At 64.2% G+C, this 57,671-nt stretch carries 52 protein-coding genes (2 of these 52 only partly in view); 38 read left to right on the top strand and 14 right to left on the bottom strand.

Annotation, left to right across the window (positions count from 1 at the left end; genetic code table 11):
- The 4 genes from HJG53_RS06235 to HJG53_RS06220 form a co-directional block, all read right to left on the bottom strand.
- Positions 1–427 carry the 5' portion of a type I restriction endonuclease subunit R gene (locus tag HJG53_RS06235; RefSeq protein ID WP_171128660.1) on the bottom strand. Its footprint begins 2,543 nt before the window's first position, so 427 of the gene's 2,970 nt are visible here — the first part of the coding sequence; its start codon is at positions 425–427; its stop codon lies beyond the left edge, outside the window.
- A complete protein-coding gene (locus HJG53_RS06230; protein WP_171128658.1) occupies positions 424–1,455 on the bottom strand; it encodes a restriction endonuclease subunit S in 1,032 nt (343 codons plus the stop codon). The genes HJG53_RS06235 and HJG53_RS06230 overlap by 4 nt, the downstream gene beginning before the upstream one ends.
- A gap of 270 nt (positions 1,456–1,725) precedes the next feature.
- Positions 1,726–3,243 (bottom strand): class I SAM-dependent DNA methyltransferase, encoded by a 1,518-nt coding sequence (locus HJG53_RS06225; RefSeq protein ID WP_217352668.1) that lies wholly within the window; start codon positions 3,241–3,243, stop codon positions 1,726–1,728.
- A gap of 18 nt (positions 3,244–3,261) precedes the next feature.
- Positions 3,262–3,882 (bottom strand): restriction endonuclease subunit S, encoded by a 621-nt coding sequence (locus tag HJG53_RS06220; protein WP_171128654.1) that lies wholly within the window; start codon positions 3,880–3,882, stop codon positions 3,262–3,264.
- 177 nt (positions 3,883–4,059) lie between these two features.
- On the opposite strand from HJG53_RS06220, the gene HJG53_RS06215 reads away from it, so the two are divergent.
- From HJG53_RS06215 to HJG53_RS06190, 6 genes are all read left to right on the top strand, one after another.
- Positions 4,060–4,311, top strand: coding sequence for a hypothetical protein (locus tag HJG53_RS06215; protein ID WP_171128205.1), 252 nt, complete (start codon positions 4,060–4,062; stop codon positions 4,309–4,311).
- A 135-nt stretch (positions 4,312–4,446) separates the two neighbouring features.
- Positions 4,447–4,614: a YegP family protein gene (locus HJG53_RS06210; protein ID WP_171128652.1), complete on the top strand. Its 168-nt coding sequence runs from the start codon at positions 4,447–4,449 to the stop codon at positions 4,612–4,614.
- A gap of 110 nt (positions 4,615–4,724) precedes the next feature.
- Entirely contained in the window at positions 4,725–7,484 is a 2,760-nt protein-coding gene (locus tag HJG53_RS06205; RefSeq protein WP_171128650.1) for an ATP-dependent DNA helicase, read from the top strand.
- The gene (locus HJG53_RS06200; protein WP_171128648.1) at positions 7,481–10,669 is read left to right on the top strand and encodes a DUF3883 domain-containing protein; all 3,189 of its coding nucleotides are present in this window, start codon (positions 7,481–7,483) and stop codon (positions 10,667–10,669) included. Before HJG53_RS06205 ends, HJG53_RS06200 begins: the two co-directional genes overlap by 4 nt.
- A gap of 148 nt (positions 10,670–10,817) precedes the next feature.
- Positions 10,818–12,266, top strand: a complete 1,449-nt coding sequence (locus HJG53_RS06195) for a hypothetical protein (protein ID WP_171128645.1) — start codon at positions 10,818–10,820, stop codon at positions 12,264–12,266.
- A gap of 121 nt (positions 12,267–12,387) precedes the next feature.
- Positions 12,388–14,685: a hypothetical protein gene (locus HJG53_RS06190; protein WP_171128643.1), complete on the top strand. Its 2,298-nt coding sequence runs from the start codon at positions 12,388–12,390 to the stop codon at positions 14,683–14,685.
- A gap of 211 nt (positions 14,686–14,896) precedes the next feature.
- On the opposite strand, the gene HJG53_RS06185 is transcribed toward HJG53_RS06190, so the two are convergent.
- Positions 14,897–15,286 (bottom strand): hypothetical protein, encoded by a 390-nt coding sequence (locus tag HJG53_RS06185; protein ID WP_171128641.1) that lies wholly within the window; start codon positions 15,284–15,286, stop codon positions 14,897–14,899.
- A gap of 467 nt (positions 15,287–15,753) precedes the next feature.
- Here HJG53_RS06185 and HJG53_RS06180 point away from each other — a divergent pair, with 467 nt between their 5' ends.
- Complete coding sequence (locus HJG53_RS06180) at positions 15,754–16,089, top strand: type II toxin-antitoxin system RelE/ParE family toxin (RefSeq protein WP_171128639.1); 336 nt, start codon at positions 15,754–15,756, stop codon at positions 16,087–16,089.
- A gap of 56 nt (positions 16,090–16,145) precedes the next feature.
- A complete protein-coding gene (locus HJG53_RS06175; protein ID WP_254447573.1) occupies positions 16,146–16,400 on the top strand; it encodes a helix-turn-helix domain-containing protein in 255 nt (84 codons plus the stop codon).
- Positions 16,401–16,569: 169 nt separating this feature from the next.
- On the opposite strand, the gene HJG53_RS06170 is transcribed toward HJG53_RS06175, so the two are convergent.
- From HJG53_RS06170 to HJG53_RS06160, 3 genes are read right to left on the bottom strand one after another with little or no spacing between them, the layout of a single operon-like run.
- Positions 16,570–17,319, bottom strand: a complete 750-nt coding sequence (locus HJG53_RS06170) for a phytanoyl-CoA dioxygenase family protein (RefSeq protein ID WP_171128636.1) — start codon at positions 17,317–17,319, stop codon at positions 16,570–16,572.
- Complete coding sequence (locus tag HJG53_RS06165; protein WP_217352667.1) at positions 17,316–18,593, bottom strand: trehalase family glycosidase; 1,278 nt, start codon at positions 18,591–18,593, stop codon at positions 17,316–17,318. The genes HJG53_RS06170 and HJG53_RS06165 overlap by 4 nt, the downstream gene beginning before the upstream one ends.
- A gap of 60 nt (positions 18,594–18,653) precedes the next feature.
- On the bottom strand, positions 18,654–21,227 hold the full coding sequence (locus HJG53_RS06160) for a TonB-dependent receptor (RefSeq protein ID WP_171128632.1): 2,574 nt from the start codon (positions 21,225–21,227) through the stop codon (positions 18,654–18,656).
- Positions 21,228–21,304: 77 nt separating this feature from the next.
- On the opposite strand from HJG53_RS06160, the gene HJG53_RS06155 reads away from it, so the two are divergent.
- From HJG53_RS06155 to HJG53_RS06125, 7 genes are all read left to right on the top strand, one after another.
- Entirely contained in the window at positions 21,305–22,210 is a 906-nt protein-coding gene (locus HJG53_RS06155; RefSeq protein WP_171128630.1) for a LysR family transcriptional regulator, read from the top strand.
- 133 nt (positions 22,211–22,343) lie between these two features.
- Positions 22,344–23,627, top strand: coding sequence for a glycerate kinase (locus tag HJG53_RS06150; RefSeq protein WP_171128628.1), 1,284 nt, complete (start codon positions 22,344–22,346; stop codon positions 23,625–23,627).
- The gene (locus HJG53_RS06145; RefSeq protein ID WP_171128626.1) at positions 23,624–24,853 is read left to right on the top strand and encodes an MFS transporter; all 1,230 of its coding nucleotides are present in this window, start codon (positions 23,624–23,626) and stop codon (positions 24,851–24,853) included. Before HJG53_RS06150 ends, HJG53_RS06145 begins: the two co-directional genes overlap by 4 nt.
- Complete coding sequence (locus HJG53_RS06140) at positions 24,850–25,884, top strand: zinc-binding dehydrogenase (protein ID WP_171128624.1); 1,035 nt, start codon at positions 24,850–24,852, stop codon at positions 25,882–25,884. The genes HJG53_RS06145 and HJG53_RS06140 overlap by 4 nt, the downstream gene beginning before the upstream one ends.
- A complete protein-coding gene (locus tag HJG53_RS06135) occupies positions 25,881–26,855 on the top strand; it encodes a Gfo/Idh/MocA family protein (protein ID WP_171128622.1) in 975 nt (324 codons plus the stop codon). The genes HJG53_RS06140 and HJG53_RS06135 overlap by 4 nt, the downstream gene beginning before the upstream one ends.
- Positions 26,845–28,533: a glycoside hydrolase family 36 protein gene (locus tag HJG53_RS06130; RefSeq protein WP_171128620.1), complete on the top strand. Its 1,689-nt coding sequence runs from the start codon at positions 26,845–26,847 to the stop codon at positions 28,531–28,533. Before HJG53_RS06135 ends, HJG53_RS06130 begins: the two co-directional genes overlap by 11 nt.
- 2 nt (positions 28,534–28,535) lie before the next feature.
- Entirely contained in the window at positions 28,536–29,495 is a 960-nt protein-coding gene (locus tag HJG53_RS06125) for an alpha/beta hydrolase (RefSeq protein ID WP_171128618.1), read from the top strand.
- 34 nt (positions 29,496–29,529) lie between these two features.
- Here the strand turns inward: HJG53_RS06125 and HJG53_RS06120 are convergent, their stop codons facing one another.
- The 3 genes from HJG53_RS06120 to HJG53_RS06110 are packed head-to-tail and all read right to left on the bottom strand — an operon-like array spanning position 29,530 to position 32,830.
- Positions 29,530–30,669 (bottom strand): patatin-like phospholipase family protein, encoded by a 1,140-nt coding sequence (locus tag HJG53_RS06120; protein ID WP_171128616.1) that lies wholly within the window; start codon positions 30,667–30,669, stop codon positions 29,530–29,532.
- Positions 30,666–32,009 (bottom strand): NAD(P)/FAD-dependent oxidoreductase, encoded by a 1,344-nt coding sequence (locus HJG53_RS06115; protein ID WP_171128614.1) that lies wholly within the window; start codon positions 32,007–32,009, stop codon positions 30,666–30,668. The genes HJG53_RS06120 and HJG53_RS06115 overlap by 4 nt, the downstream gene beginning before the upstream one ends.
- Positions 32,009–32,830, bottom strand: a complete 822-nt coding sequence (locus tag HJG53_RS06110) for a 3-hydroxybutyrate dehydrogenase (RefSeq protein ID WP_171128612.1) — start codon at positions 32,828–32,830, stop codon at positions 32,009–32,011. The genes HJG53_RS06115 and HJG53_RS06110 overlap by 1 nt, the downstream gene beginning before the upstream one ends.
- Before the next feature lie 164 nt (positions 32,831–32,994).
- On the opposite strand from HJG53_RS06110, the gene HJG53_RS06105 reads away from it, so the two are divergent.
- From HJG53_RS06105 to HJG53_RS06095, 3 genes are all read left to right on the top strand, one after another.
- Positions 32,995–33,444 carry a cupin domain-containing protein gene (locus tag HJG53_RS06105; protein WP_171128610.1) on the top strand — a complete coding sequence of 150 codons (450 nt, stop codon included), beginning with the start codon at positions 32,995–32,997 and terminating at the stop codon, positions 33,442–33,444.
- 96 nt (positions 33,445–33,540) lie between these two features.
- The gene (locus HJG53_RS06100) at positions 33,541–34,716 is read left to right on the top strand and encodes an MFS transporter (RefSeq protein WP_171128609.1); all 1,176 of its coding nucleotides are present in this window, start codon (positions 33,541–33,543) and stop codon (positions 34,714–34,716) included.
- On the top strand, positions 34,713–35,099 hold the full coding sequence (locus tag HJG53_RS06095) for a carboxymuconolactone decarboxylase family protein (RefSeq protein ID WP_171128608.1): 387 nt from the start codon (positions 34,713–34,715) through the stop codon (positions 35,097–35,099). Before HJG53_RS06100 ends, HJG53_RS06095 begins: the two co-directional genes overlap by 4 nt.
- Here the strand turns inward: HJG53_RS06095 and HJG53_RS06090 are convergent.
- Complete coding sequence (locus HJG53_RS06090) at positions 35,068–35,991, bottom strand: LysR family transcriptional regulator (RefSeq protein ID WP_171128607.1); 924 nt, start codon at positions 35,989–35,991, stop codon at positions 35,068–35,070. The genes HJG53_RS06095 and HJG53_RS06090 overlap by 32 nt on opposite strands.
- A 171-nt stretch (positions 35,992–36,162) precedes the next feature.
- Between HJG53_RS06090 and HJG53_RS06085 the strand changes: the two genes are divergently transcribed.
- The 7 genes from HJG53_RS06085 to HJG53_RS06055 all read left to right on the top strand — a co-directional run bounded on the left by HJG53_RS06085 (position 36,163) and on the right by HJG53_RS06055 (position 41,859).
- The gene (locus HJG53_RS06085) at positions 36,163–36,441 is read left to right on the top strand and encodes a DUF2282 domain-containing protein (protein WP_171128606.1); all 279 of its coding nucleotides are present in this window, start codon (positions 36,163–36,165) and stop codon (positions 36,439–36,441) included.
- 4 nt (positions 36,442–36,445) lie between these two features.
- Positions 36,446–37,255, top strand: a complete 810-nt coding sequence (locus HJG53_RS06080) for a DUF692 domain-containing protein (RefSeq protein WP_171128605.1) — start codon at positions 36,446–36,448, stop codon at positions 37,253–37,255.
- Complete coding sequence (locus HJG53_RS06075) at positions 37,248–37,976, top strand: DNA-binding domain-containing protein (RefSeq protein ID WP_171128604.1); 729 nt, start codon at positions 37,248–37,250, stop codon at positions 37,974–37,976. The genes HJG53_RS06080 and HJG53_RS06075 overlap by 8 nt, the downstream gene beginning before the upstream one ends.
- A 97-nt stretch (positions 37,977–38,073) precedes the next feature.
- Complete coding sequence (locus tag HJG53_RS06070; RefSeq protein WP_254447623.1) at positions 38,074–38,454, top strand: DoxX family protein; 381 nt, start codon at positions 38,074–38,076, stop codon at positions 38,452–38,454.
- Between the two features lie 14 nt (positions 38,455–38,468).
- Positions 38,469–38,984, top strand: a complete 516-nt coding sequence (locus HJG53_RS06065) for a DUF302 domain-containing protein (protein WP_171128602.1) — start codon at positions 38,469–38,471, stop codon at positions 38,982–38,984.
- A gap of 10 nt (positions 38,985–38,994) precedes the next feature.
- Positions 38,995–39,369, top strand: coding sequence for a hypothetical protein (locus HJG53_RS06060; RefSeq protein WP_171128601.1), 375 nt, complete (start codon positions 38,995–38,997; stop codon positions 39,367–39,369).
- 450 nt (positions 39,370–39,819) lie between these two features.
- The gene (locus tag HJG53_RS06055) at positions 39,820–41,859 is read left to right on the top strand and encodes a FecR family protein (protein ID WP_171128600.1); all 2,040 of its coding nucleotides are present in this window, start codon (positions 39,820–39,822) and stop codon (positions 41,857–41,859) included.
- 96 nt (positions 41,860–41,955) lie between these two features.
- Here HJG53_RS06055 and HJG53_RS06050 read toward each other — a convergent pair whose 3' ends face one another.
- Positions 41,956–42,231, bottom strand: coding sequence for a hypothetical protein (locus HJG53_RS06050; RefSeq protein ID WP_171128599.1), 276 nt, complete (start codon positions 42,229–42,231; stop codon positions 41,956–41,958).
- A gap of 521 nt (positions 42,232–42,752) precedes the next feature.
- Here HJG53_RS06050 and HJG53_RS06045 point away from each other — a divergent pair.
- The 13 genes from HJG53_RS06045 (at position 42,753) to HJG53_RS05985 (ending at position 57,341) form a co-directional block, all read left to right on the top strand.
- Entirely contained in the window at positions 42,753–42,923 is a 171-nt protein-coding gene (locus tag HJG53_RS06045; RefSeq protein WP_171128598.1) for a hypothetical protein, read from the top strand.
- A 179-nt stretch (positions 42,924–43,102) separates the two neighbouring features.
- On the top strand, positions 43,103–45,124 hold the full coding sequence (locus tag HJG53_RS06040) for a TonB-dependent receptor (protein WP_171128597.1): 2,022 nt from the start codon (positions 43,103–43,105) through the stop codon (positions 45,122–45,124).
- Positions 45,125–45,444: 320 nt separating this feature from the next.
- A complete protein-coding gene (locus HJG53_RS06035) occupies positions 45,445–46,935 on the top strand; it encodes a class I adenylate-forming enzyme family protein (RefSeq protein WP_171128595.1) in 1,491 nt (496 codons plus the stop codon).
- Positions 46,932–47,693: a crotonase/enoyl-CoA hydratase family protein gene (locus HJG53_RS06030; RefSeq protein WP_171128593.1), complete on the top strand. Its 762-nt coding sequence runs from the start codon at positions 46,932–46,934 to the stop codon at positions 47,691–47,693. The genes HJG53_RS06035 and HJG53_RS06030 overlap by 4 nt, the downstream gene beginning before the upstream one ends.
- 867 nt (positions 47,694–48,560) lie before the next feature.
- Positions 48,561–49,214: a BON domain-containing protein gene (locus tag HJG53_RS06025; RefSeq protein ID WP_171128591.1), complete on the top strand. Its 654-nt coding sequence runs from the start codon at positions 48,561–48,563 to the stop codon at positions 49,212–49,214.
- Positions 49,215–49,490: 276 nt separating this feature from the next.
- On the top strand, positions 49,491–50,081 hold the full coding sequence (locus tag HJG53_RS06020) for a GNAT family N-acetyltransferase (protein ID WP_171128589.1): 591 nt from the start codon (positions 49,491–49,493) through the stop codon (positions 50,079–50,081).
- Positions 50,082–50,285: 204 nt separating this feature from the next.
- A complete protein-coding gene (locus HJG53_RS06015) occupies positions 50,286–51,281 on the top strand; it encodes a zinc-dependent alcohol dehydrogenase family protein (protein WP_254447572.1) in 996 nt (331 codons plus the stop codon).
- Positions 51,282–51,705: 424 nt separating this feature from the next.
- Positions 51,706–51,891, top strand: a complete 186-nt coding sequence (locus tag HJG53_RS06010) for a hypothetical protein (RefSeq protein ID WP_171128588.1) — start codon at positions 51,706–51,708, stop codon at positions 51,889–51,891.
- Positions 51,892–51,935: 44 nt separating this feature from the next.
- Entirely contained in the window at positions 51,936–52,310 is a 375-nt protein-coding gene (locus tag HJG53_RS06005; RefSeq protein WP_171128586.1) for an STAS/SEC14 domain-containing protein, read from the top strand.
- 59 nt (positions 52,311–52,369) lie between these two features.
- Positions 52,370–54,868, top strand: a complete 2,499-nt coding sequence (locus HJG53_RS06000) for a cation-translocating P-type ATPase (RefSeq protein ID WP_171128584.1) — start codon at positions 52,370–52,372, stop codon at positions 54,866–54,868.
- A gap of 62 nt (positions 54,869–54,930) precedes the next feature.
- A complete protein-coding gene (locus HJG53_RS05995; RefSeq protein WP_171128582.1) occupies positions 54,931–55,440 on the top strand; it encodes a universal stress protein in 510 nt (169 codons plus the stop codon).
- Positions 55,409–55,672, top strand: coding sequence for a universal stress protein (locus HJG53_RS19080; RefSeq protein ID WP_171128580.1), 264 nt, complete (start codon positions 55,409–55,411; stop codon positions 55,670–55,672). Before HJG53_RS05995 ends, HJG53_RS19080 begins: the two co-directional genes overlap by 32 nt.
- Before the next feature lie 25 nt (positions 55,673–55,697).
- A complete protein-coding gene (locus tag HJG53_RS05985) occupies positions 55,698–57,341 on the top strand; it encodes an MBL fold metallo-hydrolase (protein WP_171128579.1) in 1,644 nt (547 codons plus the stop codon).
- Here the strand turns inward: HJG53_RS05985 and HJG53_RS05980 are convergent.
- Positions 57,288–57,671: the 3' portion of a DUF4010 domain-containing protein gene (locus HJG53_RS05980; RefSeq protein WP_171128577.1), read on the bottom strand. Its footprint extends 897 nt past the window's final position; the window shows 384 of its 1,281 coding nt (coding positions 898–1,281); its start codon lies off the right edge, out of view — the gene reads right to left on this strand; its stop codon occupies positions 57,288–57,290. The two genes, HJG53_RS05985 and HJG53_RS05980, sit on opposite strands and share 54 nt — an antisense overlap.

Below are 57,671 nucleotides of genomic sequence, written 5' to 3'. Positions count from 1 at the left end.
GACAGATCTGCTGTCTTGGCCCCTTTATAAATACCTGCCGGGCGAATTCGAAAGTGTTGGCTTGCACATCATCGAAATCAAAATATCGAACTGTTCGGTCTTGACGCCGACCTTTGTCGTCCGTGTAAGGCAGCGTAGTCCCGTAAGTGAGCCGGATATGCCCCTGTTCATTGGCGTCGATCAAATCGACCGACGAAATACGGGTGAGCGCGGAGATCGCCCGGCCAACGCTCTCGCTGTCCAGCCAAGGATTGAGCTGACGCAGCTGCTGCTCGAGCCGTCCGACCAACAGTGCGTCGGAGGGGCCTTCGCGCAAGGCGCCGATGTCGGCCTGCAACAGCGGCTTGTAGTCGAACAGCACTCGCAGCAGGTCCGCGGCGGGATCCTCGACCATCGCGATCTCGAGATTGTCGCGCCCGTCACTCATGCGTTGACAGCCCTCGCCATTTCCGGCTCATCGAGAAACTTCGCGATCATACGCTCCGGCAAGCGGAGACGCCCTGATAGGAGTTCCTGCGCGAGCGCCGCACGAACATCTTCCAATCGCGAAAGGGCATCCCGCTCGCGTTCGATGCGCACGTCAAAGCTGGCACCCACCTCCGCAATCTCTTCCTGTTCCTCGATGGGGGGCAAAAGGATTTGGAGGCGCTTGAAAGTCGGCATGTAGATATCGGGCAGGACGCTGCCGGCCATCAGGCGGCGCCATTCACGTTGCATGTGGCGGAACACCTGTTGCAGATATTTAGGCAACAATTTCGGACCGCACACCCAGTTCGCGAAGTGCTGGCTGGTGCACATTTCCCTCTCCATGATGGAGCACAAGCCGACGTTTGCCGTCCGCTGGAGCACGACCGTGCCGGCGGGCAGCATGCGAGCAGATGAGTTTCTTAACCCCTCCAGCCCGATTGTCTCCGCGGTCTCCCGAATGGTGAGCTTCCCGAGTGCGTCAGCATCCTGAAGCGATATCCAGGGAAGGTCTCCGTCCCAGTATTCCACCTGCTTACGGTCGGGCGTGTGTCCGCTCTCCAGCTTGGCAATCGTAGTCAGGCGAACGAGTTGCCACCCTGAAGGGATATGCGTGATATCCGCGGCGACGCGGCCGAGAACCCATCGCTCTGGCAGTGATTGCATCCGCCCAGATTGAGGGCGCCCTCCACGCGTTAGCAGATCGCGCATCACGGCAGCCTTGCCGGCGGCCAGCGACTTCACCATTTGCTTGGCGCAACCTATATTTTCGTCGATCGATCGCAGAACCTCGCTAATGGCGCATTGCTCATTCAAGGGTGGCAGGGGAAAACGAAAGCTGGCGAGATCACGAAATGAGATGGACTTTCGCCGGTTCACGCCACCATTGCTATAAGCATCAAATCTTCCGCTCAGCGCCAATCTCTTCAGACTACGTAACACGTAGTCATTGTTGGCATCCTCAGAGGTTATTTCAAACACCGAATACATCGGACTTACAAGTCCAACATCATGCGTTCGTAGCAGATCTATCGATCCCTCATCGAGATGGATCGTTGCGTAGGCAAACTGGCCACGTCTAACCAGCTTATAATGTTCCGTGTCCCTGCTGTGGACGTCTTAGAGAAGTACTCTCCAGATGGGACAAATCCGCGACGTTTGGTTACACTCAGAACCGGGATATTGTCTCTAGCTTGATTTCGCGACCTTATTTCTCGCGCCATCTCACCAAATTTCACAAGATCCCAACCCTCCGGCGGACTACCCGACATAACCCATCTCCTTGAGGATGGCGTTCATTCGGCTAGCGGCTTGATCGCGAGCTTCTTCAGCAGCCCAGAGCTTTCCTAGCTCAACCTCAACATCAATGGGAGCCTCAGGCTCTAGAGTATCAATATACCGTGAAATGTTCAGGTTGAAGTCGTTCTCCTCCACTTCCGCCATGCTAACAACACGACTGAATCGTTCTATTTCGTCCCAGCTGCGATACGTCTCTACGATGCGACGGATATTATTGGGCGCAAGGACAGCTTTCTTGGTGCGTTCCTCAAACTCCTTCGATGCATGGATGAAGAGGATCCTGCCCTTATGCTCCGGGGCCTTGTTGCGCTTGAGGATCAGCACGATCGCCGGGATGCCTGTGCCAGCGAATAGATTTTCAGGCAGGCCGACGACGGCCTCAATGAAGTCCTCCTCAAGGATCGCCTTACGAATGCGCCCGTCGCCCGAGCCACGAAAAAGAACGCCATGCGGCATCACGACACCGCAAACGCCATTGTGGTTCAGGGTTGCCAGCATGTGCTGCACAAAGGCGAAATCGCCGATGTTCTTGGCAGGGATGCCGTAGCGAAAGCGGTTGAAGCCTAGCCTTTCTGCATCGCCCGCGGCCTCTGTCGCGCCCCATTTATCCAGCGAGAATGGAGGGTTCGCGATAACCCTATCATAGAGGATCAGATTGCCTTCAGCGTCGAGCAAGCGCGGGTTGCGGATCGTGTCTCCCTTCTCGATGCGCGCGTCCCGCAGACCGTGAAGCAGCAGGTTCATCTTGGCGATCGCCCAGGTGCCAAGATTCCGTTCCTGACCGTGGAGAGTGACGTTGATCGGCTCGCCTAGCCGCTTACCTTCTTTGGCGCCCACATATTCAGCGCTCTGGATCAGCATGCCCCCTGAACCGCAGGTCGGGTCCGAAATCCGCATGCCGGGCGCGGGATCCAGCAATTGCACCATCAGGTTGACGACCTGATGCGGCGTGTAAAACTCGCCGCCCTTCTTGCCTGCGTCATCGGCGAAATACTCAATGAGGTATTCATAAGCGCGCCCCAGCATGTCGGGCTCGGACAAAGCTTCGTTCGAGAGATCGATACGTGAGAAATGATCGATCAGCCCCGCGAGGACGACCTCCCGATTTTTGGGATCGCCAAGCCGCGATTCGCTGTTGAAGTCGATGTTGACCAACACGCCCTCGATCGATGGATTAGCATCTTCCAGCTCTTCACACGCCTTGTTGAGCGTGCTTCCGATGTCGGTCGTAGCCTTCCTGATGTTTTCCCAGCGCGCGCGCTCTGGCACGAAAAACTCGTGCTCGTCAGGATCGCTATAGGCGATGTCGGTTGGCAACCCGTCCGCAATCCGCTCTTTCGCCTCTTCCTCGAATCGATCCGACAAGCGCTTCAGGAACAGAAAGCCGAAGATGTAGCCTTTATAGTCGGAGCTATCGATCGATCCCCGAAGAATGTCAGCGGCCTGCCAGAGATGGCTATTTAGCGCGTCACGTGTCAATTTTCTCATTTCGCCCTCTTATTTCATCGTTCCGAATAGGCGCTGAGTGATCAGCTGCCGCGCCAGGTTGCGACGGATTTCCGCTGCGTCGATTGCGGCGCGATACGCGTCGCGTGCCTCTATCAATAAAGCCGCGATACGCCGCTGCTCCTCGAGCGAAGGCAGTTGCACTTCCAGCTTTGCCAGGTCCTTTGCTGACAGCGAGAGAAGAGTGGTCGACCCCCGTCGAAGTAATTCGATTTTTGGGCGATAGGCTTCGCTCGAGAGGATCGCATACAGCGCGGCCGGTTCAACTGTTGGCTGCGCGCGGATGACAATGATGTTGGCGCTCGCAACCGCCCCTTCGGTCTCCGGCCCCACCATGCCGAACTTGAGCGCAGTACCACGTCCAGTAACCAGTATGTCGCCAGGACGCACTAGGTAAGCGCTCGCCTTCTCCGGCCGTTCGAAGCCAACGGTGTCGAGCTTCTCCATTGGGGCGACGGCGTCATCGACGATATCACGTACGCCGATCATCGGCAGCTTTCGGCCGTCACGCTCTAGAGTGTCCTCCCTCGAGACCCCCAGTCCGGTGAAAACCTCTGCAATATCGGCAAGGCGCGTCTCAGGCGGACCCATCTTCGGGATCTTAGGTTTCATAACACCGGATATGTCCGTGACGCTCCCGTATGTCAATACGATCCGAAATCGTAGCAGGCTACGCCGCTCGCTAGCGCGAAAGTGGCTTGACTTTCGTCGAATCGGGAGGCAGAAGGCCCTTACGCTCGGCAATTCGGGCGCGTTTTCGGGGGAGCGCGTCCCCCGCGAGGAGAAGATATGGGTTCACGAGCGGAGTCCAGCGGACTCACACTGACGGCACAGGATGCCGCCCTCATCCGGGGAATGGTTCTGCGCGGTGATCGTCATCACGACATCGCGGCATTCTTCGGGGTCAATCAAGGGCGAATTGCCGAGATCAAGGACGGCATCCGGTTCGCCGACGTCGCGCCCGCTGATCATGAAGAGCTGCCACCGAAGGGGCCCTACCTGGCGCCCAAAGTGGCCTGGATGGAAAATCGGCTGCGCTAACAGCCGATTTTCCGAGGGGCCGGAGCCCCGTTAGCGATGTGCTTAGACACCACATATCTAGCGAGCCCCTCCTTGAACGTCAACGACCCAGCGCTCCGGTTGGGTCAACATCTCGGCCCAAGGAGGGCCACATTCATGTTTGAAATCCTCAAGGCATCGACTGGTTACTTCTGGCGTCTGAAGGCCAGCAACGGCGAAACCCTCGGTCATTCCGAGGTCTACACGACCAAGCAGTCGGCGCAGAATGGCATCGCTGCCGCGAAGCAGGTGGTGCCTGGCGCAGCCGTTTACGATCGCACCTGATCGAGACGACTGCCTCAATGCTCCCGCGGCGGCCAACGTCGCGGGAGCTATAATTTCGAGATGCCGCACGACCACAGCAGCATGAACGTGGTTCGTTGAAGGGGAAGGTTATGCCGTTGACGGAAGCGCAGGCGGAGGCGATCGGCCACAATGAAGGCAACCTGCAGCTGATCGCGTGCGCAGGCTCGGGAAAAACCGAGGTCGTCGCGCGGCATATCGCACGGCTCCTGGCCCCCGTCGCACAGGATGGTGCGGGCCTGCTCCCCCGCAATGTGATCGCTTTCACCTTTACTGAGAAAGCGGCGGCGGAGTTGCGGCAGAGGGTCGTCGAACGTTGTGCCGAGACCGTTCCCGGCCTGGTGGGCATGGCCGAGATGTATATCGGTACAATCCACGGCTTCTGCCTCGAACTGCTGCGCTCGGAAGTGCCGCGCTTTCTCAAATACGACGTGCTGAACGAGACCCAGCAGCGGCTTTTCGTGGATCGGAGTTCGGCCCGTTGCGGGCTCACCGCGACGTCGACGTTGCAGGGGCGGCCGCTGCGCCGCTACGTCGATACAGGCGTATATATTGATGCGCTTGGATTGCTGCGCGAGGCGCAGGTCGATCGACAGATTCTCGGCACGGCCAGCATCGCGGAAGGGCTGGATGCCTATGGCGGCCTTCTCCACGAGAAGGGCTATTTCGACTATTCGGCGATCCTCGCGGAGGCGGCGCACTCGCTCGCAACCGATGCCAGTCTGCGCCAGCGCCTAGCCAATCGGATTGGGGTCGTGATTGTCGATGAATATCAGGACGTCAATCCGATCCAGGAGCAGCTGATCCGTCACCTGCGTGATCTGGGCGCTTCGATCCGCGTCGTCGGTGACGACGATCAGACCATCTACCAATGGCGGGGCAGCGACGCTCGGAACATCTTGACCTTCACCGAGCGTTACGGTGCGACCTCGATCACTCTCGAAGACAATTTTAGGTCCAGTCCTGGAATCACCGAGGTGGCCAGGCTGGTTATCGAAAAGAATCCGACGCGCCTGGCCAAGACGATGCGCTCGGCCGACCAGCAGACCTATGAGCCAGGCGACATCGTCGCGCTCCAGTTCGCATCGCCCGACGACGAAGCGAATTATATCGCGCGCACCTGCCTGGCGCTTCGTGGCACGATGATCCGCGAAGGTCACGGTGAGCGGCCGATCTCATGGTCCGACATGGCCGTCCTCATCCGCCTGACCAGCATGGCCGATCCCATTCGGGCCGCTCTCGAGCGCGCCGGCATCCCGGTCGTCTCCGTCGGCATGGGCAGCCTCTTCGATACGCCCGAGGGGGAAGCCGCGCGCCAGCTGTTCTACTTGATGAACGGCGAAACGGACGTGGCAACTGTATTGGATGCATGGCGTGCAGCGCGTCTCGGCGTCGATGATGGGATCCTTGAGGCCGCAATTCTGGAAGCAGAAGACGTTCGGCAGCGGATGATCCGCGAGGACCAGGACGTGCGCTTCTCCGTCTACAACATCCAGCGCCAGTTCATGGGTTTCCTCGAGCGGATCGGGCTGCGCGAAGACGCCGTGCCGGACGGACGCGGAGAAGTCGCCTTCTACAATCTCGCAAAGTTCAGTCAGGCCATTTCGGACTTCGAGGCGATCTACTTCCATTCTCGGCCGACCCAGAAATATGAGTCGTTCGCTGGATTCCTGCGGCACCAGGCCGAGGCTGCGTATGAACAATCCTCGGGCACGGAAGAACGGTTAGTCTCGATCGACGCGGTACAGATTCTGACGATTCACCGGGCCAAGGGTCTGCAATGGCCGGCTGTGTTTGTGCCCCAACTCGTGAAAAATCGCTTTCCCCCCGCCGGCAGAGGCGGGGTCTCTGTCTGGCATCTGGTGCCGCCCGCCAGCGTCGATGGTCAGGCGCGCTATCTCGGCTCCGAGGAAGACGAACGGCGCCTCTTCTATGTTGCCGTGACCCGCAGCCAGAAGCATCTGCACATGACGACCGCGCCTACGCCCGGGAGCAAACGCAATGTCCGCCCCTCGCAATTCTGGTACGACGTGCTCGAGTCCCGTTATGTGCGACGCACGTCTCAGGATCTCAGCGCCCGCCCCCGCGGCACCCCTCGCTCGCGCGCCGCCATCGCTGATGTCCGCTTGTCATTCTCGGACATGCGCTATTTTTTCGAATGTCCGTACCAGTTCAAGATGCGCACCCTTTACGGCTTTAACGCGCCGCTTGACGAAGCGCTTGGCTACGGCAAGTCGCTTCATGACACGCTAGCCGAATTGCATATGCGCGCGATCGCCGGCGAGACTATTGAGCCGACCTGCGTCGACGAGTTGGTCGACCGGTACCTTCGTCTGCCCTTCGCCTATCCCGCCTTGCGCGAAACGATGCGCACCGCCGCCAAACGGACGGTCAACGCCTATATTGAGGCGCGCAGGGCCGAATTCGCCCATCTCGAGCTCAGTGAGAAGGCAATCGAGCTCAACCTCGGCAATGGTGTCTCAGTGGCGGGCCGCATCGACCTGGTCCGCCGGCGAGACAGCGGCGACATCGCGATCGTCGACTTGAAGTCAAACGAGCGGGCGCAGGCGGAAGCGCTGACCGAGGCGCAGCTTCACATTTATGCGCTCGGCTATCGCGAGCTCACCGGCCGCGACGCAGACTTTGTCGAAACCTATGAGCTCGACAAGCAGCGCCGCAAGGCCCGTACCGTCGACGAGGATCTCATCCAGGACGTGACCGCCCGCGTCCATGCGACGGCCGCGGCTCTGCGTGCCAATGCGTTCGCGCCAGACCCCGCCCAGGATCGCTGCCGGCAATGCGATTTCCGCCGGCTCTGCTCGGCAGGCGAAGCGGCGGGAGGCTGCGCATGACCACAGATTATGTGGCCCTGAGCGAGGAGAATAGAATCGAGTATGGCCGGGCGATCAAGCGCATTGGTAAGATGCTGCTCGAAGATCGTTACGACCGGCGTACCCATTTCATCTATGAGGTACTGCAGAATGCCGAGGACGCGTTGCGCCGGCGCGGTCCCGACTGGGCCGGGTCGCGTACCGTTTCATTCGACCTAAATCGGGAGCGGCTTCGTATCTCCCATTACGGCGCTCCCTTCGACACGGATGATGTTCGCGGGATTTGCGGCATCGACGAGAGCACAAAGGATATCACCGCGATTGGTCGATTTGGGATTGGTTTCAAGTCAGTCTACGCGGTGACCCAGCGCCCTGAAGTGCATTCCGGGGACGAAGCTTTCGTGATCCTAGACTATGTCTTTCCTTCGGCAGCGTCGGCCTGCGTCCGCGCCCCGGATGAGACGGTCTTCCTTCTCCCGCTGGCGCCGGCAGACGAAGGTTCCTTCAACGAAATAGCTTCTGGCCTGGCAGCGCTTGGCGCCGAGGCGCTCCTATTCCTCAAACATGTGAACGAGATCGTCTGGAATGTCGAAGGTGGCAGCAGCGGCAGCTATAAGCGCACGCCCAAAGGCGATGGGTTCATGCGCGAGGTGCATCTCTCCGCGCGCGGTGCCGGGTGGGAGCGCGAGGAGACCTACTTGCTGTTTTCCCGTGCCGTGGAGCATGAAGGGAAGGAGGTAGGGCTCGCCGAAATTGCGTTTCTCACGGAGGTTGAGGACGACAAGAGGATCGTGCGACCGATCACCGATGCGCGGCTCGTTGTCTTTTTCCCAACAGTGCTGCCAACATATACGGGCTTCCTTATCCAAGGCCCGTATCAAACGACGCCGAGCCGCGACAACGTCCCTGTGGACAAGCCTTGGAACGTCAAGCTTGCGACTTTCACCGCCGACCTCCTCGTCGAAGCGCTCTTGCACCTACGCGATTCCGACATGCTTGATGTCGCCGTGCTCGGGACCCTCCCGCTTGAGCGTCAGAAGTTGATGGAGGGCTTATTCGCCCCCTTGTTCGATCGCACTGTACGAGCCTTCACTGAAGAACGCCTACTTCCGACGTCGACCGGCCGCTTCGCTACAGCCGGTCACGTACGCCTTGCTCGCGCCCAGGACGTCCGCGAACTGATCGGACCGCAGCAACTCGGGCGGCTCCTCGGGAGCGACGGCAATGTTTCTTGGGTAAGCGCGGAGATCACGGCAGATCGCGCCCCTCGATTGCGAAGCTTCCTCATGCAGGAACTGAAGGTCGCCGAATTGACCCTCGACGCGGTGCTCAGCAGGATGACCGAGGAGTTTCTCATCGCCCAGTCGGACAATTGGATGCTGCGCCTTTACCGAGCGCTTGGCACCCAGCCGGCCCTGTGGCGTACGCGCGCGAAGGAGATGCCTCTCCTCCGGCTCGAGGACGGCCGACATGTGGCGCTCCATCGGGGCGACCAGCCGGAGGCCTTTCTGCCAGGGGAGGGTAAGACGGATTTCCCGACCGTGCGGGCAAGCTTGTGTACTCCTCAGAGCCTCAAGTTTCTGACCGGAATCGGGCTCACCAAGCCGGATCCGGTCGACGACGTTATCCGGAACCTCTTGCCTAAGTATCGCCAGCCCTCCCCTGACGATTCAGCCTATGCTGATGACATCGCGCGCATTCTCCGGGCGTATCGCACGGATTCCTCAGCCCAGCGCAGCAAGCTCGTCGCGGCGTTGAGAGCGACCACCTTTGTTAGATGTTTGGACGCGAAGAGCGGCGCCAACCTGATTGTCGCACCCGGGCAAGTTTATCTCGCGGCGATCCGGCTACAAAACCTCTTCCAGGGTGTAGAGAAGGTCTACCTCGTCAACAGCGCCCACGAATGCCTGCGAGGCGAACCCGTTCGGGAAATGCTTGAGACCTGCGGCGCCGTCCGCATCCTGCGGACGGTCCCGATCATATGCGATCTCTCTGCTGAGGCGCGCAGCGAAATCCGTCATGCCGCGGGCTGGCAGAGCTGCACGTACGAGAACCCGATCCCCGACCAGGATATCGCCGGGCTTACAGGGCTTCTCACTCTGTTGCCGACATTGCCGGAGGAGGCCCGTCGGGACCGGGCGCGTCAGCTCTGGGATGCCTTGGCGGAATTGGCCGATCGCCGCCCCCACGCCTTGTCAGTCCAGTACAGCTGGACTTATCATTACACGCGCACAACGACAGTTGACGCCCATTTCATCCGAAAGCTGAACGCGCACCCTTGGGTGCCGGATCGGAACGGGAACTTACGTTTGCCCTCGGCAGTGCTGTTTGAGGAGCTGGGGTGGCCTTCGCATCCGCTACTCGAGAGTCGAATCCGCTTCAAACCACCTGCAATCGCCGCACTTGCCCGCGAGGTGGGGATCGACGCCGATGTGCTCGACGAGCTTAAGCGGCTCGGAGTGACCGACCTCGCGCAGCTTCGTACGCGCCTTAAAGCCGACCCCGACGACCAAATCGGCAATGGAGCGAGCGACGACGAGAGCCGTGAGAATCACGAACAGGGCGATGAGCACACGCGCGGCGAAAGCGGCCGCGATTCATCTCAGGACGACGACCGGCAGGATGAAGATGAGTCCGGCGAGGGCGATGAAGGTCGAGGCAGCGGGGGTGACGGCACCAGCAATGGCGGCGGCAGCGGTGGGACGAAGGGCGGATCCGGCAAGGGCAAAGGTGAGAGCGGCGGCGGCGAGCGCGAGTTTATCTCCTACGTTGCCTCCCATAACGGCGATGCCCAATCCGACCCCGACGGGCTGACCTACGAGGAGCGAATGCGGCTGGAGGACCGGGCGATCGAACGGATCGTGAAACTCGAGCAACAGCTAATGCGCATGCCGCCGGGCAATAAGGGCTTCGACCTGATCGACCCGGATGCCGTCGGCGAACCGCAACGGTGGATTGAGGTGAAAGCAATGAAGGGCGATCTCAATGACCGCCCCGTAGGCCTAAGCCAGCCTCAAATGGAGCATGCGCGCCGTTACGGCGACCAGTATTGGCTTTATGTCGTCGAGTATGCAGCCGACGACAGCCGAGCGCGTATTGTGAAAATTCGTAATCCCTTCGGACGGACCGGCACGTTCACCTTCGATCGAGGCTGGGCGACCGTAGCCATCATACAAGACTGCGATCATGACGCCGACACTCCTTGAACGGCGCGGTTCTCGCCAACCGAACTTTCACAAACAGAAATAGGGGCCTATGCCGGGCATGCCAGGATCTTTGGAAGATATTCCTGATTGGAACAAGCCAGGCACCTTCTCGGCTGGAAGAGATCCACTTGGACTGCAGGCAGCGTCAGTGAGGCTCTACACCGATCTCCTGCCAGGCCTCACGAACGTGACTAACCGTCTGCGTTACTTCTCCTTCTATTGCTGGGTCGTCCGGCAGTTCGAGTTGCATCGCCATACCTTCAAAGAGGATGAATGGAGCATCTTCATCCGCCGCGCAGAGGCCGTATATGCGCTCGCCTGCCAGGTTGGCGACAGCGTCAATGCGTTAGGCATGGCCGGTTCACTATGGGCGGCCAGGCACATCGATGTTGGTGATGCTTTCGACTTTACAGAATGGACGGACGGCCCGGGACAGGACAATCAGTATCTGAAAGCGAGCCGAGGCAATTTCGGCCAGTTCTACGTCGCCAGTATGCAGCAGATGGGCATGCTGATGCCAACCCGCGAACGCATCCAGGCGGTCACCCCGGACCACGGCCTCGAGTTAGCGCACGCCTTCGGGAGCGCCTGCCCGGACGCATGCGAGAGGCTGCTTGCCGCGATCGAGACCGGAAAGGTTAGCCACGACGATTGCATCGCGATCTCGGAGGAGGCGCATCCCGCCTACCTGAACTCGGATTCGCAGGAGGCGACGCTGCTGCTGCGCTACCTGCGCGGCGAACGCCCGGACGATCCGACTGCGCCCGCGCGGCGCGCGACGCTTTGGAACGTGCTGAACATCGTTGAACGCACCGGCACCGAGGACGCTGACGAACTGCGGCGCGAACTCTACGTCCAAGACAACATCGGCACCGTCGCCGAGGAATCGCTGACCGCGAATCTCACCGGCTGGCGCGCCTATTTCGTAAACGAACTTTGCCACATCGCACTCGAGGTCCTGCTCAATGCGCTAACCTATCTGATCAACGCGACCGCAGGGAGCAATCCCGACGCGCTGTCACGGGAGATCGCGTCGAAAGCACTGCGGAAGGTGGACGCGGTAACGTCGCTTACCGCCGCAGCTGACGCGAGGCGGCTGGGCAGCCTTGCGCACGAGCATGATACAGGCGTCGAGCTTGCTGAACTCGCGGCCGCGGCGGAAGAGCCGAACAAGAGCCAGCTGCGCAGCGCGGTCGACCTGCTATTTTCCCTGTGGCGACGGTGGGGCAGCGATGTCGCGATAGGGAGGATTCTCGCCGACGCGACTACTGCTGGAAGGTCGGCCGCGGGTATCTTCCAGCTGCTCGACGCCATGGCGAAGCGGCCGGCGCTCGATGCGCTTGCCGCGCTGATGCGCAGGTTCATCATCGGCAACCATCTGTTGATAGCCGGCGAGAAGCTCGCCGGCGGAACCTATACCTATCGCTTCATCGTCGACGAGAGCAGCTTGGTCGATGGCATTCCTGCCGAATACACCTTCACTAACCCGCGGATCGGCAACCTGATCACATTCGCATACGACGGAGGCCTCCTCGACGAAGATGGGGACGTGGCCCCTGCAGGAAAGGCGCTGCTCGATGCCATTCAGCCTGTTTGACGACCTCAAGCGATCCGGCTTCCACAGCTCCGTCCTGACTACCTACAGCGTCGATCCCGCCTTTTACGACGCCAACATCCAGCACCGGCTGCGCGCTTTCGGCTGCCAGAACAACCTTCTGATGGCGGACGCCGCGATGCTCTCCCGGGCGCTAGAGCAGCTGCCCGAGGCCTTTTCGCACGCCGGCCGCAAGTATCTGATAGCGCCGATCGAGGGCGGCGGCTGCTTCCATCCCAAGATTATGCTGCGCTATGGCAAGTCGAAGGCGAGGATGACGCTGGGCTCGGCCAATGCGACCTCCGCCGGGTGGGGCAGCAACCGCGAGCTGGTATCGAGGATCAAATGGTCGGAGTCGTCGGATTCGCCCGACGGAGCGATCCATTGCCGGCTGATCGCCCGTGCGCACGATTGGCTGCTGGCGCGGCTCCCGGCATCGCCGGACACCGACCTCGCCTACAAGCTCGACTTGCTCAACTCGCAATCACCATGGCTAGCGAACACAGTGCGCGGCGACGGCGTCGAAGAGCTCGCCGACGGAAGTCTGATCGACTTGCTGCTCTCCGACCCCGGCAGCGTCTCCGGAATCGGCGATCGGTTCCTCGAGCGGATCGAAGGGGGGGCCGAGCAGCTGGTAATCATTTCCCCCTACTGGGACGTGGATCTGGCGGCTCTCGAACGACTGCACGCCGATCTGGGTGGACCCTCCACCCATATCTTCCTGACCCTCGCGGATGATCTCGAAGCGCGACAGTCAACCTTTCCACTGCCGGAGCTCGACTGGGGCCTCAAGCCCAAATTCCATCCGCTCGGCGACAATGGGCGGCATCGTTTCCTGCACGCCAAGCTGATCCTCGCGCAGACCCGCCGTCACGACTATCTCCTCTACGGCAGCGCCAATTGCACGACCGCGGCGCTGGGGCCGCGCCGCAAGGCCGGGGTCAATTGCGAAGCCGCAATCTTCCGCCGGCTTCCGCGCGGGACGATCGACGAAGCGCTGGGGCTCGACTATTCGGAGACGATCCGTCGGCGGGACATCGTCGCGCCGGAAAGGCCGGAGCCGTCGGCAGGGACGCCCAGGTTCCATCCCGGCCGCATCGAGCGAAAGGACGACCGGCTATTCTGGTCGGTTCCACCCGCCATTGATCCAGCCGGCGCCGAACTGGTGATCGGCGAAAGCCGGTTGCCGCTGGCCGTCGCGGGCGGGATGCGACCCCATGCGCAGATCGGTCCGTCGCTCGCCGCGGCGACGATCGTCGTGCGCGTCGCGCTGGCCGACGGCCGAGTCAGCCGGCCCGTGATCGTGGTCGATCCCGACATGCTGATGGCAGCGGCGCCAAATCCGCTGGCAAACAACATTAAGCGCAGGCTCGACGCGGTGCTGAGCGGCGCAAGTGACCTCATCGAGCTGGCGCGCGACGCCCATCTGATCTTCGGGGACGCGCAGCCGCGCCGCAGCGCCGGATTGCGAAGCGTTGTCAGCGGACCTTCCATCGGCGCTGTTGTGGGGCAGGATTTCGATTCGCCAGAGGCGTTTCGCGAGGCGCTGGGACTCAAGGCCGACCTCAAGGCGGGAACCTTCGCGCACGCGGACAACCCCGCTCTCCAACTCCTCCTTCAGATCGTTCTGCGCGGCATTGTCCAGCTTGAAGATAGCGAGTCGATCGACCGCGCCACCGCCGATTCGGCCGCAGCTTTAGCCTCTGGAGAGCGGCAGGACGACGAAGGGGATGACGGCGACGGCACCCCTGCCCGAGCAGAAGCGCCGCAACAGCGCGTAACGGACGCGCCCATTCCCCGCGAGGCTTTCGAGCGCAACCGCGCGGCGCTCGAACGAGCGATCATCCGATTCGAGGAGCATATTGCGGCGCTGGCGACCTCGGATGGCCTGCTCGATCTCGACTTCGTAACCCGCGCGCTCTTCATGATCTATCTCATGCTTTATGGATGCTCACATCGTTACGTGGTGGAGGGCGGCGAGCCGGATGTGCTGATCCCCTTCTCCGCCATCGGAACCCGGCGGCAAGAAGACGGCTTCCTGCTGCGCGCAGCCCGGCTGATTAGCCGCATCTGGGGCCGCAGCTTCACGGACGGGTTGTTGGCACGAATTCCCCTCGACCGCGAACTGGCGAACGTCCCGACGCCGATCCTAACACTCGTGATCCTGTCACGCTGGATCCTTGCTGCGATCCTCACCGAGGCTAGGACCGCACGTGGAGCCAAGTCCTTTGTGGGAATCCTCGAGGTGCAGATTCCCCAGATTTTCCGATCGACCTCGGCGTTCGCCCTCACCGACGAAGTACAGGTGGAAGCCACTGTGGCCCAAATGGCCCGGCAAATTGGCATGTCAGGTCACCAAGCCGAGGAAATCTTGCGTACGATGGTGCGGTTGGGCAGCCGGACGACCGCGCCGGAACTGTGAACGCAGTTGGTTGCAGGACTATGGCCGCATTTCGAACGCAGCACGCTCCGCCGGGGTCGGGCGCAGCCTGGACCATGCGATCGTCACCGGTGGTCCGGGAGGGCGGCCCGGCGGAGCCTGGTGAGCTCGAGGGGAGCACTAGCGCTGCGCAATAGAGCGTGGTTGCACGGAAGCGCGAGGCGCCGAGCTCTTCAGCGGGTGTTCGGCGATGCTAGGTGCAGATAAGCGGCAGCGCGGTGAGGACGAGTCCGAGAACCGCGAGAGCAAGCCCGATCACCGCGATCCAAGCGGGGATGGAAACGGCGGGATCGGGCGAGCGCACATACCAGCGGAGCAAGCCCCAGAGCCCCACCTTTCGCAGCGAGAATTCGAGCTCGCCGCCCTTGGCGACGCGGAGGCGTTCGCGAATGTCATAGGGCATGAAGATTGCGTCGTCGCGGTCATGGCCGAGCAGAAGGACGTCGAGTGCCTTGCCGTTGGCTTGGTTAGTGAGTCGGGCGACGCCGTAGCGTTCGACGCCGGCGCGGTGCTTGATATTAAGGCGCACCAGCCAGCGGCCGGCTTCGTTTGCCTGGGGCCCTTCGACGTGAAGCTTCGGCATCTTGTTCCCCGCAAATAGTTGGCCGCTCCGCAACTATCAGCAGCGATAGGATTCCAGAAGCCGGGCCTCCTCGATCAAGGCCGCGTCCGCGGAGCCAGGCCCGCGAAATCCTCGTAGAGCAGCAGCCCGCGCCAATCACGAGTATCCGCAGGAATCTGCCCTTTTTCGATTCACCCGGCCGGATGGAAATGAGCACCGCCGCCAACTGCGGCAGAACTGTCGGCTCCGGCGAATGGATTGCAGAAGCGGGCTCGGCGAAGCCTGGACCTGCACCACCTTCTCTTATCTGCCGAAGCGCTGCCGCGATCCAAAGGGCCTTGACATAACGTACCATATATGACACATCCCTGCTTGCCGGGCGCGATGTCCGGAGTAACGCCCAAGCGGGCACAACCAGACCTGAGTGCGAACGGGTCGAAGTAAGGAGAAAGCTATGGCTAACGGAAATAATTTTGGAAGGCTAAGATATGTATCAGGTAACGTTCTATGAGACTAATGGTGGAAATGAAGTCGTTCTAGATTTTCTTCGCTCTCTACCGCATAGTGACCGTAAGATCGTTGGTGAAGATCTCAAGGCGCTTCAATTTGGTTACCCACTCGGGATGCCGCTTTGCCGTCACTTGAGGTCGCAGATTTGGGAACTTCGCAGTTCGCTTCCGTCAAAGCGGGAAGTGCGCCTGCTCTTCTTCTTTCACGGCGCAAGCCAACAGATCATCGTCCTTCATGGCTTCATCAAGACAAGCCGGACGACTCCGAAGAGCGACATAGATCTCGCGGAGAGGAGGAAGAAGGAGTTCCAGTAGGAGAATTGAGAATGGATGAAATTAGGGGTCCTCGCGATCCCCGCGCATTCAAGACCTTGGACCAGTTCCTCGACGAGGATGGGATCCGCGAAGAAGTCACCGCCGCCGCCCTGAAACGGGTTATCGCCTTCGCGCTGCGCGAGGCGATGCAGGCAGAACGCCTTACCAAGGCAACCATGGCCGAGCGCATGAGCACCAGCCGCAAACAGCTGGATCGTGTTCTCGATCCCAACGAGCACAATGTGACGCTCGAAACGCTCGCACGTGCAGCGCACAGCGTGGGCAAGACCCTGAAGGTGGAGTTGGTCTGAGCGGATCCCTCAATCTCTGAAGTCCGCTTTCAGGAGTTTGTCTGCGCTGCGAAGGGCCCGGAATGGGCGCATTCCAGACCTCAGCGGTCAAGCGCGACCAAGATTTGCCAATGATCTGAGTGCCCATCATATTCATGCTGGGCGCACCAACATCCTTCGCGGATAGGTCTTACTGCGTGGCTTGCCAGGCGAAGCGGAACGCGGAGGTGCGCGGGTCGATGCCGGCCAGCATCATGCCCTGGCCGCGCGACTGGTGCTGTTCCGAGATCGGTTCGTCCTCCGGGTCGCGCACCTGGATCAGCCAGGTCGTGCGCGGTTCGTCCGACACGTTGAGGCCGGAGCCGTGCACGGTCAGATAGTTGAAGACGAGCAAATCGCCCGCTTTCGCCTCGACGGGAACTGCGGCGGAGAGCGGAAAGCGGTCGGGGTCGACATGATGGTCCTGCCCGATCGCGTCTAAAGGCCCCAGTTTGTGCGAACCGGGATAGACGCGGACGCAGCCCTTGGCATCGGGCGCATCGTCGAGGTGCAGGATCGCCGCGGTCATCGACCGGCCGCGATGCGGGAAATAGCCGTAATCCTGATGCATCGGAAATGGCGATCCACGCTCCGGCGGCTTGATGAACATCTTGTTGTGGTGGAGCTGGACATTGGGGCCGATCAGCGCAGTGAACACATCGATGAGGCGCGGATGGACGAGCAGCCGGGTGAAAGCGGCCGAGCGGAACTGCACGTCGTGCGAATGCTCGAGCACCGTGCCCTGGTCCGCGACGCTCGACCAGGTCGCATTGGTCGGTCCTTGACGCGCGGCAATGGCATGGACCTCGGCCCTCAGCGCCGCCGCTTCATCAGGCGCGATGAAGGACGGGATCAGCAGATAGCCATTCTCGTCGTAGAACGCCCTTTGATCGGGCGTCATGCGGCGTCTCGCGCCCAGGCCAGCCAGATGGCGGCGGTCCAGGAGAAATCGTCGCCGCCGCTGCCGGTGCCGTCGATCGGGCTGTAGGCCTCGTAGAGGCCGTTGCGGCGCATCAGCTCGGCCGTGTCGCGGCGCACGCGTTGCGCCTGGGCGTCATAGCCGCATTCGGCCAGCCCCAGCCCGATCATATAATTGACCACCGCCCAGACCGGCCCGCGCCAATAGCGGATCATCTGAAAGCCGGGATCGTCGGGATCGAGGCTCGGCATCAGGAATTGCACCTTCGCGCCGATCCGCTCGAAATGGGTGAGCATCGCCGCGTCCTTCAGCGGATCGTGCAGCCCGGCATAGAAGCTCAGGAACGAGGCGCTGGTGACGAAGCCGGAGAAGCGGCCGGTCAGCCGGTCGCGCGACGACCAGCAATGCTTGTCCTCATCCCACAGCCAGTCAATGCCCCCCTCGGCGCGCGTGATCATCTGCTGCAGCTCGTGAGCTTCCTCCGCCCGGCCAAGTTCGGCGGCGAGCGCGAGCAGGTCGCGGTGCGCGCGCAGCAGGATCATCGACATGCCGACATCGGCGACCTGGAACGGATTGGTGCGTGCGATCTCCGCCTGGTCCCAGCCCTTGGCCCGGCCGAACTGCACGAGCGCCAGGTAGCGGTCATATTCCAGTTTGGTCGGCCGCATCTTGGCGTCGAGATGGCTGGTGTCGCGGCGCACATAGTCGCCGACGTTCGAGACATCGATCGGCTCGCCCGGCGCGTCCCATTCGGGCGAATTGTCGCGACCCGTTTCCCAAGGATGCGTGGCGATGACGACGCCGCGGCTATCGGGATCGCGCACGTCGCGAAACCAGCGATGCCAGGCCAGGAGCTTGGGAAACAGCGCCTCCAGCCGCGGTCGGAAGGCAGGCGCATCGCCGCGTGCACGGGCATTGTCCCAGAGGCGGCGGAGCATTGTCGCGGCAACCGGCGGCTGGGTGATGCCGGATGTCATCGGGTCGAACGCAGTGCCCCAGACCGAAGGACCAGGGAAATAGCCTTCATCGTCCTTCCAGAAGACGATGTGGGGCAGGAAGCCGTCGTCCCACTGCGCGCGGAACAGGGTCTCGATCTCGGCCCAGGCGCGATCGGGATCGAAGCTGTCGAACCCGATCGCGACGAAGGCGGAATCCCAGTTCCACTGAAATGGGTAAACGCGCCCGTTCGGCACGGTGTAGCCGCCACGATCATTGCCGGTCAGGATCGCGCGGGCAGTCTCGTCCAGGGTCATCACGCCTCTACGGAAAAGAAAAAGGGTGCGGGCGCCGGAGCACCCGCACCCTCCAGGGGGAGATCAGAAGTTGAACGTCACGCGGGCGGTGATGCGCCGCGGCAGCACGGGCCGGCCGACGAAATAGGCGCCGCCCGCCGCCTGGTTGATGTCCTGGCGCGGCGAGCCTTCGGTCACCGCATCTTCGTTCAGCAGATTGAAGACGTTGACGCCGACGCGGACCTTGCGCTCGCCGCCAAGATCGAACTTATAGCCGGCGTCCAGGTTGACGACGTTCCAAGCCTCCAGCTTGATGGCATTGTTCGCGGCGGTGAAATTGTCGCCGGTGTGGTTGGTGAAGATCGAGGCGTCGAGCGCGCCATCGTCATAATAGAGCCCGGCATTGTAAAGCAGGCCAGGCTGCCGCTCGAGTTCCTTGCCGATAAATGCCGGCGTGGTGTCGAACGCGGTATATTCGGCATCCTGGAGGGTGATGTTGCCCGCGAAGCGCAGGTTGCGAACCAACTCGACATTGGCGGTGAATTCGAGGCCATAGGAGCGGGTCGAGACGAGGTTCACCCGCTCGGTGAAGCCGCCCGCCCCGTCGTTGACGAACAGCACCTGCCGCCGGTTGTCGAGCTTGGTGTAGAAGAAGGCGCCGGACAGCTCGATTGGGCCGTTATTATATTTGGCCCCGAACTCGACCTGCTTGATGATCTCGGCTTCGAAGCTTTGCGGCTGGAATGCCGCGTTGAACGTCACCGAGCGAATTTCGGGGAAGAAAAAGCCGCGCGAGCCGTTGATGTAGAAGTTGAGCTCGGGCGTCGCCTTGTAAAGGAAGCCGGCCGCCACCGCCCATTCGGTCGTGCTGACCTTGCCCGTCGTGAAGAGGCCGTTGCCCCAGATCACGTCGCGCAGCGCCGTCGCGAGATTGGGTGTAGTCGTGTCGGTCACGAAGGTCGCCGTACGTTCGCGGCGGATGTCGCCGGAGAAATGCTCGACGCGGCCGCCGATGTCGAACACGACGCGCTCGCCTTCCATCTGGTCGGCGAAATAGGCGGCATAGCGTTCGGCCTGGTGGCGGTTGTTGACATAGCCGGCGCCGGCATTGAGCAGGCCGTTGCGGGAAATCACCGTCTGCGCGCCAGTCGTCGGGTTGGTGACGACGAGGTTCACCAACCGCGGGCGGTTGTTGAACTCGGCCAGGTAGGTGGTGGTGACGTTCACATCCTCGGCGTCGGCGTTGCCGTAGAAGCCGCCGAGCGTGAACGTATGGTCGACGCTGCCGGTCGTCAGCTTCTTGGTGAGGTTCAGTTCGGCCGTGAAATCGTCGGCATCGCGATCACGGTCGGTGAACCGATTGGCGAACAGCAGCGAGCCACTGGGAACCGTGCCGCCGCCGACGAAGGTGAAGGACGGCGTTTGGCCGATTAGGGCCGGCCGATTGGCGACGAAGCTCTGTAGCGTTTCGGGCACGTTGATGACGCCGTCGCCGTCCGACCAGAGCCCGAATTTGTGGTCGTATTTCGAGTATTTGGCGCGGCCGTTGATGCCCCAGTCGCCGTCGAACTGCTTTTCGAAGGCGATCGCGATCTGCCCGCCGCGCGTTTTCACGCCCTGGTTGATGTCGCTGGTGAAGAGGCCGTCGGGCGTGTTGAAGCCGAGCAGGCTGGAATCGAAGCGGTTCTGGACCGAGTTGACTCGGCGGCCGTCATTGCCCGGCGCGCGCTTGCGGGTGGTGCCGTTCAGCGGGACCGGCAGGAAGAACTGGACCTGATCGTCGATCCACTGGCCGTAGAGGGTCACATGGCCCGAGCCGTCCGACCATTCGTGGCGCAGATTGCCGCGGAGTTGGTAGCCCTTGGTCTTCAGGTTGGTGCGCAGCGTGCCTTCGTCGTAGCGATAGTATCCGGACAGCGAATAGAAGGTGTTCGGGCCAATTGGTCCGCTGACCGCCAGGTCACCGCGCACGCGGTCGCGCTCCGCCACTTCGATCTGGGCTACGCCGCCGAAATCCTCGGTGCCGTGCTTGGAGATGAAGTTGATCAGGCCGGCCACAGAGCCAGGTCCGAACAGGTTCGACACGCCGCCGCGGACGAACTCCAGCCGCTCGATGCCGAGATCGTTGCGATAATAGACGTCGAACGCCGAAGAGTTGAGGCCGAAGGTGCTGAGCACCGGAATGCCGTCATACATCAAGGGCGTGAACTGATATTGGCCGCCCGACGGCAACCCGCGCACGAACACATTGGCCGCGACTTCACCGCCGCCGCCATCGGCCTTGATGGTCGGGATGGTGTTCAGGATGTCGGCATTTCCCGCCGCCTGGGTGCGCGCGAGCGTACCTTCGTCGAGAGCCTGCACGGCCAGCGGCGTGTCGAAAGCGGCGCGCGCGACGCTGGTGCCCGTGACGATGATGTCGGCTTCATCGGCGCTGCTCGACGGTCCTTCGGCGGTGGCGTTCGGTCCCGCGGGCGGTGTCTGCGTATCCTGCGCCCATACTGCAGCGGGTATGAACGCGGTGGCGAGCAGGGTCGCCCGAACGAAACGGCTATGACGGTTCTTCATCTCGTGCCCCTCCATGACGCGGCGCCCGCTTGGGCAGCCGTTGCCGGTCCTGCGCATGAGGGCGCGGCCGACCTTGTTCTTAAGGGTCACGCTTCGCCCGCTTGAACGAAAGCCCGCGATGCAGCAACAATCTGTTGCCGGGGGTGGAACGATTGGGAGCGGGTGGAATGTTGGACTTGGGCGACCTCATGGTCTTCACCAAAGTGGTCGAAACCGAAAGCCTGACCAAGGCCGGGCGGGTGCTCGGGCTGCCCAAGTCGACCGTAAGCCGCCGCGTCAGCCGGCTGGAGGATCATCTCGGCATCCAGCTGCTGCACCGGAGTACCCGTGCGGTGACGGTGACGGAGGACGGTGCCATGTTCTTCGAATATTGCCTCCGCTCGATCGGCGTACTGCGCGACGGCGAACGCGCATTACAGAGCCGGGCGCGCCATCCACAGGGCGTGGTCCGCATCGCCATTCCCTATGTGCTCGGCCAGGAACTGGTCGGACCGTTGCTGCCCGAGTTCATGGACCTTTATCCCGACGTTCGGCTGGTCAGCGTCCTGACCGACGACGCGATCGGTCTGCTCCGGAACGGCTTCGACGTGGCGCTCGCCGTCGGACCATTGGCCGACTCCGGGCTGGTCGCCATCAAGCTCGGCACCACCGGCTGCGGCGCGTTCGGCGCACCGGAATATTTCGAGCGCAAGGGTACGCCGCAAAATCACGTCGAGCTGCCGCGCTTCGACCTGCTCGCCAACGGCACGCTCGATCGCCGCCACGGCTGGACGCTCCACCGCGACAGCGAGGAGGTGACGGTCGAGTTCACCGCCAAGCTGGTCTGCAACGACCTGATGTTCCTGCGCGACGCGGCGCTCTCCGGCCTTGGCATCGCCAACCTGCCCGCTTTTCTGGTGAAGCATGATCTCGCGGCGGGCCGCCTGGTCGAAGTGCTGCCCGGCTGGCGCACGTCGGACATGAGCTTCTTCGCCTTGTTCGCGGATCCAAAGGCGGTGCCGGTGCGCGTGCGAACGCTGATCGACTTTCTGGTCGAGCGGTTGCGGCCGACCCTGTCGTGGGAAATTCATTGACGTTCCGCTCTCTGCAACAATCGGTTCCGCAAATCGCCCCTATGCCACAGCAGATCGCGCGTTCAGCTTGGCGCGAGCGGTCGCAGAGCCGTCATGCAGAGATGAGGAGGGGCAGATCGCAACATCGGGCACCATGACCGATGCCCGTCAGAAGGGCGCCGTGCAGGTGTTGCGCGGCCTGTTCGATGACGTGATCCGCTCGGTCTCTGCCGACATCGCCATGCCTAAGGCGATGCCCGACGCGCCTCACGGCCGGCTCGTCGTGCTGGCGGTGGGCAAGGCCGCGGCCGACATGATGCGCGTCGCGCGTGAACGGGCTCGCCGCCCGATCGATGGGCTGATTGTCACCCGCCACGGCCACGCGCCCGAAGGCCTGAACTGGCCCGGCATCGAGCTGATCGAGGCCGGCCACCCTTATCCCGACGAGAATAGCTTGCGTGCTGCTGATCGCGCACTCGAAATCGCTCATTCGCTGCACACCGGCGATCACCTGCTGCTGCTGCTTTCCGGCGGCGGCTCGGCGCTGCTGGCCGCGCCGGTCGAAGGGCTGAACCTGGCCGACAAGCAGAGCGTCACCAAGCTGCTGCTCCGCTCTGGCGCGACCATTTCCGAGATCAACTGCGTGCGCAAGCATCTGTCCCGGATCAAGGGCGGGCGGCTCGCGGTGGCGGCGGGCTCGGCCCAGGTCACGACCTGGATCATCTCCGACGTGCCCGGCGACGACCCGTCCTTCGTCTCGTCTGGCCCAACCGTGGCCGACCCGACCACGCTGCAGATGGCGCGCGACATCATCGCCAAATACCGGATCGAGCCGCCACGGTCGGTGACGCGCGCGCTGCAGGACCCGGGCAACGAAACGCCTGCCGCCGACAGTCTCGGCTTGGCGGGTGGCGAAGTGCGGGTGATCGCCCGGGCCCGCGACGCGCTGGCGGCAGCATCGCAAGCCGGCGGAGCGCTGGGCTATACCGTCTCCTCGCTCGGCGACCAATTGCAGGCAGAGGCCCGACATCTGGGCGCCAGCCACGCAGCGCTCGCCCGCCGCCTCGCCGCAGACGGCAAGCCCCGCCTGATCCTGTCGGGCGGCGAAACGACCGTGACCGTCGTCAACAACAAAGGCCGGGGCGGACGCAACATGGAATATGCGCTGGGCCTCGCCATCGCGCTCGACGGCGCGCCCGGCATCTGGGCGCTTGCCTGCGACACGGACGGCATCGACGGCACGGAAGATGCCGCCGGAGCCGTGGTCGGGCCGGAGACGCTTGCCCGCGCCCGTGCGCTGGGCCTGGACCCGGCCAGGCACCTGGCCGAGAACAACGCCTATCTCTTCTTCCGGGGGCTGGGCGACCTCGTGGTCACGGGCCCGACGGGAACCAACGTCAACGATTTCCGCGCCGTGCTGATCGAAGGGCGACCATGAGCGCGACATCCCGCTATCCATGGGTGCTGATCGGCCTGCTCTGGATGGTGGCCTTCCTGAACGCGGCAGATCGTTCGATCCTGTTCACGGTGATGCCGCAGCTCAAGACGGAGTTCGGGCTGACGCCGACCCAGCTGGCGCTGCTCAACTCGGTGTTTTTCTGGGTCTATGCGGTCGGCGCCTTCCTGTCCGGCAGTCTGGGCGACCGGGCGCGGCGGTCGCGGGTGATCATCTACGGCCTGCTCTTCTGGAGCATGGCGACCGGGATCGTGTCGCTCTCGACCGGCTTCACCATGCTGCTCGGCCTGCGCGCACTCGTGGCGATGGGCGAGGCGACCTATTACCCGACCGCGACCGCGCTGATCAGCGACTGGCATCGGCCCGAGATGCGCGGCCGTGCGCTGTCGCTGCACCAGACGGCCGTGTTCGCCGGCGCCGGGATGGGCGCGCTGGCGGCCGGCTATATGGCCGATGCGCTTGGCTGGCAGGCGCCGTTCCTGATCTTCGGCGGCATCGGCTTCATCGTCGTCGCGATCCTGTTCAAGTTCCTGCGCGATGCTCCGGCCAAAGAGGCGGCGGTGGTGAAATCCGCGAAAGCGCCGCTCGGTACTGTCCTCGGCATCCCGCCCGCCCTCATGCTCTGCATCGTATTCTTTCTCGCCAACGGGGCCTCGACCGGCGTGACGGTCTGGGCACCGACCTTCGTCCACGACGCGCTAGGTTTGAATCTGGGTGGATCCGCGCTGGTCGGCGCTGCCACGATCCAGATCGCCGGCTTCCTGACCGTGCCCTTCAGCGGCTTGCTCGGCGACTATCTGTCGCGCCGGACGCCGATTGGCCGCTTCTACACGCTGGCGATCGGATTGGCGCTGGCTGCTGTGCTGCTGGTGCCTCTGCTCTGGGCCAAGACGGCCGGCATGGTCGGCCTGGTCCTGCTCCTAACCTCGATCGGCAAGGGCATTTTCGATGGCTGCATCTATGCGGCGATGCACGATGTCGTCCCGCCGCACGCCCGCGCCACCGCGGTCGGCATGATGACGATGATCGGCTTTTTCGGCGCCGGTCTGTCGCCGCTGATCATCGCCTGGATGAGCGGGAGCTTCGGCCTCGCCGCGGGCATGACTTCGATGGCGGCAGCCTATGTCGCGGCGGTGGCGATCATCCTGGCGATGAGCCGCGCGACAAGGCGCGCCGTCGTCGCCAACGCACAGTTCGCCCACGCATGACACCCTCAGCCCTGATCCTGAACGCTCCGCGCGAACTCGCCTTCGAGCCGCTCGAACTCCGTCCGCTGGCCGACGGGGAGGTGCTGATCCGCACCCTCTATTCGGGCATCAGCGCGGGCACGGAATTGTCGCAATATCGCGGCACCAATCCGTTCATGCACCGGCGCTTCGACGAGAAGAGCCGGCTGTTCGTGGCGGATGACGAGCCGAGCTGGCCCTATCCGGTGCGCACGCTCGGCTATGAGGAGGTCGGTGAGATCGTCGAAAGCCGTGCCGAAGACCTGCCCATTGGCGCGCGGGTGTTCGGCACCTGGAACCACCGCAGCCACTTCATCGCGCCGGCGGACTATGCGCGCGAGCGGCTGATGCCCAAGGGGGCCGACCCGCGCATCGGCATTTTCAGCCATATCGGGGCGGTCGCGCTCAACGGCGTGCACGACGCGAATATCCGCATCGGCGATCTGGTCGCGGTGTTCGGGCTGGGCGTGCCGGGCCAGATCGTCGTGCAGGCGGCAACCCGCTCCGGCGCGCAGGTGATCGCGATCGATCCGGACCCGCTGCGGCGCGAGATCGCGCTGAAGCATGGCGCCTGGCTTGCCATGGAGCCGCAGGGCGCGGCGGAGCGGATCAAGGAGATGACCGGCGGCAGGGGCGCAGACAGCTGCATCGAAGTGTCTGGCGTCGCCGCTGCGCTCGGCGAGGCAATCCGCGCCGTTGCCTATGCCTCGCGCGTGGTCGCGATGGGGTTCTTGCAGGGCGAGATCGGCGGCATCCGTTTCGGCGAGGAGTTCCACCACAACCGGGTGCAGCTCATCTGCTCGCAGATCAGCGGCGTCGCACCGGAAGCGAGCCATCGCTGGTCGAAGCCCAGATTGTGGCGGACGGCGGTGGAGCTACAGCACCGCGGCCTGCTCGACCTGCTGCCGTTGATCACCCACGAAGCGCGCTTCGAGGACGCACCGGCCATGTTCGACCGCATCGACAAGGGCGAGTCGGGTCTGCTGCAGGCCGTGCTGAGGTTCGAGCCATGACGCTGCGCGTGGGCATTCTCGGCAATGGCGGCATTGCCGCCCGCCATGCGGGAGCGCTCGCCAGGCTGGCGGAGCAGATGACGCTCGTCGCGGCATCGGGGCGTGATGCCGAGCGGGTCCGCGCCTTTACCGACCAGCATGGCGGCAAACCGTTCACGCGGATCGAGGACATGCTCGACCACGGCATCGACCTGCTGATCGACACCGCGCCACCCTACTCCCGTGCCGGCGAAAGCGTCATGGCGGCGCAAGCGGGCGTGCATCTGCTCGTGGAAAAGCCGATCGCGCTCGACATGGCGACCGCCGATGCGCTGATCGCCAGCGCAGCCAAAGTGAAGGCGGCGGTCGGCTTCATGTATCGGCAGGGCGAGGCGGTACAGCGCTGGCTGGCGGAGGATACGGGAACGATCGGGCTGATGACCGGCATCTACCATTGCAATGCGCTGCACGCGCCCTGGTGGCGGAGGCGCGAGCAGTCGGGCGGGCAAGTGCTCGAGCAGCTGATCCACATCATCGATCTCGTCCGCCTGTTCATGGGTGAGCCGGACACGGTCTATTCCCGCACCGCCAATCTCTTCCACCGCGACGTGCGTGACTATGACGTGCAGGACGTGTCCGCGATCGTGTTCGGCTGGGACGATGGGCGGCTGGCCAGCCTGACCGCCAACAACATCGCCGTGCCCGGCCAGTGGGTGAAGGGCTGGTCGCTCTTCGCCGAGCGCGCGACGGCGCATTTCAGCGATTGGAACAACGCCGCGTACACGCGAACCGCCCCCGAAGTCGCGGCGCAGGACTGGAGGTCCGACCGCGACCCCTTCGTTGCCCAACTCGCCGATCTGGCAGCAGCCATCCGCGACGATCGCGCGCCGCTGGTGCCGATCGCCGAGGGCGCGGCGACCTTGCGACTGGCGCTGGCGGCCGTTCGCGCGGCCGACGAACGACGCGAATTGAGAGTTGCCGATGCGCTTTGACGGGCAGGCGTTCGAGGGTCTCGGTATCAGGCTCGGCGGCATCGTTCCCCTGCTCGACGGAGAACCCGCCCAGGCGCAATTCGCCTTCGGCATCGAACGGGACGGCGAGCGGTTGCGGCTGCTCGTCAAGGTCAGCGACCTCGACCCGACGCGCGAGATCGACAGCATCGGCATCCGCTTCGAACATATTGCCGGCATGAGTCGCTACCTGCGTCACGGCTATCAAAGCTGGGACGGCAGCTTCTTCGCCGATGCTGGCACCCTGGCCGGCGATGGACCGCCGCTGAAGGCGCCGACGCTCGGCTATGCGGCCACGGCGTTATTGCCGAGCAGCGGAGATGGCGCGGTCGTGCTCGGCTTCACGCGTCACGACCGCTTCCAGAGCCGCTTCCGCTTCGGCGGCACGGCGGAAGCGCCGACCGTCTCCGTCGAGACGTTGTGGGACCGCGTGCCGCATGACGGCAGCGTCGCGATGGAACCGTTGATCCTGTTCGATGGACCGAACGTCGAGGAGGCGTTGCGCGACTGGGCCCGCATCGTGGCTGCCGAAAGCCCGTTGCCTCCGCGCGTGCCGGATCGCCGGGTCACCGGCTGGTGCAGCTGGTACAATCTCTACGCGGCCATCACCGAGGAGAATCTCCTCGAGCATCTGGCGGCGGCACGCGCCTTCCGCGACGATTATCGCGTGCCGCTCGACATCTTCCAGATCGACGACGGCTTCACGCCGGAGATGGGCGACTGGCTGGAGGTAAAGCCGCAATTCCCGCGCGGGATGAAGCCGCTGCTCGACGATGTGCGCGCGGCGGGCTTTACGCCCGGTCTGTGGATAGCGCCCTTCATGGTCGGCAATCGCAGCCGCCTCTATCGCGAGCACCCCGACTGGGTCGTGGCGGACAGGAGGACCGGCGGACCGCTCGCCCAGATGACCTTCTACGGCGAGTTCCGCTGGCACAAGCGCAGCGAGGAATATTACATCCTCGACGTCACCCATCCCGATGCCGAAGCCTATATTCGGCAGGTGTTCCGCACCTGGGCGGGCGACTGGGGTGCCGGTTATTTCAAGACCGACTTCATGCTGTTCGGCAGCGAACATGGCCCCGACCGCGCGGTCTGGCACCAGCAGGGCTTCAGCCGCATCGCCGTCTGGCGTAAGATGGCGGCGCTGATCCGCGAGGAGATCGGCGACGCGCTATGGCTCGGCTGCGGCTGTCCGCTTTGGGCGTCGGTCGGCCTGGTCGACGCGGTGCGGATCGGCCGCGATGTCGGCGTGACCTGGACCGGCGAATATTCCGCCGAAAGCCTGCTCCGCGACCAGGTCAGCCGCAACCACGGCGCCGGCATCCTGTGGCAGGCGGACCCGGATTGCGTCCTGCTCCGCGACCGGTTCCACGAACTGAGCGACGATCAGGTGACCTTGCTTGCCCGCTTCGCCGCCTATTCCGGCGGCGTGCTGATGACGAGCGACAAGCTCGATGAACTCTCCCCCGAGCGCGCAGCCCTGTTCGCCGAGCTGCTGCGCCAGCCGATCGCAGGCTGCGACTTCCCGCAGCTCGGCCATTCCGCGCCTTTGCTGGAGCAACGGGTGCGGGTTGAGGACGAGGCCGACTTCATCCATCGCCTGAATCTCACCGCCGAGCCCGTGGCGGGTCTACTGCCTTTCTCGTCGCGGATCGAGTGAGCATGTCCAGCCGCCATTTGGTGGATCCCGAACTGTTGCCGATGCTGGACCGGTTGCCGCAGGTCGCGCTCAGTCAGGAGACGCTGCCGGCGTTCCGCTCGCGCGAGACGGCGCTGCCCTTGCCTTCAGTCGTGCCGAATGCAGTCACTCGGCGCGACGTGGCCATGCGCGGTCCGCCGGGTGCCCCGGACATTGGCCTCGTCATCTACACGCCGGCAGGCGCCGGTCCGTTCGGCTGCATCTATCATATCCACGGCGGCGGCTATGTCAGCGGCTCGGCGGGAAGCCTCGAGTTCATGCATCGGCCGCTGGCCGAGCAGCTTGGCTGCGTCATCGTCTCGGTCGATTACCGGCTGGCACCAGAAACCTGCTTCCCCGGCAATATCGAGGACTGCCATGCCGGGCTCGTCTGGGTCTTCAAGCAGGCCGACATGCTCAATGTCGATCGAGACCGCATCGGGGTGATGGGCGAAAGCGCCGGCGGCGGACTTGCCGCGGCGCTCGCGCTGCTGGTGCGGGATCGCGGCGAACATCGGCTCGCCTTTCAGGTGCTGACCTACCCGATGCTCGACGATCGCACCTGCACGGCCGACCCGCACCCGTTCGCCGGCGAGTTCCTGTGGACGCCGCGCAACAATGCGTTCGGCTGGACATGCCTGTTGGGGCACGCGCCGAGAGGGGAGGGTGTCTCTCCCTATGCGGCACCCGCACGCGCCGTCGACCTGTCCGGCCTGCCACCCACCTTCATGATGACGGGCGCGCTCGATCTCTTCGTCGACGAGAATATCGACTATGCCCGCCGCCTGATCCGTGACGGCGTGCCGACCGAATTTCACCTCTATCCGGGCGCCTTTCATGCGTTCGACGCGTGGCCCGATGCACAGGTGAGCGAAGGAGCCCGGACCAACCGCAGTAAGGCGCTGCGCCGGCTGTTAGGACGGCAAGGAACACAAGCGGCGTGAAGTTAGGGCCGACCCTAAGTTAGCGGACGACCGGTCACGCAGCCGCGGCTGTCTCGACCATCTCGCCGCCGCAGGCTTCGTGCAGGATGAAGCCTTCGAGCGGGTCGACGGGGTCGCGCCAGGGTCCGCGCTCCAGCGTCTCCATCGTGTGCCGGTAGCCCGCCTGCCAGCGCTGGCTGATGCCTTCGGGGCTGAAGTCCACGTCCTTGGCATGGTCTTCATAGGGGAGCGCGGGGGCGAGCAGGCGGATGACGTGCATCCGCGTCAGGCAGCCATAGCTCGCCATCTCCGCGACCCGGTTGTCGCCGCGTGTGCCCTCCGGAAGCATCTTGGTCAGCTCCGAGATGATGTGGCGCATCTTGTGGATCTGCCGCTGGCGTTTGATGTGCGCGGCCGCGCGGCTGGAATATTGCACGTCCTTCTGTCGGTTCATCACTTCCCAGATCGTGTTCGGCTCAGGCCCATGCGGGTTCCAGATGTGGACGGCGAACACGACGGAGTTGCGGCGCGGATTGTCGTCGAACACTACCTCGACCGGCGTGTTGGAGAGAATGCCGCCGTCCCAATAGAGCTGCCCGTCGATCCGCACCGCCGGAAAGGCGGGCGGCAGCGCGCCGGACGCCATGACGTGGCGGAGGTCCAGCGCCATGTCGCGGCTGTCGAAATAGCGCATTTCACTGGTCGCCACGTTGGAGGCGCCAACCGTCAGGCGCACGTCGCCGCCATTGACCTGGTCGAAGTCGACCAGCTCGCGCAGCGTGTCCGCCAGCGGCTCCGTCGAGTAATAACCTGCCGCTTCGGGCCCCAGCGGCGAATGCGCGCTGAAGAAGGCCGCCGGGTTCGGGCGGAAGAAGGCAGGGACGCCGGTCGTCACCGCCAGCATGTTGCGCATCGCCGTGCCGAACCAGGCGGGGAGCGGTGAGCCGAGAAAGCGGCCATGCTCGACCCGGCGCCAGAAATCCTTCAGCCGGTCCATTCGCTCTGTCCGTGGGCTGCCGGCGATCAGCGCGGCATTGATCGCGCCGATCGAGGTGCCGATCACCCAGTCCGGCTCCACGCCGGCTTCGTGCAGCGCCTGGTAGACGCCCACCTGATAGGCGCCGAGCGCGCCGCCGCCCTGCAGCACCAAGACGCGCTGCCCGAGGGCAGCCAGTTCCTTGTCGACGCCATTCATGCGGTCATCCTCTCTTCGATGAAATCGGGCGCGACGTAGCCGGTGATGAGGCGCGCGCTGCGTCCGAAGGTCAGGTAGTTCCAGGCCCAGTTCAGGCCGACGATGATCCGGCTCCTGAACCCGATCAGGAACCAGATGTGCGCCACCGACCAGAGCAGCCAGGCAAGGAAGCCGTGGATTCGGATTCGGCCGAAGTCGATCACGGCATGGCGCCGGCCGACCGTCGCGAGATTGCCGAAGCTGCGATAGCGGAACGGCTCGGCCCGGCCCATCAGGATGGCACGGGCGACATGGCGCCCTTGCTGCTTGGCGACCGGTGCAATGCCGGGCACGAAGCCGCCTTTGCCGTTCGGGCAGGCGGCGGTGTCGCCGATGACGAAAATATTGTCATGGCCCGGCGGCCGCAGCGTTTCGTTGACCAGCACCTTGCCCGCACGGTCGCAGGCGCAGCGCAGCCAGGTAGAAGCCGGCGAGGCCTGCACGCCCGCGGCCCAGATGGCGGTGTGGGCGGGGATGATGTCCTCACCGACCTGCACGCTCGTGGGGGTGATGGCCGTGACGCGGCCGCTCAGCTTCACCTCGACGCCGAGCTGCTCCAGGCCGTGCCGGGCGCGAGCCGAAAGCGTCTCGGGGAAGCTGGCCAACAGCCGCGACCCGCCCTCGATCAGGATCACGCGCGAGCAATGCGGCGTGATGGTGCGGAAGTCGCGGGACACGGACTTGCGGGCAAGCTCCGCGATGGCCCCGGCCATCTCGACGCCGGTCGGCCCGCCGCCGATCACCACGAAAGTCAGCAGCGCCTTGCGACGCGCTTCATCCGTTTCCGTCTCGGCACGCTCGAGCGCCAGCAGCACCTTGCGGCGCACTGCGGTCGCGTCGTCGATCGACTTGATCCCCGGCGCGTGCTCGGCCCAGTCGTCGCGGCCGAAATAGCTGTGGCGCGCACCCGTGGCGATGATCAGCCAGTCATAGGAGAGCGATGCGCCCGATGCGGTCAGCACCAGCCGGGCGGCTGCATTCACGCCGGTCACCCGGTCCAGCAACACCCGCGTGTTCTTCTGGTCGCGCAGGATGTGCCGGATCGGCGCGGCGATATCGGCGGGCGACAGCCCGGCCGTCGCGACCTGATAGAGCAAAGGCTGGAACAGGTGGTGATTGCGCTGATCGACCAGCGTCACCTCGAGATCCGCCCGCCCGAGCGCCTTGGCTGCGGACAGGCCGCCGAAGCCGGCGCCGATGATCACGACCCGCTTTCTTTCCCCGTTCGCTTCGAGCGAAGTCGAGAAGCGCGTGTCTCGACTTCGCTCGACACGAACGGATCGGAGGATGCGCTGCAGCATCAGTGCGCCGTCCAGCCGCCGTCGACCGGCAGCGCCGTCCCGGTCATGCCCTGGCCAGCCGGCGAGCACAGGAAGACCGTCAGCGCACCAAGCTCGTCCACGTCGGCGAAGCGCTTGTTCGGCTGGGCCGCGAGCAGCACGTCGCGGATCACCTGTTCGCGGCTGATATTCCGCGCCCGGGCGGTGTCGTCGATCTGATTTTCGACGAGCGGCGTCCAGACATAGCCGGGGCAGATCGCGTTGCAGGTGATGCCGTGTTCGGCACCCTCCAGTGCGATCGTCTTGGTCAGCCCGACGATCCCGTGCTTGGCCGCGACATAGGCGCTCTTGAAGGGCGAAGCGACGAGGCCGTGGGCCGAGGCGATATTGACGATCCGCCCCCAGCCGGCCGCCTTCATCGGGCCATAGGCCGCCTTGATGGCGTGAAAGGCGGCGGAGAGGTTGAGCGCGAGGATCGCGTCCCACTTGTCTTCGGGAAAGCTCTCGACGGGCGAAACGTGCTGGATCCCGGCATTGTTGACCAGGATGTCGACGCGTCCGAATGCAGCGATCGTCTGCTCGACGAGAGCGCGGGCGTCGGCCGACACCATCAGGTTGGCACCATTATAACTGATCCGCGTGCCGCTATGCTCGGCAAGCTCGGTGCACGTCCGCTCGATCTGGTTGGCGTCGCCCAGGCCGTTCAGCACCACGTCGGCACCGGCTTCGGCGAGCTTACGCGCGATCCCCAGGCCGATGCCGCTGGTGGATCCGGTGACGATCGCCACCTTGCCGGCGAGCACCCGCTCGCTCTGGCCCAGAAACTGCGCATGGACGTTCATCGGCATACCTTCCGCAAGGGATCACTGCCGAAAGAGGTGCCGCAAGCGCGCGCGGGACAGAAATGCCGATCGCTTATCGACACGATGCAGAGCCGGGATTGGCGTGCGGCCCCATCATGCACCTACTCAGGAGCCGTCATATTCCAACCGACGGAGACACGATCATGGTCACTCAAAGCGCGCGCCGGCTGTTCGGCGCTCTTCTTGCCGCCTCTGCCTTTGCCGGCGCCTCGCCCGCATTCGCTGGGCAATGCACTGCCGAGGGCGCGAATGCGCTTGCCGGCGCGCCGACTGCGCCCAAGGCCGTCACCGACGATGTGCTCGGCTCCATCGACCTCGGCCCGGAAATTCAGGTCGCCGACCGCCAGCTGCGCATGCGCAAGCTGGTCGTTCAGCCCGGCGGCATCGTGCCGCTGCACAGCCATGGCGATCGCCCCGCGTTGATCCTGACGGTCTCCGGCTCGATCAAGGAATATCGCAGCACCTGCACCCAGCCGATCGTGCACGCGGCCGGCGACCTGACCCGCGAGGCGGAAGGCATCAGCCATTATTGGGTGAACGACGGCAAGGTGCCGGCGGTGCTTTACTCGGCCGACGTCCACCACGGCATGTAAGCTGTTCCCACCGCCGGCAGCCCCTGAGCCGGCGGCCCGCGGCGCCCGGTCTCGTCCCCCGGCCGGGCGCCGCCCCTTGCGCGAGGCACATCCACCATGGCGACCGCAGCTCTTGCCGCGCCCCCGGCCCGCATGCTCAGCCCCGCAACGGTCGGGCTGATCGGCTTTCTGACGCTCGTCGACCTGTTCGCGACCCAGGCGATCCTGCCGAGCCTCGCTCGCCTCTATCAAGTGACGCCCGCGGCGATCGGTCTTGCCGCCAATGCGAGTACATTGGGCATGGCAATCGCGGGCCTGGTGGCCGGCGTGCTCGGCCGGCATGTCGACCGGCGCCAGGGCGTCTGGATCAGCTTGGTGCTCCTTGCGGTGCCGACGGCGCTGCTCGCCTTCGCGCCGAACCTGACGGTCTTCGCGGTGCTGCGGGTAGTGCAGGGACTGTGCATGGCGACGGCGTTCACCCTGACGCTCACCTACCTGTCGGAGCGGTGCAGCGCGACCGGCGCAACAACGGCGCTGGCAGCCTATGTGACCGGCGGCGTGGCCAGCAACCTGATCGGGCGGCTGACGGCTGCAACGGTGGCCGGGCTGCTCGGCCCGGCGATCAGCTTCCTTTTCTTCGCCGCGCTGAACCTGGGCGGAGCCGCGCTCGTCGCGCGGGCGCTGTCGCGCGGCGCGCCGATGCGGATGGACGAGGGGGCAGGTCGACGCTTCTGGTCGGGCTGGGCCGAGCATCTTCGCAACCCGCGCTTGCTCAGGCTCTACCTGATTGGATTTCTGATCCTGTTCGGCTTCATCGGCACCTTCTCCTATGTCGGTTTCGTGCTGGCCCGGCCGCCCCTGTCGCTGTCGATGACCGCGCTTGGCCTGGTCTTCCTGGTGTTCGCGCCGTCGATGGTGACGACGCCCCTGGCGGGAGCAGCCGCGACCCGGGTCGGCCTTGGCCCGGCCCTTGCGCTCTCCCTGCTGTTGGCGATCGCTGGGCTGCCCCTGTTGCTGGCGACCTGGCTGCCCGCCCTGCTTGCGGGCCTCGCGCTGGTCGGGATCGGCACCTTCTTCGCCCAGGCTGTTGCCACCGGGCAGGTCGGCCGGACGGCGGAGCGTGATCGGGCTGCGGCCAGCGGCCTCTATCTCAGCTTCTATTATTGCGGTGGCCTCGCCGGCGCGGCGGTGGTCGGACAGGTGTTCGACCGGTTCGGCTGGACGGCCGCCTTGGAGAGCGTCGGTGCGGCGCTCGCCCTTGCAACTCTTCTAGGATTTGGAGTGCGTCGATGAACGAGCGTTATCTGCGGGGCGTCGAGATCCTGCAGCAACTGCACGGCAATGTGGTCGAGAAAGTGACCAACACCGTTGCGGAGATCGCGCCGGATTTCGCTCGGATGACGATCGAATATCCGTTCGGTGACCTCTATGCTCGTGATGGCGCGGACCTGCGCACGCGCGAGATCGCGGCGGTCTCAGCGCTGGCCGCGGTCGGCGCCCAACCCCAGCTGCGGATCCATGTCGCCGCCGCACTCCATTCGGGCTGCACGCGTGAGGAACTGGTCGAAATCCTCATGCAGGTGAGCATCTATGCAGGATTTCCGGCAGCGCTGAACGCGCTCGCCTCCTGCCACGACCTGCTGGCTATGCCGCCTGATCCCGTAGCTGCGGAGTAGGGCAGCGCTTGCCCGCCGATGGCCATTGATGCCGCCGCGCCTCCCGAACGAACGCGCCGACTGCGGGCGAATGGGGCCGGCCCCGCACCGTGGCCAGGTAGATGGTGCGGGAATATACCGGGTCGACCAGGTCGCGAACGATCAGTTCCGGATCGGTCACACAGCTTTCGGGAAAGAAGCCGAAGCCCAGACCGGCCTTGATCATCGACTGGACCCAGTCGTCGCGGGTGGAACTGAACACCTTGCGCGTGGTCACACCCCGCGCCGCAAAGTCCCTCGACACATATTCGAACACTTCGCAATTCGATCGGCTGACATAGGGCTCGCCGTCCAGCTCCGCGACGCGCACCGGATCATGCGCGACCAGGCGGTGATTGGGCGGGAGCAGGACGACGAACCGCTCCTCGAAGATCGGAACGCAATGGAACTGCTCCGGCATTTCTTCGGGAACGCCGATCACGCCGATTTCCAGCTCGCCCTTGCCGAGCGCCTCGATCATCTGCGGCGCGCCGCCGTCATGAATGTGCACCTCGACGTCGGGATGCTGAGCGTTGAACCGGGCAATGAGCCCTGCGATCAGGTTGGCGGAGATGGTGCACATCGCGCCGATGGTGAGGGTGGCCCGGTCGAGCTTGGCGAGGGCCTTCGCGCTTTCCTTGGCGGCGCGGGCCTGTTCCATCACCTGCGCCAGATAGGGCAGCATCATCCGCCCGAGTTCCGACAAATGCGTGTTGCCGCGTTCCCGGTGGAACAGCGCGCCGCCCAGTTCGGCCTCGAGCTGCTGGATCGCGCGAGTCAGCGCCGGCTGGCTGACATTGCATCGTTCGGCCGCACGCGTGAAGTTCAGCGTCTCCGCCAGCGCCACGAAATAGCGGACCTGTTGCATTTCCATGGGCCGGTCTCCCCGGTCCATCATTACACCGCCGTGCCGATTTCCGCCAGCGTTGGGCTGTGCAGCTTTTGCATGGACACGATGCATGAACTTTAGCGGACGAGCGCGTCGATTTCGCTGAAACTGTCGGGGTCCCGGCCGTTCGGGACCGCGTTTCAGGAGATCCCAGACATGAAGACCGTGACCATCGCGTCCGCCGCGGCCGTGCTGTCGGCGCTGAGCGCCGGCGCCGCGCTCGCCGGCCCCGTCAAGCCGCAGCCGACCATGGATAAATGCTACGGCATTTCGAAGGCCCACAAGAATGACTGCGCCGCCGGGCCGGGCACCAGCTGCGCGGGCACCAGCCGCACCGACTATCAGGGCAATGCCTGGAAATATGTCGCGAAGGGCACCTGCACCGCGATCAAGACGCCCAAGGGCAATGGCTCGCTGACGCCGAAAAGGGCCTGAACCGATGTCCCCGACCGCCGGACTGGCCTTCAAGCCCCAGCATTTCGCCGAGGCGATCGCGTGTCCGGCGGCGGGGCTGTGGTTCGAGATCCATGCCGAAAACTATATGGTCGATGGAGGGCCGCGCCTCGCCATGCTCGATACGCTCCACGCCGAGCGGCCCATTTCCGTTCACGGCGTCGGTCTCTCGCTGGCGTCGACCGAAGCGCCTGACCCCGTCCATCTGAACAAGCTCGCGCGCCTCGTCGACCGCTGCGACCCGTTCCTGGTCTCGGAGCATCTGGCCTGGTGCCGCCTCGGCGAGCGTTGCTTCCCCGACCTGCTGCCGTTCCCGCGCAGCAACGAGGCGCTGCGGCTGATCGCGCGCAACATCGACATCGTGCAGAACAGGCTTCGCCGGCCGATCCTGATCGAGAACCCCTCGCTCTACATGGAGCTCGAAGGCCATGAGTGGAGCGAGCCCGAGTTTCTGGGCGAACTTGCCGCGCGGACCGGCTGCGGACTGGTTGTGGACCTCAACAACATCGTCGTCAGCGGTCACAATATCGGCTTCGATCCAACCGGCTATCTCGCTGGCCTGCCGGGTCACGCGATCGGTGAATATCACCTCGCCGGGCACAGCGCCGACGACGCGGCCGGCCTGCTCATCGACAGCCATGATTGTCCCGTTGCCGAAGCAGTCTGGTCGCTGTTCGACGCGGCCGTGCGCCGCTTCGGCGCTCGTCCGACGCTGATCGAGCGGGACGGCAACCTTCCGCCATTCGGCGAACTGCTCGTGGAGCGCGCACGCGCCCTGGAGCCGGTCCATGCCTGAGCTCGCCGCCTTCCAGGCCGATTTCGCCGCGCGCCTGTCACAGCCCTGCACCCAACGGAACGGCTTTGTCGTGCACCGCAACAACTGGATGTTCGCGACGATCGAGGCGCTCGGCGACCTGTTCCCGACGGTTTGCCGCCTGATCGGTGCGGAAGCGTTCGAAGGGTTCGCAGCCGACTTCATCGCCCATGAGCCGCCCGCTTCGCCGATCGTCAGCCGTTACGGCGCTGGCTTTGCCGACTTCCTGTGCGACCAGCCTTGGGTCGCGGATATCCCCTACCTGCCCGACGTGGCGACGATCGACCGCTTCCATCTCGAAGCGCTGCTGGCCGCCGATGCCGCGCCGCTCGAACCGGCCAGCCTGGCGGAGTTGGCGCCCGCTGATTGGGCTACGCTGCGGCTAAAGACCCATCCAGCGCTGCGCATCGGCTGGTTCACCACGCCGGCACCGTCGATCTGGCTCGCTCACCGCGGCGACCGACCGCCGGACGACTTTGCGCCGGATTGGCAGGCCGAAGGCATAGCGATCACCCGCCCTGGTCACGAGGTTACCGCCCGCCTGATCGGCAGGGCCGAGCACCGCTTCCTGTTCGGGCTGCGCCTGGGCGAGACGGTCAGTGAAGCGGCGGTCGCTGCCACCAGCCTCTACCCGGACGAAGATTTCGCCGCCCTGTTCGCCCGCACGCTCGAAAGCGGCGCGCTTGCCGCACCCTGTGCATAGGAAAGGATGATTGATGGCCACGCTTGCCCCGACCCGACCGGCCTCACCCGAGCCGCTGCTTGCCGGCCCCGCCCGGCAGGCCGAACGCCTGCTGCCCATGTCGCTGCTGCTGCTCGTCCAGCGGCTCGGCATCGCCGCCGTGTTCTTCCTGTCCGGCAGGACCAAGGTCGAAGGCGTGCTGACGCTGACAGACAGCACCTTCGAACTTTTCCGGACCGAGTATGCCTTGCCGCTGCTGCCGCCCGAGACGGCCGCCTATATGGGCACCTACGCCGAGCATATCTTTCCGATCCTGCTCGTGCTTGGCCTGTTCACGCGCGGCGCCGCCATCGGCCTGCTCGGCATGACGCTGGTTATCGAGATCTTCGTCTATCCCGACGCTTGGCCGACGCATCTGAGCTGGGCCGGGCTCCTCCTTCCCCTCATCGCCCTAGGCGGCGGCCGCTTCGCGCTCGACCGCCTGTTCCGCATCGCCTGACAGGAGTATCGAAAATGACTTCACTTCCCGCTTCGGCTCGGGGCCGCATCTTGGTGGGGATAGCGCTTAGCGCATTAGTCGCATTCGGGCTGGCCGCGGCCCAGCCCGTCCATGCGGCAACGCCTGCGCCGGCGACCGGCGCCCAGGGCGTGCTCGTCCAGAAGAGCGACTATGGCTTTGACGAGACGATCGCCCGGCTGAAGGCTGATATTGCGGCAAAGGGCATCCGCTTTTTCGATGAGATCGATCAGTCGGAGCTCGGCGCGGGCGCCGGCCTGCCGATCGGCCGCTCGACCTTGATCCTGTTCGGCAATCCGCCGCTCGGCGTTCAGTTCCTGCAGGCCAATCCGCTCGCCGGGCTCGACTGGCCCGTGCGCATGCTGGTCACCGAAGCGGCGGACGGCAGCGTGTCGCTGGCCTGGACCGATTTCAGCTTCGTCCAGCATCGTTATGGCATCAGTGGCAAGGACGCGCAGCTCAAGATGGCGAGCGAAGTGGCGGCGTCGATCGCGCACAGCACGTCCAAATAGGCCGGCGCCCATGTTTGCTTTGATGCTGGCCGCCGCAGCCGCCCAGGCTGCCGACGCCGAGCCGCTTTACGAGGACACGGATTATGGCCGCCAGATGACGGTGGCCGAAATCCGCCGCGACGTGGTCGGCAACAGCCTGGTCTGGAACGAGAGCGGCACCCGCCGCGCCCGCTATGTCGCACCGGACGGAAGCTTCGTCGGCGGGCGCGCGGCGTTGCGCTGGCACTTCCGCGACTATGACAACCTGTTCTGTGTCGATTCCGGAGATCCGGCGACGAGCGGTTGCGTCCAATTCCTTCGGCAGGGCAACACCATCACCTGGCGCCGTAAGGACGGGCTGATCGAAGTGAGTGCCACGATTGCGCCGGGCAATGCCGTCCGCTGACGCGCCGCGCGTCAGAACACGCGGGAAAGGCGAAGGGAGAGGCGCGGTCGCTTGTCGCCGGTGTCGAACCGGTCGGCATTGAGTGACGCGCTGCGTCGAGGCGGCAGTCTGCACCGGAGCGGCAAGGGTAGCGGCGGGGGGCGATGCACGTTCCGGTAGGGTCAACGAGGGCAGGGCCCGCTCGGTGATGGTCGGATCGGCGCGGTCCAGAATCACTTGCGCGCCTGCGGCCTCCGGGGCCAGGAAGCCGGCGACGACAGCGGCAAGCGACAGGATGGACTGGTTCATCGGCGGCCTCTCAGGCGCCGCACTTAAAGCGCTAAGCCTGTGAAATACTTAACGTCGCGATCATCCCTAAGCCGAATTTAAGGACGTGCGGCAGTACTACGGTAACCAGCCAGGGCGCACCGTTCGAGATTGGAGAACCCGGCTGCTGCCGAAGGGGATGGTATGCGCAAGTCGATGATGGCCGCTCTGGCCCTAACCTGCTCAACGGCCGCGATGGCGGCGGGCACGCCCGAATGGACGGTGAGCGAGTCGTCGGGACCCGTGCAGATTTCGCAGAACGGCCTGGTTAAGGTCGCGACCCGCGGCCTCACGGTGAAGGCCGGGGGGATCGTCACCACCGGTCGCGGCGGTCGTGCCGTGCTGGTGCGCGGCACCGAATATATGATGGTCGCGCCGGCCTCGCAGCTGCGCCTTCCCGCCGAAGAGGCGGCCCCCGGCATCACCCGCGTGTTCGAGGATTTCGGCAACGTCGTCTTCATGATCAAGAAGAAGATCACCCCGCATTTCGAGGTGAAGACGCCTTATCTCGCCGCGGTGGTGAAGGGCACCACCTTCTCGGTCGGCGTCGGGCCGCAGGGTGCATCGGTGCAGGTGCTCGAAGGCGCTGTCGACGTGGCGACGCTGGATGGCGGCGCGCGCGATCTGGTGCGGCCCGGTTCGGTCGCGCTGGTCGGGGCCGGCGATCTGCGGCGCATGCAGGTGGATGACGGCCAGACCCGGCGCGTGATCGAGAGCCCGAATGCCGCGCCCACCGAGGCCGCGCCCGCAGCTCAGCCGGCGGTGACGACGGCTGCGGCCGAGACCGCACCGGCGGCGGCGATCTCCCAGGCCGTCTATGAGGCGCCTGTATCGCTCGCCGACACGACCGGTGGACTGGTCAGCGGCTCGATCGGCGGGGTGCCATCGGAACTCGCCGCGGCGGCCGATGCGACCCAGGCTGCGGCGGAAGCGAGCAAGGCGACCGTACAGGCAGTGCAGGTCGCGACGGTGCTGATGGCGACCAGTAAGACGCTGGAGCAGGCAACGACCAACGCCGGTCAGCAATCCGGCATGGTCGAAGCCGCGAGCTCGGCGAGTGCCAAGGCGGAACGGGCCGCCGAGCAGGCGAGTGTCGCGGCGCAGGCGGTCAGCGAACAGGCCGCCAAGGCTGCTGCCGAACAGGCCCAGCGCGACGCGGCCAAGGCGGTAGCTGCGGCTGCTGCAGAGCGAGCGGCGCGCGACGCCGAGGCTGCAGCCGAGCAGGCACGGGCGGCCGAGGCGGAACGTGCCGCGAAGAGCGCGCAGGCGGCTCAGGCGCAGTCCGAAGCCGAGGCTGCCGCCAAGGCCGCCGAGGAAGCGAAACGCGCCGCCGACAATAAGAGCGCGCGCGAAGCTGCTCAGGCCGCTGCGCAGGCGGCCGCGAACAAGGCTTCAGCGGCCGAGGCCGCCGCCGCCGCCGCCGCTGCCGCCGAAGCTGCGCACGCTCAACGGGAAGCATCGAAGGCCGCGGCCGAACAGGCGGCGGCACAAGCTGCGGCCGAGGCAGCACGAGCGGCCGAAGAGGCAATGCGGGACGGCGCCGATGCAGCGGCTCAGGCAGCGGCCGACAAGGCGGCGCGCGAAGCGGCCAAGGCGCTGGAAGACGCCCGCAAGGCGGCCGAGCAGGCGACCGCCGCAGCCCAGGACAAGGCGACGCGCGAAGCCGAAAAAGCAGCGGCTAAAGCCGCAGCCGATGTCGCCAAGGAAGCCGAGAAGGTCGCTGCCGAAGCGGCCCGGAAGGCCGAAGCAGACGCGGCAAAGCTCGCCGATCAGGCAGCCAAGGAAGCGGCCAAGGCCGCCGAAGAAGCAGCGAAGGCGGCCGAACAGGCGCTAAAGGCCGAACAGGACAAGGCCCTGCAGGAAGCGGCGCGGCTCGCTCAGGCGAGCCAGGCCGAAGCCGCGGCGAAGGCTGCCGCGCTGGCCGCCGAGGAAGCGGCGAGAGCCGCGCAGGAAACCGCGAGCAAGGAGGCGGAGCGGCTTGCTCGCGAGGCCGAAAAGGCTGCTGCCGACGCCGCTGCCGCCGCGGCCAAGGCCCAGGAAGAGGCCGCCAAGGCCGCCGCTCAAGCAGCTGCGGACGCACTGGCGGCGGCTCAGAAGGCCGCCGAGGACGCCGCAAGACAGGCGGCCGACACCGGCCAGGGCCTGATCAACAAGCTGGGGCTCGGCGGGCCGGCCAAGCGCTGAGCGTTACGGGCTGGCACACCGGCCCGGACGCCGTCTTCCCTGCCGAGCGAGGGCGCGGGTCATCACCGCCGGGCAGCGTCGAAGCCGAACCGGCCGTCAGCTGCGCTTGAGGTCCTTATAGGTCAGGCTCGTCGACACCTTGCCATTGGCATTGGTGAGGGTTGCTGCCGGCACGCGGACGAGCTTCTCGCCGACTACCAGGCTGATGCTTCCGTCTTCGTGCACGCGGCTGATCTTGCCGACGCGCTTGCCATTGGCATCCCAGAGCGAGGCGTTGCGCGCAATGGCGCTGGCCTGAATCTGAGCCAGGGCAGGGGTGCCGAGCGGGGCCGCAACTGCAGCGAGCAGAAGAGCAATCGAAAAGCGGGTCATCGAACAATCCTTCGCCATCGGCAAGGCATCGTGCCCCGCCTGCAAGACCCATCGGCATCGCTCTCGATCGGCGAACTGCTATTCGCTCTTATGCGCCGCCTTTGGCGGCTGCCGCCCAATTAGGTGGCGCGGACCCTCGCACAAGGCGCCGAGCGTCTATCATTTCCGCCCGATGCTCCGGGATCCCAAACTGGGGCGCTTCACGGGCGAGAAGTACCGTGACTTCCTGGAATGGGCGACGGCGCCAATGGTCTTGATCGCGCTTGCCACTCGCCAGCCGCGACCATAGTCGTGGCGTAGCAGGGGATTGGGGGCAGTTATAAGCGTGCGTAAGGTGCAGCGATCACGTTCTTGTGATATCGGCATCTGGTTCATCGCCGCATCGTTGCCGGTGGTAGCCCTCGCGCAAGCTCCGGGGCTTGTGACGATGTCGGCCGCGCCGGCTGCGCCCGACATCGCGGTCGCACCGAAACCTGCCTGGGTTGTCGACCGGGCGGTGCCTGGAAGCGAGAGCCGACGCGTTGAGCGTATTCATCAGCTTTCAGGTGCGCGAAGCGCGTACGCCTTTTGAGAATGATCTCGGAGCCGTGCTCGACGAGGCCAAGGCACAGCGGGCCGTCGTGGCGGAGTTCGCCAAGGTAGGCAGGAGCGTAAGCCTGGCGGCGACGACGCAGAGCTGGAACGACTTCTAGGCCAGTCCGATCCGGCCTGTCAGCGAAGGTCGTCGCCGGACCAGCTCACGAGACTATGTGATCAGCTAACAATTGGCACTGGCGCCCGCGCATACCCTGGCCCAGATGCGGTTCATCGTCTTCAACGATCGAACCGTTTCGGCCTCCCCACGGCTCAATGCCCTTGATCGGAGTTTCTTTTGTTCCTTCTGCCCGTCCTTCTGCAAGCTGCCGAACCGACGATCGTAGTGACGGGGCGCGGTCTGGATGCGGCGCCCGGCGATGCCGCCTACGACATCGTGACGATCGACCGGCATCGGCTGACCGGCAGTGCCAGTGGGCGCCTCGAGGATGTGCTGCGGGATGTCGCCGGCCTTCAGCAATTCCGCCGGTCCGACGCTCGCTCGGCCAATCCCACCAGCCAGGGCGTCACTCTGCGCGGCCTGGGCGGCAATGCGGCCAGCCGCGCCCTGGTGATCCTCGACGGTGTCCCGCAATCGGACCCGTTCGGCGGCTGGGTCGCCTTTCCGGCCTTTTCGCCGGAGCGCCTCGGGCAAGTCCGTGTGACCAGGGGCGGCGGCAGCGGCGTTGCCGGCCCGGGAGCGCTGGCCGGCACAATCGAGTTGGCGAGTGGAACGGCGGATCAGCTTGCCCCGATGGCCGCGCAAATCTCTTATGGCAGTCGCCAGTCGGTGGATGCCGATCTGTTGGCGAGCGCACCATTGGGCAGAGGTCTCGCGATGGTTTCTGCAGATTACGCTCGCGGCGACGGCTTCATCCCCATTGTCGCCGGTCAACGCGGCGCGGCCGATCGGCCCGCACGCTATGAGCAGGCAAGCCTTGCCGTTCGCGGCGTCGTTCCGACCGGCGGTGCGGCCGAGCTGCAGGCCAATCTCCTTGTCTTCACCGATCGCCGTGAGCGGGGAACGGCATTCACGCGCAACGGCAGTGACGGCGCCGATGCCAGTCTGCGCTTCGTCAGCCACGGCACATGGAGGGTGTCGGCACTGGCATATCTGCAGACCCGCAGTTTCCAGAGTGAATTTGCTTCGGTGAGCGCGGGGCGGGCCGCTGCATCGCAAACGCTCGATCAATATAACACTCCCGCAAGGGGCTTGGGCGCCCGCGTCGAAGTGGCCCCGCCGCTGGGATCGAACATCGACCTGCGGCTAGGCGGCGACTGGCGTCGGACCAATGGGCGAACCCAGGAGCTGTTCACCTATGTTGCCGGCAGCCCGACCCGGCAGCGCCGGGCGGGGGGCACCAGCACGACCATCGGTGGATTCGCAGATCTGTCCTGGGTCGATGGCCCCCTAACCCTCAGCGCCGGAGCGCGGATCGACCGGTGGACCTTGAGTGACGGATTTCTTACCGAGCGGACACTCGGGAGCGGGGCGCTCCTGACCGATCAGCGCTTCGCCGATCGTGAAGGATGGGAGCCCACCGGGCGCGCCGGCGTGGCCTGGTCGCCGAGCGAGCGGCTGACGTTACGGGGCGCCGTTTATGCCGGATGGCGGCTGCCTACGTTGAACGAGCTTTACCGTCCCTTCCGTGTCGGCGCCGACGCCACCGCGGCAAACGCGGCGCTGAAGCCGGAACGGTTGAACGGCGGCGAACTCGGCTTGGATTATCGCCCGGCCGACGGGGTGCGCCTGGCCGTCACGATTTTCGAGAACCGGCTGAAGGAGGCGATCGCCAACGTCACCGTCGCGCGGGGGCCCGGCACCTTTCCCGGGGTCGGCTTCGTATCGGCAGCCGGCTTCTACCGGACGCGGCAGAATCTGGACGAAATCCGCAGCCGCGGCGTCGAGTTGGACGGATCGGCCAATTTGGGTGCTTGGCGCGCGCAGCTCTCCTATGCGTACACCGACGCGGTTGTGGGCGCATCGGAGGCAGCGGCGGCGCTCGACCGATTGCGGCCGGCGCAAACGCCTCGCCATACGGCAAGCGCGACCTTGGGCTGGGCAGCGGAGCAGCTTCGAGCCTCGGCGACCCTGCGCTACGTCTCCAGCCAGTTCGAGGACGACCAGAATAGTCGTTCGCTCGACGAGGCGCTGACCCTGGATGCCAATGTCCGCGTCGCGGTCGGAAGAGGTGTTTCCATTGAGGGCCGGGCGGAAAATCTGACCGATACGCGGGTCGAGGCCGCCATTTCGGGAGACGGAGTGATCGAGCGCGCCGCGCCTCGCACATTGTGGCTGGGCGTGCGCTTCAGTGGTTGATCTGACAGTGGCTGGCGCGCTTCGGTAACCACCTGAAGGTCTTCGGCGCCTATGGTGCGGACGGCCAATCGGCACGCACCGACCTGTGAAGGGACTGCTTTCCACTCCCGACGCAAAGGCTTTCGGCAATATCGTCCAATGCGTCGTGCCGCCCTGCGATGGCCATTTTGTGTTTGTGATCGCCGCAACAGCAGAGCCCAGTTCGCAACCGGTCAGAGAATGCAGAAGTTCGTGATGACAGGCGTGCGCTGACCCGGCCGCGCTGCGTCGCGGAGTTGCTGAGGCTTTCGGCACCTTCATTGTCGCGTTAGGCTCACCCGATGCTTCTGACTGATCTGATCCGCACGGGCGCCGAGCGTCACGGAAGCCGAGTGGCGGTCCGGTTCGAGCAGGCAGAGATGACCTTCACCGAGGCCGACGCGCTTTCAACGGGGATGGCTTTGCGGCTGCAGGAGAATCTGCGGCCGGGCGAGATGATCGGCATTCTCGCCAGCAATGGCCTGCTGAGCCTGCCGTTGGACTTCGCCGGTGCCAAGGCAAGGCTGGTGCGCGTTCCTCTGAATGCTCGTCTGTCGTTGGCTGAGCACGAGCAGATGCTCGGCCGCGCCGGTGTGAGGCGCCTTGTCTATTCGGCGGACCAACGCGACCGCGCGAAATCTCTCAAGGAACTTCGCACTGATCTCGACCTGCTTTCGCTCGAGGAGCTCGCAGCCGGAGCGGAGGTGGTTGACGGTCCTCTTCCCGATCCGGAACCCGAAGACCCGGTTGTGGCAGTTTTCACCTCCGGTACCACGGGCAAGCTCAAGGCGGTGGTCCATACTCAGGCGAGCTACGGTGCCGTTGCCCTCAACGTGCTCGCCAATCTCGTCGATCCGCGACCGGATGACGCGATGCTCCATGCCGCATCGCTGTTCCACGCCTCGGGAACCCTGCTGCTCCCTTACTGGCTGAGAGGCGGTGCAGCGGCGGTCCTGCCGGGTTTCGAGCCATCGGCTTACATCGATGCCGTCGAGCGATGGCGACCGACCGCGCTCATGCTGGTGCCGACGATGCTGGGCATGCTGCTGGATCATCCGGCCTTCGACCCGGCGCGGTTCGCTTCCGTCGATACGATCATCTATGGCGCCTCTCCGATGCCGAGGCCGCTGATCGAGCGCGCGCTCGCAAGCCTGGGTCCGCGGTTCGTGCAGTTCTACGGCCAGACGGAGGCACCCCTTGCGATTGCCGCGCTCGGCAAGGAGGATCATCTCGATCCAGGGCGCCTGGCCTCATGTGGACGACCCAGCCGCGACGTGGAGCTGCGGATCGACGCACCCCCCGGCGAGGCAGGCGAGGTCATGCTTCGTGCGCCGTTCCAGATGGCGGGTTACCATGACGAGCCGGAGCTCAATGCCGAGACGATCACCGATGGCGGGTGGCTGCGCACCCGAGACATCGGTCGGCTGGATAGCGACGGCTACCTTACCCTGGTGGATCGGACGTCGGACATGATCGTGACGGGTGGCTACAACGTCTATCCCAAGGAAGTGGAGGACATGCTCCTCACGCATCCTGCCGTAAGCGAAGCCGTGGTGATCGGCGTGCCTGACCAGAAGTGGGGCGAGGCAGTGCTCGCCTTCGTGGTTCTACGCGCAGGAGCCGCCGCCGGAGTCGAGGCGCTTCGTGGTCACTGCCGGGAGCGGCTGGCGCGGTACAAGGTGCCGAAGGAAATCCGCTTCATCGATGCCGTGCCGATCAGCGCCGTCGGCAAGCCTTTGCGACGTGCCCTACGCGACCCCTTCTGGGCGGGCATGGACAGGAGAGTGGCATGAGCAAGGTGCTGGTCGAGCGCCGCGGCGAGGTGACCGTGGTGACGATCAACCGGCCGGAACGGCGAAATGCCGTCGACGCCGAAACGGCCCTGCTGCTCCGTTCAGCCTTCGAGGCCTTCGAGACAGACGACGAGGTGCGCGCGGCAGTGCTGACTGGAGCTGGCGGCACGTTTTGCGCCGGATATGACCTGCACAGCGTTGCGGCGTCACCACCGCCCTACGATCCGGACGGTCCTGGGCCGATGGGCCCGACCCGCATGCTGCTGTCCAAGCCCGTCATTGCTGCCGTCGAAGGTCATGCCGTCGCCGGCGGGTTGGAGCTGGCGCTGTGGTGCGATCTCCGGGTTGCGTCCGAAACCGCAATTTTCGGCGTGTTCTGTCGCAGGTGGGGCGTGCCGCTGATCGACGGTGGCACGGTCAGGCTGCCGCGGATCGTAGGCCAGAGTCGCGCGCTCGACATGATCCTGACCGGAAGAGCCGTCGCCGCGAACGAGGCGCTTGCCATGGGCTTGATCAACAGGGCGGTGCAGCCTGGACAGGCTCTGACCGAGGCTCTTGATCTTGCGAGCCGCATTTCCACGTTCCCGCAGATGTGCATGCGGGCCGATCGCCTGTCCGCTTACCAGCAGTGGGACAGCGGCATCGAGCAAGCGCTGCGAGCCGAGGCTGCCGGCGGAGAAGCACCTCTGGCGGCAGAGGGTTTGAGAGGTGCCGGCCGCTTTTCGGAGGGAGCCGGACGCTCGGGCCGGTTCGAGTGATTGGCATCCCAGTAAGCCGAGGTGCCGGGGGCACATAGCCGCCGTCAGCGAGACCTTCTAGTTAGACGGGTGATCGAACGAACGCCCAGTGTTGGACAGGCTCGCGGACCCGGAATCCGCGTTACCGGACCGCCTAAACTGTTACAATGTAGGCCGAACTCGGATGGCCCTAGGCTTCGTCCACACACCATTCCCCACGGATGGTTCGAGGTAGTGCTGCACCCTAGAACTTCAGACTGCCGGACCAAGGCAGGCGAGCCGCTGAGGCTGAATTCGGTGCTCGAACTCCACTTGTGGTTCGCGCGCCTTGAGTCTCCAAGCAACCTGGCTCGCCTCTCCGCTCAGCGCAAGGGACGCGTTGATAAAGTCACAAGGAACATCATGGGCGTAGGCGTAAAGCATCTGAGTGCCAGATATGCTGCGCTCGTTCCGGCTGAGCATTGAGTCGCCTGACAGCATGGCCAGTAGCCCGATCCTGTAGGGGTTAGCTGCGGCCTCTAGATCTGTTCCGTCAAGCGGCCATCCTTGATGGGTATCTGCTCGAGTGGCTCGATTGCCTCATGCTCGAGGAAGTGCGTGATCAGGCGGCAGGCTTCCCGCTTCAGCCAGAGCTTCGGGCTTTCCGCTCTTCCACCTGATCTGTTGGCTACGCGCTTTACCCACTCAAAGCTGAGGTCATCGGCAGCAGATGCGCAGTGTGCGCCTGTACGCCTGAAGCAAAATCAGGAGTGTTACTTATGCTATCCCTTGGCCCGACTTGCGGGAACGCCTCCGGGCATACGGACTATCCCTGATTCGCATGCTGCCCGTTTCGATGCATTCGATTGCTCCCGCAGTTAGCGGGACTCAGTCAAGAGGAGGCACGAGATGAAGAGTGATGCTCAGCTTCAGCGGGACGTCATCGCCGAGCTCGAAGCGGATCCCTTGATCGATCACACACAGATCGGCGTATCGGTGACGGACGGCGTCGTGACCCTGAACGGCCTCGTCAGAAGCTATGCCGAAAAGATGGCGGCGGAGAAAGACGCTCGGCGCATCTCGGGCGTGCAAGCGATTGCAGAGGAAATCAAGGTGCGGTTTCCTAGCGACCCGAAAACCAGCGACTCCGAGATTGCCAAGCGCATAGTCGACGTATTTGGGTGGAACGTTCTGATCCCAAACGGCAAGATCGACGTCAAGGTCGAAAACGGTTGGGTCACGCTGAGTGGCGTGGTCGATTACGGCTACCAGCACGACGCGGCCAAAAAGGCGGCCGGACAGATCAGCGGTGTGATGGGCGTCAGCGACTTGATTGAACTGCGGCTCACGCCGGTCGCGTCGACGGTTCGGGATCGGGTGAAATCCGCCATCAGAAGGCAGGCTGACCGGGACGCGGATACAATTTTTGTAGCGACCGAGGGCGGCACCGTCACTCTGTCTGGCCGAGTGTCTGGCTGGGCTGAGCGCAGAATCGCCGAGCAGGCTGCCTTGGGCTCACCAGGCGTGTCGAAAGTCATCGATCGCATCGCCATCGCTGCCTAGCGACAAGCAGCGACGCCTGGGCGTACCCGATCCAGCGGGCGGGTGCGCTCCCTTTTTCTAGTCAGGGAGATTTCCCGTGGACGAAATTGACTTTCTGCAGCGTCGATGTGTCCAGCACCAGGCGCTGGCGCGCGAAGCCACCTGCCTCCCGGTGATGCGTGCCCACCTCGCCTTCGTACGGGCCTACCGGACCCGCATTGCCGGCTGCACGTGCAGGAATGTGCGGCAGTCACAGGCCAGTAGCCGTGCCGCCGCGTGACAGTTGGGAGAATAATCATGCCTTCCCCGCCCGAATCTATCGTCGCCTTCCCTGAAGAGGCGCCGCTTCGGGAGTCACTCCTCCCACGACGACACACGCTGGAGACGCGTAGCGGACGGCATTTTGACGTCCGCGCGGCTCGCTCGGTGGATCTTCCCGCACTCAGGCTCTTCCTAAGCCGAATTACCCCGGAGGACTTGCGGTACCGGTTCCTCTCGCCTGTCAAGAAGGTGCCGGACGGTCTTCTTCAGCAACTTCTCGGCTATGATCACGTGCACGCCGAGCACTTCCTGGCCTTTGAACAAAACGGAGCCGCGATTATCGCCTCGGCAATCGTAGCTGCCAATCGAAAGAGCGAGACGGCCGAGATCGCGATCTGCACGCGTCCCGATTACAAAGACCTGGGCCTGAGCTGGGCACTTCTCGAATATGTCTCTCGATGGGCGTCACGGCATGGCTTTTGTGAACTGATCGCGTTGGAAGCGATCGATCACGGGGATGCGCTTCAGCTAGAACGGGAGCAGGGTTTCAGGGTCGATCCGGACCGCTCCAGCCCCGGCCTCATTTGCATGACCAAGCGCCTTCATCCTTCAGATCGAAAGCATTGAAGTATGATGTCAGTGCGCCACGTCGATCCAGGGCGGTGGAAAGCTTGTATCCTGACGGTCGTCTTGATTCTGATCGCCGCGACCACCTTTCTCATCTTGCGAAGCGAAGCGGTCTGGGTGGCACTGAATAGCTATGCACAGCTTTTCCTGTCCGGGTCTCGTTGACAGGGCTCCAGGGTGAAATGGAACAGATGAGAGGCGACCATGAACACCTATCTTGGATGGGGCATGCGCCTGGATCACGCGGGCGCGGCTCTCAAGGCTACCGACCTTGCGTTCGATGAGCCTAAAGGCTCGGAACTGCTCATCGAGGTGAGTGCCTGCGGCGTATGCCGCACGGACTTACATGAGGTAGACGGCGACCTGGCAGCAAAGGTGCCGATCATCCCTGGCCACGAGGTCGTCGGGCGTGTCGCAGCCTTGGGGCCGGACGCGCTTGGATTTGGCCTTGGCGACAGGGTTGGTGTTCCATGGCTGGCGGGAACCTGCGGCACTTGCATGCAGTGTCTGGCCGGCCGGGAAAATCTCTGCGAGGCCGCGATATTCACGGGCTTCAGCCGCGACGGCGGATTTGCCAGCCACTGCTTGGCGGATGCACGTTACTGCCTGCACATTCCAGAGCGTTATGATGACTGTTCGGCTGCGCCGCTGCTCTGTGCCGGGCTGATCGGCTACAGGGCCTACCGCGCTACCGAGCGGGCGATGAAAATTGGCATTTATGGGTTTGGCGCCGCAGGACATATCGTTGCGCAGGTCGCTCTTTCAGAGAAGAAGTCAGTCTTTGCATTCGTGCGTCCCGGAGACGAGGCCGGAAAGCGTTTTGCCCTCTCGCTTGGATGCTCCTGGGCTGGCGGATCCGATGAGGCTGCGCCCGAGATCCTCGATGCCGCGATCATATTCGCGCCGATCGGTCCTTTAGTGCCGACCGCGCTGCGACAGATCGTGAAAGGTGGCATTGTCGTTTGCGCCGGTATTCATATGAGCGACATACCAGCCTTCCCCTATGCGGATCTGTGGGGGGAAAGGTCTATTCGATCTATCGCCAATCTGACGCGGGCGGATGGCTCTGCGTTTATGGCATTGGCCGACCGCATTCCGTTGAAGGTGTCTGTTAACCCCGTCCCCCTCGACCAAGCCAATCACGCTCTTTCCGGCTTACGGGCTGGAGCGGTTGAGGGCGCGTACGTGCTTGTACCCTGATCATCAGCGCTCCCCACCATCAAGCTAGTGGGTGACTAAAGTCTCGACTTAGGTTAATATCAGGCTCGGCTGACCGGACTCGGCTGTAGGGCGCAGTTCTCGTGGAAGAATTAACTGCCCGGGAAATATTGCCCGATTCAAGGCGCAGCTGCAGCGATGCACGGATCCCGATCTCATGCGAGTTCTGCAACAGCTTCTTGCCGAGGAGGAAGCACATCTCGCTCAGATCCAGCGCCGGAATTATCAACCCGAGCTTTCGGCCGAGTGCGCGTGGCTCTGATGCGGGCCGTGTTTAGCAGAAAACAGCCCCGCGGGTCGGCCGCAGTTCGGCTGAATTAGGGGCTATTGCGGATTACATTTCCACGTTCGCCCCCCTTAGGCTTCGTTCGCTTCTCATCGCTATCGCGAGCATCGAGGAACGAACATGACCCTCCATGTTGCAGCATCGGCCGAACTTCTATCACGCTGCTTCGAGGAAAGGGACGAGCTGCTCAACTGGCTCGAAGCACTCGAAGACCGGAATGCTGATCCCCAGGCGATCAGCGAGGTTAGGCAAGAACTTGATCGCGTGTTGTGCGACCTGCGCAAACTGGGGGTTCCGGAATTCTGACAAGGATTGGCAGTGACCTGAAGTTCGCACCAACAGGGGGAGGTATGATCGAGTTCTTGAATGCTCCAGAAGATGTGATCGCTCTCGCAATGAGTCACAAGATCACCGGCAATGATCTGGACTCCATCATGGAACGATTGGAATCCATGATGGAACGCGGTGGTAAAGTGCACGTCTTCGTGGAAACGAAGCACGTCGACGGCATCGAGTTGTCGGGTCTTCGCAGGTATATGGCGCGCGCGCTTCCGCTATTCGGCAAGCTCCGCCGCTTCGGACGCGTCGCCGTGGTATCCGACCAAGCGTGGATCCGGTGGGGTACCCGCATCGAGAGCGGACTTCTTCCGTTCATCGCCTACCGGGTCTTTGAGCCCGCAGAGAGCGGCGCCGCCTTGGCCTGGGTCAAGGGCGAACGCCAATAGCTGCCGCCGGCCTGCTGCTCATTCGCTGAAAAGCTCCTGACCAGCTATGATCCGCTGACATGGAGGCGATTGCGGAGCAGTTGCGAACAGGCCTTTCGCCCCAGGAGGCGGCCAGCCGGCTTGCCCGGGACGGACCGAACGCGCTGCCTCCACCGCCAAAGCGGTCGGTGCTCGCCACCCTTGCAGGCGTGCTCCGCGAGCCGATGCTGGCGCTTCTCCTCGCGGGCGGGCTCATCTATCTCCTACTCGGCGATGCCGTCGAAGCGCTCGTGCTCCTTGGCTTTGCCTGCTTCTCGATAGCTTTGACAGCGGCGCAGGAGCGCCGGACCGAGCGCGCCTTGGAGGCCCTGCGTGAACTGTCCGCACCCACAGCGAACGTGGTCCGGAATGGGCAAGTCGTGACGGTTCCCGCAAGCCACGTCGTCCGGGGCGACCTGCTGGTGCTCAACCAAGGTGACAGGGTGGCCGCTGATGGCCGATTGCTCGAAGCGGATCAACTCGAGGCCGACGAGTCCCTGCTGACCGGGGAATCCGTGCCGGTGCCTAAGACTGTGGGCACAGCATCAGAGGCTAGCGGGTCAGAAATTCTTTCGGGTACGATAGTGACGCGCGGCACCGGCTTGGCGCAAGTGACTGCGACCGGCCCGGCGACCACAATGGGTCAGATTGGCGCCTCGCTCGCAATAGTAGAGGCAGAAGTGCCACGGCTGCGGCTGGAGACCGCGCGCATGGTCCGGCTTTGCGGTCTCGGAGCGGTTTGCGTCGCTGCGTCGGTGGTCGTGCTTTACGGCATCGATCGTGGCGGATGGCTCGAGGCTTTGCTGGCCGGAATCGCGATCGCCATGTCTCTTCTTCCAGAAGAATTTCCGGTCGTGCTCACGATCTTCCTCGCAGTCGGCGCTTGGCGGCTGGCGAAGATCGGCGTCCTTACCCGCAGAGCTTCGGCGATCGAAGCACTAGGTTCCGCAACGATCCTGTGCAGCGACAAGACGGGTACGCTGACCGAGAACCGAATGAGTGTGGTGGAACTATGGTCGCCGCTCGCCGGTCATTTCTCTTTCAATCAGAGCAGCAGTGTTTCCAGCCCGTTCGACGATCTGTTGAGGACCGCGATGCTGGCCAGTGCACCTGCGCCGGTCGACCCGATGGAGATTGCATTTCACCAAGCCGCCGGGCGTAAGGCACCCAGCCGTACGTCTGGCGCCCTGGTGCAGCAATTCGGCTTGCGAACCGATCTCCTGGCGATGGCCAATGCCTGGGCGACATCGGGAGCGCACATGGTCCTCATAACAGCAAAAGGCGCACCTGAAGCCATTGGATCTCTCTGCCGGCTGTCGGAAGCGGAAGGCCGAAGCCTGACGCAGGCTGCGCAGGCGATGGCAGCGAAGGGGATGCGCGTTCTTGCCGTCGCGAAGACCGAGGTCACGCCTGATGCTGTCGGCGCCACGCTGGAACGCCATCACTTTCAGCTTCTGGGTTTGGCAGGGCTGCTCGATCCGTTGAGGCCCGGCGTCGGTGAGGCGATCAGTCAGTGCCGGGCGGCAGGGATGCGCGTCGTGATGATTACCGGGGACCATCCGGTGACTGCGCGAGCACTCGCGACCCAAGCCGGTATCGGTGAGGGCGAGCTGATCTCCGGTGCCGACGTCGCTAGGTTCAGCGAGGCGGAACTGACCCGGCGGATCGGCGGAACAACGGTGTTCGCACGCATCATGCCCGATCAGAAGCTGCGTATCGTTCGTGCGCTTCAAGGAGCGGGCGAGGTCGTCGCGATGACCGGCGACGGGGTCAACGATGCTCCGGCGCTCAAGGCAGCGGACATCGGGATCGCCATGGGCAAGCGTGGAACCGACGTGGCGCGCGAGGCGGCTTCGATCGTGCTGATTGACGATGATTTCACGTCGATCATCGATGCCGTGCGCCTGGGCCGCCGCATCTACGACAATCTGCAAAAAGCCATGGGCTTCATCTTCGCCGTTCATGTTCCGATCGCCGGGCTTGCCATTTTGCCGCTCGTAACCGGATTGCCGATCCTGTTGGGGCCGATCCAGATCGCGCTGCTGGAAATGATCATCGACCCGATGTGCGCGCTCATGTTCGAAGCGGAAGAAGAGGAACCGGACCTAATGGCGCGCCCTCCCAGACCTGCCTCCGAATGGCTGATGAGCATTCCTCTCGTGGCTGTCAGCGTGAGCCGGGGACTTTTGGCCTTTGCGGCTGCCGGAGCTGTGTTCCTGACGGCGAGCCGTTGGGGGGTGGCTGCGGCGGAACTGCGCACCATGACCTTCTTCTCGGTTGTTTCGACCGTCATCGTCTTGGCCCTCATCAGCCGCAAGAAGGGCGGGATGCTCTTTTCCAGTGCAGGGCACACGAACCGCGCACTCGTGATGATTGTCGCCGGGATCGGGCTCCTGACCGCTGCGGTTTTCGCCTTCGGGCCGGTGAGAGAAGGACTGCAATTCGCCGCGATCGGTGCCGTTAGCCTTGCCTATTCTCTTGGTCCCTCGGTGCTGCTGCTCCTCCTTCTTCAGCTGACCAAGACGAGGAGCTGTAGGTAGACTAACGGATGTCGGATCGAGCGCTCCGCCGGCAGTTTGAGCTGCACGATTGGAGGCCCGCCATGAAGAACATCCTGCTGCTCGCTCATGATGACTCAGGCCAGGAGTCGCGCCTGCAATGCGCTCTAGACCTGACACGAGCGCTTCAAGGCCACCTGAAGTGCGTGGACGTGACCAGGCAGCCGGTCTTCATGCAGGATTATGCCACCACCGCGGGAGGGATGACTGCGCTGATTGACGAGGAGCAGAGAGAAGCGGCGAACGCGAGCCGTCTTCGTGCCCGGCTGGAGACGGAGGATATTTCGTGGGAGCTCGCGCATAGTGTAGGTGACTTGAGTGACGCGCTGGTTCGCCATTCTCGGCTGGCCGACCTGATTGTGCTTACTCGCCGCCAGTCTGTGGGGGAATTCCCCGACATGATGGACGTGGCTTCAGATACTGTGCTGAAGTCGCGCGCGCCACTGCTGGTGGTGGGCAATCACCGCTCTGAAGGCCGCCATTCCCATTTTGGAGTTCGCAAGCGCTGTCATCCTCCTCTCCGTGGACGAGGAAGATCAAGACGTTCCTTGTGACGAGGCATTCTCATACTTGCGAACTTACGGAATAGAGGCGGAAGTCCTCCGTGAAACGAGCGACGAAATTTTCACTCCGGACATTCCCATTCGGACTGCATGCAAGCGGCGCGACGTGGCGCTTTGTATTATGGGCGCGTATGGGCATTCGCGTCTTAAGGAGAACATCTTCGGAGGCGTGACGAGACGGATGCTCGTGCATACCGAGTGCCCGCTGATGATCGCGCATTGAGGTGGGCGTCTTGTCTTCGAGCAGTTTGACCGAAGCCACGCTCGCGTTTCACGGCGGTGCCGGAACCGTCACAGGCTCCTGCTACGAGCTTCGCAGGGGCAAGGTCGCCCTGCTCGTAGATTGCGGGCTGTTTCAGGGGCCGCGTTCGCTGGAGGCGCTGAACTACTCAGGCTTCGATTTTGAGCCGCGCGATCTCGATGCGGTCATGTTGACGCACGCCCATCTGGATCATTCGGGGCTGTTGCCTCGCCTGACGGCCCAGGGCTTTTCCGGCCCGGTCTGGTGCACAGCTGCGACTGCAGAACTGCTCGGACCCATGCTCCGGGACTCCGCCCGCCTCAACGAACAGGATACTGCCCGTCGCAACCGGCGGCGGGACAGGGCGGACGAGCCGCCGATCGAACCTCTCTACACGATTGACGATGTCGAAGCGTTGCTTCGGCAGCTGCGGTTGGTGAAGTTCGGCGAAGATTTTACCCTGGCTGACGGAGTCTCGGCCAGGTTCTGGAATGCCGGGCATGTGCTCGGCTCAGCCTCGATCGAGGTCTGTGTCGATGGCAACCGCTTGCTGTTCTCGGGCGACCTGGGTTCGCGAAGCGCGGGGCTGCTGCACGATCCGGAGGGCCCGGCGGCCATCGATCATCTCATCATCGAAGCCACCTACGGCGATCGCGACCGTGTTCCGGTGACGGTGACGCAGCGCCAGGCGCTGCTGGAAGCGGAGGTGAAGGCCGCTTTGTCGCGCGGAGGGAATCTGCTCATCCCGGCATTTGCGCTCGAGCGCACGCAGGAGCTGCTGCTCGACCTGGCCACGCTGATCAACGCGGGTCGTCTGCAGCATCTCGGCGTCTTCATCGACTCTCCGCTGGCGACGAAGATCACGTCTGTCTTTGCACGGCACGCGCACGAACTCGACGGAACGTCGCTTGGCGAAATCTTCCGTCACCCCTCTTTCCACTATGTGGACGACGTGCAGCAGTCGCGAGCTCTCGCCAGCCTGTCCGGCGCCGTCATCATTGCAGGATCGGGCATGTGCGAAGGGGGGCGGATGCGGCATCATCTGCTCAACAACCTCGCCCGCACGGATGCAACACTGCTCTTTGTCGGTTACCAGGCGGCCGGGACGCTGGGACGCACCATCCTCGAAGGCGCGCGTCGGGTGCGGGTCTTCGGAGAGGATGTCGCAGTCCGGCTCACCGTTCGGGAAATCGACAGTTATTCGGCGCACGCCGACCGGGGCGAACTGATTGCCTGGGCAAAGGCCCGGCAGCCGGTGGCGGGCAGCGTGTTCGTCACTCATGGCGAGCCTTCCGCGCTCAGCACACTAGGCGACGCGCTGCAAAGCCCTGATAACTCGGTGATCGTACCGGAAATCGGCGAGGTTTATGCGCTGCCTCGCCAGGGCCAGGCGCGCCGGCTGCGCACGGGGCGGGCCGATCTGCGGGAGATCGTCAGTCGGGACTGGCAGAACGACTATGCGGACCTGGCGGTCAACCTGAAGCACGAACTGGCGCAAATCTCCGACGAGCGCCGGCGACGCGAGGCGCTTGCCCGCATGCGGGAGGTGCTCGACAGCTATCGCGACTCCGAGGCTCGGACCCATCAACGTCGCGGGTCAGAGCACCAGCACGGCAGCCGCCGCGAGAACAAGCGTCATGCTGCTCGCTAGGAGCGGGGCTGCCGCGCGCCACCTGGTGCCGGGTCCGCCATTTGCAATCACGATCGCGCCCTTGAACAGCGTGTTGATCAGGACAGGCGCGGCGAGAATCAGGCCCGCGTCATGAGGGGACAGGGTTCCTGGACCAAGTCCGCCGAGGGTGACGATGGCCGCGTCCACGTCGAAGCTGCCCGTGATGACGATCATCACGCCGGCGCCCGCGCCTCCGAAACGCTGTTCTGCCCAGCGCGTCGCCACGGCAGTGGCGGCGACGAGCAGGGCGAAGCCGAGCGCCGGCAACAGCTCGACCGGATTGCCAGACGAAGGCTCCGGCGCCTCGGC

The sequence above is a fragment of the Sphingomonas sp. ID1715 genome (assembly GCF_013044515.1).
GTDB lineage: Bacteria > Pseudomonadota > Alphaproteobacteria > Sphingomonadales > Sphingomonadaceae > Sphingomonas_B.
Note: the sequence above shows the minus strand (reverse complement) of the source record. Positions and strands in the feature narration are given on the sequence as shown.

Bases quoted from the DNA above. Each gene is read 5' to 3' on its own strand.
- HJG53_RS06110 (WP_171128612.1), bottom strand. From the start codon at position 32,830: ATGAACGTCCATGCGCAGTTTCTGGGCCAGAGCGAGCGGGTGCTCGCC.
- HJG53_RS06070 (WP_254447623.1), top strand. From the start codon at position 38,074: ATGTCGCTGCTGCTGCTCGTCCAGCGGCTCGGCATCGCCGCCGTGTTC.
- HJG53_RS06060 (WP_171128601.1), top strand. From the start codon at position 38,995: ATGTTTGCTTTGATGCTGGCCGCCGCAGCCGCCCAGGCTGCCGACGCC.
- HJG53_RS06140 (WP_171128624.1), top strand. From the start codon at position 24,850: ATGACACCCTCAGCCCTGATCCTGAACGCTCCGCGCGAACTCGCCTTC.
- HJG53_RS06220 (WP_171128654.1), bottom strand. From the start codon at position 3,882: ATGAAACCTAAGATCCCGAAGATGGGTCCGCCTGAGACGCGCCTTGCC.
- HJG53_RS06105 (WP_171128610.1), top strand. From the start codon at position 32,995: ATGGTCACTCAAAGCGCGCGCCGGCTGTTCGGCGCTCTTCTTGCCGCC.
- HJG53_RS06025 (WP_171128591.1), top strand. From the start codon at position 48,561: ATGAAGAGTGATGCTCAGCTTCAGCGGGACGTCATCGCCGAGCTCGAA.
- HJG53_RS06120 (WP_171128616.1), bottom strand. From the start codon at position 30,669: ATGAATGGCGTCGACAAGGAACTGGCTGCCCTCGGGCAGCGCGTCTTG.
- HJG53_RS06005 (WP_171128586.1), top strand. From the start codon at position 51,936: ATGATCGAGTTCTTGAATGCTCCAGAAGATGTGATCGCTCTCGCAATG.
- HJG53_RS06050 (WP_171128599.1), bottom strand. From the start codon at position 42,231: ATGACCCGCTTTTCGATTGCTCTTCTGCTCGCTGCAGTTGCGGCCCCG.
- HJG53_RS06210 (WP_171128652.1), top strand. From the start codon at position 4,447: ATGTTTGAAATCCTCAAGGCATCGACTGGTTACTTCTGGCGTCTGAAG.
- HJG53_RS06055 (WP_171128600.1), top strand. From the start codon at position 39,820: ATGCGCAAGTCGATGATGGCCGCTCTGGCCCTAACCTGCTCAACGGCC.
- HJG53_RS06135 (WP_171128622.1), top strand. From the start codon at position 25,881: ATGACGCTGCGCGTGGGCATTCTCGGCAATGGCGGCATTGCCGCCCGC.
- HJG53_RS06080 (WP_171128605.1), top strand. From the start codon at position 36,446: ATGTCCCCGACCGCCGGACTGGCCTTCAAGCCCCAGCATTTCGCCGAG.
- HJG53_RS06075 (WP_171128604.1), top strand. From the start codon at position 37,248: ATGCCTGAGCTCGCCGCCTTCCAGGCCGATTTCGCCGCGCGCCTGTCA.
- HJG53_RS06020 (WP_171128589.1), top strand. From the start codon at position 49,491: ATGCCTTCCCCGCCCGAATCTATCGTCGCCTTCCCTGAAGAGGCGCCG.
- HJG53_RS06115 (WP_171128614.1), bottom strand. From the start codon at position 32,009: ATGCTGCAGCGCATCCTCCGATCCGTTCGTGTCGAGCGAAGTCGAGAC.
- HJG53_RS06125 (WP_171128618.1), top strand. From the start codon at position 28,536: ATGTCCAGCCGCCATTTGGTGGATCCCGAACTGTTGCCGATGCTGGAC.
- HJG53_RS06170 (WP_171128636.1), bottom strand. From the start codon at position 17,319: ATGACGCCCGATCAAAGGGCGTTCTACGACGAGAATGGCTATCTGCTG.
- HJG53_RS06030 (WP_171128593.1), top strand. From the start codon at position 46,932: ATGAGCAAGGTGCTGGTCGAGCGCCGCGGCGAGGTGACCGTGGTGACG.
- HJG53_RS06180 (WP_171128639.1), top strand. From the start codon at position 15,754: ATGTATCAGGTAACGTTCTATGAGACTAATGGTGGAAATGAAGTCGTT.
- HJG53_RS06000 (WP_171128584.1), top strand. From the start codon at position 52,370: ATGGAGGCGATTGCGGAGCAGTTGCGAACAGGCCTTTCGCCCCAGGAG.
- HJG53_RS06065 (WP_171128602.1), top strand. From the start codon at position 38,469: ATGACTTCACTTCCCGCTTCGGCTCGGGGCCGCATCTTGGTGGGGATA.
- HJG53_RS06095 (WP_171128608.1), top strand. From the start codon at position 34,713: ATGAACGAGCGTTATCTGCGGGGCGTCGAGATCCTGCAGCAACTGCAC.
- HJG53_RS06145 (WP_171128626.1), top strand. From the start codon at position 23,624: ATGAGCGCGACATCCCGCTATCCATGGGTGCTGATCGGCCTGCTCTGG.
- HJG53_RS06130 (WP_171128620.1), top strand. From the start codon at position 26,845: ATGCGCTTTGACGGGCAGGCGTTCGAGGGTCTCGGTATCAGGCTCGGC.
- HJG53_RS06230 (WP_171128658.1), bottom strand. From the start codon at position 1,455: ATGTATTCGGTGTTTGAAATAACCTCTGAGGATGCCAACAATGACTAC.
- HJG53_RS06155 (WP_171128630.1), top strand. From the start codon at position 21,305: ATGTTGGACTTGGGCGACCTCATGGTCTTCACCAAAGTGGTCGAAACC.
- HJG53_RS06100 (WP_171128609.1), top strand. From the start codon at position 33,541: ATGGCGACCGCAGCTCTTGCCGCGCCCCCGGCCCGCATGCTCAGCCCC.
- HJG53_RS06090 (WP_171128607.1), bottom strand. From the start codon at position 35,991: ATGGAAATGCAACAGGTCCGCTATTTCGTGGCGCTGGCGGAGACGCTG.
- HJG53_RS06085 (WP_171128606.1), top strand. From the start codon at position 36,163: ATGAAGACCGTGACCATCGCGTCCGCCGCGGCCGTGCTGTCGGCGCTG.
- HJG53_RS06015 (WP_254447572.1), top strand. From the start codon at position 50,286: ATGAACACCTATCTTGGATGGGGCATGCGCCTGGATCACGCGGGCGCG.
- HJG53_RS06190 (WP_171128643.1), top strand. From the start codon at position 12,388: ATGGCGGACGCCGCGATGCTCTCCCGGGCGCTAGAGCAGCTGCCCGAG.
- HJG53_RS06150 (WP_171128628.1), top strand. From the start codon at position 22,344: ATGACCGATGCCCGTCAGAAGGGCGCCGTGCAGGTGTTGCGCGGCCTG.
- HJG53_RS06010 (WP_171128588.1), top strand. From the start codon at position 51,706: ATGACCCTCCATGTTGCAGCATCGGCCGAACTTCTATCACGCTGCTTC.
- HJG53_RS06185 (WP_171128641.1), bottom strand. From the start codon at position 15,286: ATGCCGAAGCTTCACGTCGAAGGGCCCCAGGCAAACGAAGCCGGCCGC.
- HJG53_RS06205 (WP_171128650.1), top strand. From the start codon at position 4,725: ATGCCGTTGACGGAAGCGCAGGCGGAGGCGATCGGCCACAATGAAGGC.
- HJG53_RS06035 (WP_171128595.1), top strand. From the start codon at position 45,445: ATGCTTCTGACTGATCTGATCCGCACGGGCGCCGAGCGTCACGGAAGC.
- HJG53_RS05995 (WP_171128582.1), top strand. From the start codon at position 54,931: ATGAAGAACATCCTGCTGCTCGCTCATGATGACTCAGGCCAGGAGTCG.
- HJG53_RS06200 (WP_171128648.1), top strand. From the start codon at position 7,481: ATGACCACAGATTATGTGGCCCTGAGCGAGGAGAATAGAATCGAGTAT.
- HJG53_RS06215 (WP_171128205.1), top strand. From the start codon at position 4,060: ATGGGTTCACGAGCGGAGTCCAGCGGACTCACACTGACGGCACAGGAT.